53 protein-coding genes (2 of these 53 only partly in view) are annotated in these 57,671 nt (G+C 33.7%); 17 read left to right on the top strand and 36 right to left on the bottom strand.

Annotation, left to right across the window (positions count from 1 at the left end; translation table 11 throughout):
* On the bottom strand, nt 1–155 hold the 5' portion of the coding sequence (locus UH7x_RS17785; protein ID WP_482361270.1) for a cold-shock protein. Its footprint begins 37 nt before the window's first position; only the first 155 of its 192 coding nucleotides appear in the window; the start codon lies at nt 153–155; the stop codon falls past the left edge of the window.
* Between the two features lie 513 nt (nt 156–668).
* On the opposite strand from UH7x_RS17785, the gene UH7x_RS17780 reads away from it, so the two are divergent.
* The 3 genes from UH7x_RS17780 (at nt 669) to UH7x_RS17770 (ending at nt 4,668) form a co-directional block, all read left to right on the top strand.
* Nucleotides 669–2,729, top strand: a complete 2,061-nt coding sequence (locus tag UH7x_RS17780; protein ID WP_482361269.1) for a tetratricopeptide repeat-containing sensor histidine kinase — start codon at nt 669–671, stop codon at nt 2,727–2,729.
* Between the two features lie 553 nt (nt 2,730–3,282).
* Nucleotides 3,283–3,576: a hypothetical protein gene (locus UH7x_RS17775; RefSeq protein WP_482361268.1), complete on the top strand. Its 294-nt coding sequence runs from the start codon at nt 3,283–3,285 to the stop codon at nt 3,574–3,576.
* A gap of 45 nt (nt 3,577–3,621) precedes the next feature.
* On the top strand, nt 3,622–4,668 hold the full coding sequence (locus UH7x_RS17770; protein WP_482361267.1) for a right-handed parallel beta-helix repeat-containing protein: 1,047 nt from the start codon (nt 3,622–3,624) through the stop codon (nt 4,666–4,668).
* Between the two features lie 91 nt (nt 4,669–4,759).
* On the opposite strand, the gene UH7x_RS17765 is transcribed toward UH7x_RS17770, so the two are convergent.
* Nucleotides 4,760–5,209, bottom strand: coding sequence for a KTSC domain-containing protein (locus tag UH7x_RS17765; protein WP_482361266.1), 450 nt, complete (start codon nt 5,207–5,209; stop codon nt 4,760–4,762).
* Nucleotides 5,210–5,346: 137 nt separating this feature from the next.
* On the opposite strand from UH7x_RS17765, the gene UH7x_RS17760 reads away from it, so the two are divergent.
* The 6 genes from UH7x_RS17760 to UH7x_RS17735 all read left to right on the top strand — a co-directional run bounded on the left by UH7x_RS17760 (nt 5,347) and on the right by UH7x_RS17735 (nt 9,741).
* Nucleotides 5,347–5,931, top strand: coding sequence for a TetR/AcrR family transcriptional regulator (locus tag UH7x_RS17760; protein WP_482361265.1), 585 nt, complete (start codon nt 5,347–5,349; stop codon nt 5,929–5,931).
* 1 nt (nt 5,932) lies between these two features.
* Nucleotides 5,933–6,598 carry a Rossmann-fold NAD(P)-binding domain-containing protein gene (locus tag UH7x_RS17755; RefSeq protein WP_482361264.1) on the top strand — a complete coding sequence of 222 codons (666 nt, stop codon included), beginning with the start codon at nt 5,933–5,935 and terminating at the stop codon, nt 6,596–6,598.
* A 17-nt stretch (nt 6,599–6,615) separates the two neighbouring features.
* The gene (locus UH7x_RS17750; RefSeq protein WP_482361263.1) at nt 6,616–7,248 is read left to right on the top strand and encodes a nitroreductase family protein; all 633 of its coding nucleotides are present in this window, start codon (nt 6,616–6,618) and stop codon (nt 7,246–7,248) included.
* 38 nt (nt 7,249–7,286) lie between these two features.
* Nucleotides 7,287–7,964, top strand: coding sequence for a type 1 glutamine amidotransferase domain-containing protein (locus UH7x_RS17745; protein ID WP_482361262.1), 678 nt, complete (start codon nt 7,287–7,289; stop codon nt 7,962–7,964).
* A gap of 156 nt (nt 7,965–8,120) precedes the next feature.
* Nucleotides 8,121–9,020, top strand: coding sequence for an EamA family transporter (locus UH7x_RS17740; protein ID WP_482361261.1), 900 nt, complete (start codon nt 8,121–8,123; stop codon nt 9,018–9,020).
* 109 nt (nt 9,021–9,129) lie between these two features.
* Nucleotides 9,130–9,741, top strand: coding sequence for a DEAD/DEAH box helicase (locus UH7x_RS17735; RefSeq protein WP_482361260.1), 612 nt, complete (start codon nt 9,130–9,132; stop codon nt 9,739–9,741).
* 10 nt (nt 9,742–9,751) lie between these two features.
* On the opposite strand, the gene UH7x_RS17730 is transcribed toward UH7x_RS17735, so the two are convergent.
* From UH7x_RS17730 to UH7x_RS17720, 3 genes are read right to left on the bottom strand one after another with little or no spacing between them, the layout of a single operon-like run.
* Nucleotides 9,752–11,302: an SDR family oxidoreductase gene (locus UH7x_RS17730; RefSeq protein WP_482361259.1), complete on the bottom strand. Its 1,551-nt coding sequence runs from the start codon at nt 11,300–11,302 to the stop codon at nt 9,752–9,754.
* Nucleotides 11,303–11,348: 46 nt separating this feature from the next.
* A complete protein-coding gene (locus UH7x_RS17725) occupies nt 11,349–12,662 on the bottom strand; it encodes a DEAD/DEAH box helicase (RefSeq protein WP_482361258.1) in 1,314 nt (437 codons plus the stop codon).
* A 6-nt stretch (nt 12,663–12,668) separates the two neighbouring features.
* Nucleotides 12,669–14,000: a DEAD/DEAH box helicase gene (locus UH7x_RS17720; RefSeq protein WP_482361257.1), complete on the bottom strand. Its 1,332-nt coding sequence runs from the start codon at nt 13,998–14,000 to the stop codon at nt 12,669–12,671.
* Nucleotides 14,001–14,172: 172 nt separating this feature from the next.
* Between UH7x_RS17720 and UH7x_RS17715 the strand changes: the two genes are divergently transcribed.
* Entirely contained in the window at nt 14,173–15,111 is a 939-nt protein-coding gene (locus UH7x_RS17715; RefSeq protein WP_482361256.1) for an endonuclease/exonuclease/phosphatase family protein, read from the top strand.
* A gap of 100 nt (nt 15,112–15,211) precedes the next feature.
* Nucleotides 15,212–15,517, top strand: a complete 306-nt coding sequence (locus UH7x_RS17710) for a heavy metal-binding domain-containing protein (RefSeq protein WP_482361255.1) — start codon at nt 15,212–15,214, stop codon at nt 15,515–15,517.
* Nucleotides 15,518–15,569: 52 nt separating this feature from the next.
* Here UH7x_RS17710 and UH7x_RS17705 read toward each other — a convergent pair whose 3' ends face one another.
* The 15 genes from UH7x_RS17705 to nfsB form a co-directional block, all read right to left on the bottom strand.
* Nucleotides 15,570–17,450, bottom strand: a complete 1,881-nt coding sequence (locus UH7x_RS17705; RefSeq protein WP_482361254.1) for a monovalent cation:proton antiporter-2 (CPA2) family protein — start codon at nt 17,448–17,450, stop codon at nt 15,570–15,572.
* Between the two features lie 3 nt (nt 17,451–17,453).
* Complete coding sequence (gene kefF / locus UH7x_RS17700; protein ID WP_482361253.1) at nt 17,454–18,050, bottom strand: glutathione-regulated potassium-efflux system oxidoreductase KefF; 597 nt, start codon at nt 18,048–18,050, stop codon at nt 17,454–17,456.
* 71 nt (nt 18,051–18,121) lie between these two features.
* Complete coding sequence (locus tag UH7x_RS17695) at nt 18,122–18,742, bottom strand: MarC family protein (protein ID WP_482361252.1); 621 nt, start codon at nt 18,740–18,742, stop codon at nt 18,122–18,124.
* 124 nt (nt 18,743–18,866) lie between these two features.
* Nucleotides 18,867–19,649 (bottom strand): SDR family NAD(P)-dependent oxidoreductase, encoded by a 783-nt coding sequence (locus tag UH7x_RS17690; protein ID WP_482361251.1) that lies wholly within the window; start codon nt 19,647–19,649, stop codon nt 18,867–18,869.
* Between the two features lie 59 nt (nt 19,650–19,708).
* Nucleotides 19,709–20,788 carry a bestrophin family protein gene (locus UH7x_RS17685; protein WP_482361250.1) on the bottom strand — a complete coding sequence of 360 codons (1,080 nt, stop codon included), beginning with the start codon at nt 20,786–20,788 and terminating at the stop codon, nt 19,709–19,711.
* A gap of 57 nt (nt 20,789–20,845) precedes the next feature.
* Entirely contained in the window at nt 20,846–21,808 is a 963-nt protein-coding gene (locus tag UH7x_RS17680) for a 2OG-Fe(II) oxygenase (protein WP_482361249.1), read from the bottom strand.
* Between the two features lie 249 nt (nt 21,809–22,057).
* Nucleotides 22,058–23,041, bottom strand: coding sequence for a zinc-dependent alcohol dehydrogenase family protein (locus tag UH7x_RS17675; RefSeq protein WP_482361248.1), 984 nt, complete (start codon nt 23,039–23,041; stop codon nt 22,058–22,060).
* A 148-nt stretch (nt 23,042–23,189) separates the two neighbouring features.
* Nucleotides 23,190–24,035: an enoyl-CoA hydratase/isomerase family protein gene (locus tag UH7x_RS17670; RefSeq protein ID WP_482361247.1), complete on the bottom strand. Its 846-nt coding sequence runs from the start codon at nt 24,033–24,035 to the stop codon at nt 23,190–23,192.
* Between the two features lie 211 nt (nt 24,036–24,246).
* Nucleotides 24,247–25,113: an AraC family transcriptional regulator gene (locus UH7x_RS17665; protein ID WP_482361246.1), complete on the bottom strand. Its 867-nt coding sequence runs from the start codon at nt 25,111–25,113 to the stop codon at nt 24,247–24,249.
* Nucleotides 25,114–25,127: 14 nt separating this feature from the next.
* Entirely contained in the window at nt 25,128–26,774 is a 1,647-nt protein-coding gene (locus UH7x_RS17660; RefSeq protein WP_482361245.1) for an FAD-dependent oxidoreductase, read from the bottom strand.
* 11 nt (nt 26,775–26,785) lie between these two features.
* The gene (locus UH7x_RS17655; RefSeq protein WP_482361244.1) at nt 26,786–26,992 is read right to left on the bottom strand and encodes a UBP-type zinc finger domain-containing protein; all 207 of its coding nucleotides are present in this window, start codon (nt 26,990–26,992) and stop codon (nt 26,786–26,788) included.
* A 161-nt stretch (nt 26,993–27,153) separates the two neighbouring features.
* On the bottom strand, nt 27,154–28,707 hold the full coding sequence (locus tag UH7x_RS17650; RefSeq protein WP_482363626.1) for a DEAD/DEAH box helicase: 1,554 nt from the start codon (nt 28,705–28,707) through the stop codon (nt 27,154–27,156).
* 189 nt (nt 28,708–28,896) lie between these two features.
* On the bottom strand, nt 28,897–29,736 hold the full coding sequence (locus UH7x_RS17645) for a DUF4437 domain-containing protein (protein ID WP_482361243.1): 840 nt from the start codon (nt 29,734–29,736) through the stop codon (nt 28,897–28,899).
* Between the two features lie 30 nt (nt 29,737–29,766).
* Nucleotides 29,767–30,774, bottom strand: coding sequence for a zinc-binding alcohol dehydrogenase family protein (locus UH7x_RS17640; protein WP_482361242.1), 1,008 nt, complete (start codon nt 30,772–30,774; stop codon nt 29,767–29,769).
* A 20-nt stretch (nt 30,775–30,794) separates the two neighbouring features.
* Nucleotides 30,795–31,454, bottom strand: coding sequence for an oxygen-insensitive NAD(P)H nitroreductase (gene nfsB, locus UH7x_RS17635; protein ID WP_482361241.1), 660 nt, complete (start codon nt 31,452–31,454; stop codon nt 30,795–30,797).
* A 162-nt stretch (nt 31,455–31,616) separates the two neighbouring features.
* Between nfsB and UH7x_RS17630 the strand changes: the two genes are divergently transcribed.
* Complete coding sequence (locus UH7x_RS17630) at nt 31,617–32,501, top strand: AraC family transcriptional regulator (RefSeq protein ID WP_482361240.1); 885 nt, start codon at nt 31,617–31,619, stop codon at nt 32,499–32,501.
* Nucleotides 32,502–32,510: 9 nt separating this feature from the next.
* Here UH7x_RS17630 and UH7x_RS17625 read toward each other — a convergent pair whose 3' ends face one another.
* The 16 genes from UH7x_RS17625 to UH7x_RS17550 all read right to left on the bottom strand — a co-directional run bounded on the left by UH7x_RS17625 (nt 32,511) and on the right by UH7x_RS17550 (nt 53,474).
* Entirely contained in the window at nt 32,511–33,272 is a 762-nt protein-coding gene (locus tag UH7x_RS17625; protein ID WP_482361239.1) for a patatin-like phospholipase family protein, read from the bottom strand.
* 40 nt (nt 33,273–33,312) lie between these two features.
* Nucleotides 33,313–33,933, bottom strand: coding sequence for a DUF6134 family protein (locus UH7x_RS17620; protein ID WP_482361238.1), 621 nt, complete (start codon nt 33,931–33,933; stop codon nt 33,313–33,315).
* A 93-nt stretch (nt 33,934–34,026) separates the two neighbouring features.
* Complete coding sequence (locus UH7x_RS17615) at nt 34,027–34,872, bottom strand: MORN repeat-containing protein (protein WP_482361237.1); 846 nt, start codon at nt 34,870–34,872, stop codon at nt 34,027–34,029.
* Between the two features lie 30 nt (nt 34,873–34,902).
* Nucleotides 34,903–35,736, bottom strand: a complete 834-nt coding sequence (locus tag UH7x_RS17610; protein ID WP_482361236.1) for a DUF2490 domain-containing protein — start codon at nt 35,734–35,736, stop codon at nt 34,903–34,905.
* The gene (locus tag UH7x_RS17605) at nt 35,733–37,682 is read right to left on the bottom strand and encodes a hypothetical protein (RefSeq protein ID WP_482361235.1); all 1,950 of its coding nucleotides are present in this window, start codon (nt 37,680–37,682) and stop codon (nt 35,733–35,735) included. The genes UH7x_RS17610 and UH7x_RS17605 overlap by 4 nt, the downstream gene beginning before the upstream one ends.
* Before the next feature lie 206 nt (nt 37,683–37,888).
* Nucleotides 37,889–38,476, bottom strand: a complete 588-nt coding sequence (locus UH7x_RS17600) for a DUF6515 family protein (RefSeq protein WP_482361234.1) — start codon at nt 38,474–38,476, stop codon at nt 37,889–37,891.
* 189 nt (nt 38,477–38,665) lie between these two features.
* Nucleotides 38,666–40,552, bottom strand: a complete 1,887-nt coding sequence (locus UH7x_RS17595) for a heparinase II/III domain-containing protein (RefSeq protein ID WP_482361233.1) — start codon at nt 40,550–40,552, stop codon at nt 38,666–38,668.
* A 111-nt stretch (nt 40,553–40,663) separates the two neighbouring features.
* Nucleotides 40,664–42,439, bottom strand: a complete 1,776-nt coding sequence (locus UH7x_RS17590; protein ID WP_482361232.1) for a RagB/SusD family nutrient uptake outer membrane protein — start codon at nt 42,437–42,439, stop codon at nt 40,664–40,666.
* Between the two features lie 19 nt (nt 42,440–42,458).
* Nucleotides 42,459–45,710 carry a SusC/RagA family TonB-linked outer membrane protein gene (locus tag UH7x_RS17585; protein ID WP_482361231.1) on the bottom strand — a complete coding sequence of 1,084 codons (3,252 nt, stop codon included), beginning with the start codon at nt 45,708–45,710 and terminating at the stop codon, nt 42,459–42,461.
* Nucleotides 45,711–46,196: 486 nt separating this feature from the next.
* Nucleotides 46,197–46,931: a LytR/AlgR family response regulator transcription factor gene (locus UH7x_RS17580; RefSeq protein WP_482361230.1), complete on the bottom strand. Its 735-nt coding sequence runs from the start codon at nt 46,929–46,931 to the stop codon at nt 46,197–46,199.
* The gene (locus UH7x_RS17575) at nt 46,932–47,966 is read right to left on the bottom strand and encodes a sensor histidine kinase (protein ID WP_482361229.1); all 1,035 of its coding nucleotides are present in this window, start codon (nt 47,964–47,966) and stop codon (nt 46,932–46,934) included.
* A gap of 6 nt (nt 47,967–47,972) precedes the next feature.
* Entirely contained in the window at nt 47,973–49,193 is a 1,221-nt protein-coding gene (locus tag UH7x_RS17570; RefSeq protein WP_482361228.1) for an ABC transporter permease, read from the bottom strand.
* A 2-nt stretch (nt 49,194–49,195) separates the two neighbouring features.
* Nucleotides 49,196–49,939 carry an ABC transporter ATP-binding protein gene (locus UH7x_RS17565; RefSeq protein WP_482361227.1) on the bottom strand — a complete coding sequence of 248 codons (744 nt, stop codon included), beginning with the start codon at nt 49,937–49,939 and terminating at the stop codon, nt 49,196–49,198.
* A 2-nt stretch (nt 49,940–49,941) separates the two neighbouring features.
* Complete coding sequence (locus tag UH7x_RS17560; RefSeq protein ID WP_482361226.1) at nt 49,942–51,162, bottom strand: efflux RND transporter periplasmic adaptor subunit; 1,221 nt, start codon at nt 51,160–51,162, stop codon at nt 49,942–49,944.
* Nucleotides 51,163–51,167: 5 nt separating this feature from the next.
* Nucleotides 51,168–52,499 (bottom strand): TolC family protein, encoded by a 1,332-nt coding sequence (locus UH7x_RS17555; RefSeq protein ID WP_482361225.1) that lies wholly within the window; start codon nt 52,497–52,499, stop codon nt 51,168–51,170.
* Between the two features lie 216 nt (nt 52,500–52,715).
* Nucleotides 52,716–53,474, bottom strand: a complete 759-nt coding sequence (locus UH7x_RS17550) for an SOS response-associated peptidase (RefSeq protein WP_482361224.1) — start codon at nt 53,472–53,474, stop codon at nt 52,716–52,718.
* Between the two features lie 162 nt (nt 53,475–53,636).
* On the opposite strand from UH7x_RS17550, the gene UH7x_RS17545 reads away from it, so the two are divergent.
* From UH7x_RS17545 to UH7x_RS17525, 5 genes are all read left to right on the top strand, one after another.
* Nucleotides 53,637–54,377, top strand: coding sequence for a phytanoyl-CoA dioxygenase family protein (locus UH7x_RS17545; RefSeq protein ID WP_482361223.1), 741 nt, complete (start codon nt 53,637–53,639; stop codon nt 54,375–54,377).
* 167 nt (nt 54,378–54,544) lie between these two features.
* Nucleotides 54,545–55,237 carry an orotidine 5'-phosphate decarboxylase / HUMPS family protein gene (locus UH7x_RS17540; RefSeq protein ID WP_482361222.1) on the top strand — a complete coding sequence of 231 codons (693 nt, stop codon included), beginning with the start codon at nt 54,545–54,547 and terminating at the stop codon, nt 55,235–55,237.
* Between the two features lie 29 nt (nt 55,238–55,266).
* Complete coding sequence (locus UH7x_RS17535) at nt 55,267–56,292, top strand: zinc-binding dehydrogenase (RefSeq protein WP_482361221.1); 1,026 nt, start codon at nt 55,267–55,269, stop codon at nt 56,290–56,292.
* A gap of 6 nt (nt 56,293–56,298) precedes the next feature.
* Complete coding sequence (locus UH7x_RS17530; RefSeq protein WP_482361220.1) at nt 56,299–57,081, top strand: SDR family NAD(P)-dependent oxidoreductase; 783 nt, start codon at nt 56,299–56,301, stop codon at nt 57,079–57,081.
* A 23-nt stretch (nt 57,082–57,104) separates the two neighbouring features.
* On the top strand, nt 57,105–57,671 hold the 5' portion of the coding sequence (locus tag UH7x_RS17525; protein ID WP_482361219.1) for a sugar phosphate isomerase/epimerase family protein. It continues 327 nt past the right edge of the window; 567 of the gene's 894 nt are visible here — the first part of the coding sequence; the start codon lies at nt 57,105–57,107; the stop codon falls past the right edge of the window.

Raw genomic sequence — 57,671 nt, 5'->3', positions numbered from 1 at the left:
TTTCCTTCTTGTAAATCGAATTCTACTTCGTCACCTTCTCTGATTTCGTCTACTAAGCCAGAAATATGAACAAAATGATCTTTTTCAACTCCTTCTTCTGTAATGAAACCAAATCCTTTGGCGTCGTTGAAAAACTTTACTGTTCCTTTACTCATTGTACTATAAATTTAATTTGTTAATGCTTATTAATAAACAAAGATGGTGCCATTTATTGGATTTGTTCTTATTTAGTGTAATTAAATTTTTCTTAAATTATTTTCGAGGAGTTCCTAAAAGTAATTAGAAACCAACTAAATAGAGGTTTTGATACCAACAAAGACAAGTGCAGAAATAAATTAAACAGTCTAACGTAAAAGATTATTATTATATAAGCTCATTGCATTTTTAAAGTAATCATGTTTGTTTATATGATTTCATCAATTGATTTTTGTTAGAGAAAGTCCTTATAATTTATTATACTTTAGTGTTTTATACAGCATATTTTATATAAATTACATAGCGATAGGGGTTATATTCTTTTCAAATACAATTCTTTAGAAAACGCTGCAGATTTGAGTTGTTTAGGACTCAGTAATTTTAAAGACTAATTTAAAAATTATTGTTCGACAGCAATTGATTAGTATTTATCCTATTTCATAATAAAGTTACGCCTAAATCAATATCTACAAATGAAATATTCAGGGCTTAATAGGTTTCAAAATATTATGCTATTAATTCTAGCATTCTATACAACATCTTATTGTACTATTCTAGGTCAATCTCATGAAGATAATTTGGCTAAGCTTAAAAAAATAAAAAGTGATGAAAATTTTAATCCTGAAAATGAAACTTATATCGACTTACTTATAAGTATTGGTGACAAAGCGTATTTATACAAACCCGATAGCACAATTATTATACTAAATGAGGCTTATGAATTAAGCAAGAAATCTAATTATATAAAAGGACAGAGCAAGACTTTAAATAGTTTTGGATACTATTATACTAATATTGGAAACCTTGATAAAGCGTATATAAACCTTGAGGAATCTTTGGGTATTGCGGTTGGTTACAATTTACCACATGAGATAATTAATGCTTTAAACAATATTGGACTTGCGCTTTGGCAAGAAGGGAAAAATGGTTTAGCACTTAGTAAATTTCTTGAGGCCTTACCTATTGCCGAGGAAGTTAATGATGTTTATATGATGGGGGCACTTAATGATAATATTGCCTTATTATATGAAGATAACAAGGATTTTGAAACGGCCCTATCTTTTAATGAGAAATCGCGTCAAATTAGTATAGATAATAATTTAGAAACAGCCTTGGCACAGACGCTTTTAAATATGGCATCTATTTATACTAATCAGAAAAAATATGCAATTGCTACTGAAACCGTTGATGAATGTATAACTATTTTTAAAAAAACTGGTGATATTGACTGGTTATCATACTGCTACGAAGTGAAGGGGAGTATTGCTCTTGAACAGAAAAATTACAATGAAGCTAAAGTATGGTACGAAAAGGCTATAAAAATTTGTGATGAGATTGGCTTAACTATGGGTTATACGATGACCTATTTGGGAATGGCCAAGTCTTATTTAGGTCTATTAAACTTAGAAATGGCAGAATTCTATGGTCTTAAATTATATGAGGTATCTCAAGAATTAAAAATCTTTGAATCTATAAAAGAATCGAATTTAGTTTTATCTCAAATTTATTATAAAAAAGGTGACTTTATAAAAGCTTTTGACTATCAATCTGAATATTTGAAACTTTTTAAAAAATCTTCTGCCGAAGACTATCAAAAGGGACTTGGAGTTTTGAGAAGTGAAATAAAATTTGAGAACCAAAAAAAGCTACTTGTAGAGGAAAATAAATTAATTATAGAAAAGCAAAGACGTTATACTTTTGCCGCAATTGCAGCATCTTTACTTTTGGTTATTTTTTTAGTATCGATTTATAGGACTCATAAAATTCAAAAAAAGCTCAATTATCAATTACAAACTAAACAAAACGATTTAATTAAACATGAATCGGAACTTCAAGAGGCGAACAATACTAAAGACAAGCTATTTTCGGTTATTGCACATGATTTAAAAGGGCCAATAAATTCATTTCATTCCTTAATAAAATTATTTGCAGAAAGTGGATTGTCAAAAGAACAATTTGATATGATTCTACCTAGGGCACTTCACGATATAAAGGGGATTTCAGATATGCTCAATAATCTTTTAGTTTGGGCAAAAACACAAATGAAAGGTACTCTCATTAAACCTAGTAATTTGGATTTAGAGGCAATTATTAATGAAAATATTGAATTATTAAAACCTTTAGCTCAGAAAAAATCTATAGCTATATACAATAATATTCCTGCAAACACTATTAGTTTTAGTGATCGAGATCATCTGGATATTCTTCTTAGAAATTTAATGAGTAATGCTTTAAAATTTACCAATATAAATGGAGAAGTGAATATTAATTTAATTGAGAAGAGCGATAAATATCAAATTGAAGTGAAAGACAATGGAATTGGTATGACAGAAGAAACCCATGCAATTTTATTTGATAAAAATAATACTAAAACCACCTATGGTACAAATAATGAAAAAGGTACTGGTTTAGGTTTATCCTTAAGTCAAGAAATGGTTGTAAGTAACGGTGGTATAATATGGGCTGAAAGTAAATTAAATGAAGGAACGTCTATCTTTTTTACAGTTCCTTTGAAGAACAATAAAGAAGTATAGTAGTAATGAATTTTGATTAACTAATATATTATAAATTAAGGTTCTATAAGTTTTTTAAAAAAAATTTAGTGACTTTCCAAGAATTGACATAATTGTGAGAAACTAAACTAGACGTTTCCGAGATACCTTTTAACTGTTTTACTGTAAAATTACGTGCACCCAGAATAACTTGTTCGATTACTTAAGTTTTTATAAGCTCTGAGTTTTTAGTGATTAAGTTTTTTTCTATCGCCTGATTACTTACCATGTTTACTTTAAATACTAGTAATAATAAGACTGATGTAATTGTTTGTATTTCATATGTTTTAATAAATCATTCGTTAAAAGAAATATAGCAGACAATCAGCTAATTATCTTTTGATTTGTAAAATCGAAATTTTGGTTCACTTGTCTTTAATGTAATTTTAGAAAGTGCTACTAATCGAAAAGCTGTCATATACTACACTATAAAACTTCAATGTTCGTTTTCTTAAGCATCGTTAGCCCTGTAATTCATTATAACTATAATATTATTATAGTTATTTAAAGTTATCGAGCTTTATAACAAAAATCTATGAAGAACCTTACCTCCTACATATTTATTGCTATAGTTCTTATAATTTCTTCTTGTAACTCTAACGATTTTGAAGAATATGTAATTAGTACTCAAGATACTATTGAGTCTGAAAATTTAGATGCAGAAGGTTTACCTATTCGACTTTTTAGTGCGCAAATGCCAGAAATATTAACTACCAATGAATATATCATAGAATTAGACCGATGGGATATTCCCACAACAAACAGCAATGCTGCTAAAACGACTACTAATCTACAAGCAGCAATAGACTGGGCACATGACGAAGGATAAAACAAGATAGTATTACCAGCGGGTGAATATTTAGTTGGTGAAGATGTGAATGATATTTACTACGGTGGTATCGATATTTACGGAGATACGGAATTTGTATTTAGTGAAGGTGCTATTTTAACTATAGATACTAATGATAAATGGAACTATTGCGTTTTGCGCTTAAATGGCGATAATATTATTGTACGTGATGGAGAAATAAGAGGAGAACGAGATACACACATTTTTACCCCCCGAGAAGATGGTAAAACGGCACATGATGAAGGTCATGGTATTTGTGTATGGGATAACAACAATGTGTTAATAGAGAACATGAAAGTACATAGTTTAACGGGAGATGGTTCGTTGGTACTCGATTCGAATGATGTAACATTTACAAATAACAATATATATAACAACAGACGTCAAGGAATTTCAATTGTAGGCGGGGTTCGGATTGAAATTACAGCTAATGAAATACATCATATTAAAGGCACTTCACCACAATTTGGAATAGATATCGAAGGTCCTGGACGCGTGGATGAAGATATACTGATTCAAGATAATTATTTTCACCATAATTCTGGAGGTGATATTGTGAATGCATCTGGCGAGAATGTTTATATCCTAGATAATATTATGGAGCAAGGTGATGATAGTAAATATATAGATGGCCCTATTGTTAGTTGGCATAAAACACATAATATTATTGCTCGAAATACAGTAACTATGCTCAATGGTTCTGCTAATGGACGATTAGGGTATATTCAATATTCTAGCGGCGGCGATAAAGGCCATAATAGAGCAACTTTTGTACACGACAATGTAATGAATAATTGCGGAATGTATATGTACAAGAGCTCTGATGCAGATGTGCGACATAATAAGTTCTTGGGGTATTTTTTAGCGTTCTCAGATTTTGAAAATGCCATATTGGTCGATAATGTAGTTACCTATTCCGAGGAGCACACAAACCTTAGATACTGTTGGTCTTATCGTTTCAAAAATGCAACAGGTTTTGCCAGTGGCAATTATTTGGGTGACGAACTTGAAGAACTACCGTTATCGGAAACTGAACCTTATACCTTACAATGTGTCTTAGACGGCTGGTAGTAGCAATAAAAAAGAATACACTACCAAATATGAAACCTATTTCAGGTTTAGATAATGTATTCTTTAATTATAATTTAAAGCAAAGTAATTACTATGCTTCTTGTAAGGTACGTTTCGATTTTCTATAAGTATAATTTGGATAAATTGTACGCTTAGCAAAACGGTTTAACTTATTAGAATTAACCATCTTAATATAAATAGGTTTTGTTACTCCAAAGTATTCGTACGTTGTACCATCTAAGAACGTAATTTCTAAAACAAGACCTTTGTGAATATAGTCTGCTATACCAGATGTGGTAATAGTTTCAGTATATGCATCTAAATTGGCTTCAATCGTTTCAGGTGCAATACTTACTAAGAAATGGTATCCATCAATTATAGCACGACTTTTTGCTTCTGCTTCCTCGCGTTTAGCATCACCTTCTTGAAATTTGTCAGGATGCCATTCCTTTACCAGGTTACGATAACTAGTTTTAAGGGTTTTAAGATCAATATCCTTTTCTATATTAAATAGTTTCTTGTACTGGTTAATACGTTTCATGTGCACTTTTTTTGAAGGCGCAAAACTACACCTTTATCCCTATTAATTGTATATAGTTGTTTAATAATTAAATCTTTGTTAAGATTAAAGAATGAACGTTCATTTTTATATACCTTTGTAATTGATATTTTAAGAGAATGGCTAAACTTCAGAAAAGTATAGATAAGCGCAATGCCTTAGTAAAGGCAACAATAGAGTTAGTAAACAATAATGGTTTCCATGCTACACCTATGAGTAAAATTGCAAAAATGGCGAACGTTTCACCTGCAACTATTTATTTATATTTTGAGAACAAACAAGATTTAGTTAATCAGACTTATGTAGAAATGAAAGCTGAATACACAAAGTATGCTTTTGAGACTTACAATGAAAAAATGGATGTTGAAGCAGGTTTTAAGTTGATTTGGAAGCGTATTGCAGATTTCAAATTTAAAGAATGTGAGAGCGCTATGTTTTTAGCGCAGTGTGATAATACCCCTATGATAGATGAAATTAGTAGACAGGAAGGTATAAAACACCTACAACCTCTTTTGGAGTTGTGGGCACGAGGAAAAAAAGAAGGTATAATTAAACCTTTATCGGATTACTTATTATACGCTTATTCCATTAATCCACTTTCATTTTTAATGATTTCTCAGAAGAGAGGTGCAATTACATTGAATGAAACGAATATTGAAGAAGCATATGAATCAGCATGGAACAGTATAAAAGTTTGTAAATAGGATGAAAAAGACTGCTATTATTTTAGGTGCATCAGGGTTAACTGGAAATATATTACTTCAAAAATTAATAGAAGATGAAAGATATGACCACATAAAATTGTTTTCACGTTCTAAAATTGAAAATTTACCTAATAAGGTGTCACAATACATAGGTGACCTTTTTAAACTTGAAGATTTTAAAACTGATTTTAGTGCCGATGAAGTCTATTGTTGTATTGGCACAACAGCGAAGAAAACTCCTAATAAAGAGGTGTATAGACAAATTGATTACGGTATACCGGTAGCTGCGGCGCGCCTCTCTAAGGAAAATGACATACCTACTTTTTTCGTGATTTCAGCAATGGGTTCAAATAAGAATAGTAAAGTATTTTACAATAAAACGAAAGGTGAAATGGAGCAAGCTGTACTCCAACAAAACATAAAAAACACCTTTATATTAAGACCTTCTTTAATTGGAGGCGTTCGTAATGAAAGTAGAACATTAGAAAAGTTAGGTTTGTTAATATTTAAAATAATACAGCCATTATTTATAGGGAAATTGAAGAAATATAAAATAATAAACGCTGAAAGTATTGCACAAGCAATGTTGAATTTGGCAAATAGTACAAGTAATGCCGATGTCATTATTACATCAAACGATATTGAAAGAATATCAGAAAATAACTAAAAGAATAAATAGATTATATGGAATTATTAGACAAATTAAATTGGAGATATGCTGCTAAAGCAATGAATGGTGAGAAAGTAGCTGAAGATAAAATAGAACGGATTTTGGAAGCGGCTCGCCTTGCCCCTACTTCTAGTGGTCTTCAGCCTTTTGAGATATTTGTGATAAAAAATCAAGAGATTAAAGAGCAGATAAAACCTGTAGCATGGAACCAATCTGTAATTACAGATTGTTCACATTTATTAGTATTTGCAGCATGGGATACCTATACCGAAGATCGAATTAATTATATGTTCGATTTAACTAATGAAATTCGTGGATTTAAAAATGAAGGTTGGGAGAATTATCGACAAATGTTGTTGAGTTTATATCCACAAAGAGATGAAGAATTAAATTTTAATCATGCAGCAAAACAAGCATACATTGCTTTTGCAGAAGCTATAACTGCTGCTGCCTTTGAAGGTGTTGATACTACCCCTTTAGAAGGTTTTGAGCCAGACGCAGTGGATAAAATATTGGGATTACGTGAAAAAGGATTACGTAGCGCAGTTCTATTACCAATTGGATATAGAAAAGAGGATGAAGATTGGCTAGTCAACTTGGTTAAAGTTAGAAAACCAATGAAAGATTTAGTAACAGTAGTAGCATAGACTATTGCTAATTTAATTAAGATTTAAAGTTGAACAAGATGAAGATATTATTTGTTTTAACATCTCACGATAAATTAGGAGATACAGGAAAAAAAACAGGTTTTTGGGTAGAAGAATTTGCTAACCCATATTATACGCTTTTAGATAAGGGAGCAACTATTACTATTACAACGCCAAAAGGAGGAACAGCACCAATAGATCCAAGTAGTGATTCACCAGATGCAGCAACAGAAGCTACAAAACGTTTTGATAACGATGAAGAAGCTAAAGCGCTTATTGCAAACACTAAGAAATTAGAAGATGTGAATCCAGATGATTTTGATGCAGTATTTTATCCTGGGGGACATGGACCTCTATGGGATTTGGCAAGTGATGTTAATTCAATTGCCCTAATTGAGAACTTTAATAAAGAAGGTAAACCAATTGCTTTTGTATGTCACGCACCAGCTGCTTTAAAAGAAGTAAAGAATGCCGACGGAACACCTTTAGTAGCAGGAAAAAAGGTTACAGGGTTTACGAATACTGAAGAGGCAGCCGTGGGACTTACCGATGTAGTTCCGTTTTTAGTTGAAGATATGCTTAATTCTAATGGAGGCATTTATTCAAAAGTTGATGATTGGGCGCCCTATGCTATAAAAGATGGTAATTTAATTACCGGACAAAACCCAGCTTCCTCAGAGTTAGTTGCAGAAAAGTTATTGGAAAGTCTTTCTTAGAAAGAAATACTATATTTTTTTATAAGGGTTGCCAAGTATTGGCAACCCTTTATTTGTTTTAAAGGTAAAAGTGTTTAGTTCAAGAAGCGAAACGAAAATATAATGTTTAAAAATACTGTTATTGAATTTTAGAAAACCAATATCTTCGCGCGCTATATGTGGATGTATCTCGGACTTTTAGCGGCATTATTTTTAGGATTACATAACTTATGTAAAAAACATGCTGTACAAGGAAATGAGGTATTCCCGGTATTATTAGGTACAATTTCATCAGGATTTTTATTACTACTTCCCCTTTATGCAGGATCTGTGTTTTACCCGGAATCCATGATGAAAGTACAGTTGTATATATCCGAAATATCATTAAAAACTCATGGTTATATCGCTATAAAGTCAGCAATAATGGCTGCCTCATGGGTACTAGCATATCAAGCACTAAAACACTTACCTATTACAATTGTTACCCCAATTCGTTCAGCCGGACCATTTTTTACTTTTATTGGAGCAATTACTATTTATCAAGAAAAACCAAATTTGTGGCAATGGATAGGTTTCTTTTTAATCATATTTTCTGTGCTCTTATATTCTAGAATTGGTAAGAAAGAGGGTATTAATTTTAAACGAAACAAATGGATATTTGCTATTATAGGTGCCACATTCTTAGGTGCTTCAAGTGGTTTATATGATAAATTTTTAATTCAAAGTTTAGAGCTAAATCCGCAAACATTGCAATTTTGGTTTAGCTTTTATACGGTTATTATTCTTTTGATAATTCTAGCGATTACTTGGTTTCCAAATGCAGAAAAAAGAAAAGCGTTTATATGGCGGTGGACTATTCCTTGTGTAGGGATATTACTTGTTATTTCAGATTACTTCTACTTTAAGGCGTTACAAGACCCAGAAGCGTTGATCATGCTACTTTCTGCAATAAAAAGAAGTCAGATACTTATTTCCGTTCTGGTTGGTGGTTTTATTTTTAAGGAGCAAAACAAGCGTAAAAAATTAGTGCCATTAGTAGGAATTATGTTGGGTGTATTTCTGATTCTATATTCATAAAACTTGGCTTCATTTCTTCTGGGATATTTAAAATAAATGAAATACACTAATAAGAATATTTCAGGACAGTATCTTTGTGTCTTAGAATAATTTTAGGTTTAGAAAAGATATGGTTTTTAAAAAATTGCATCCTCAGATATTAGAATCACTCGAACGTTTAGCTATAGAAACGCCGACATCCTTTCAGAAAATTTGTATTCCAATTGTAAAAAGTGGCGCGAATGCCTTCTGTTTAGGTGCTAAAGAAAGTGGAAAAACTACAACCTTAATATTAACTACCCTGCAAAAGCTTAAATGCGAAGCTGTAGGTGATGCTCCTAGAGCTGTGGTTATTGTTGAGAACAAAGAAAAGGTTTTAGAATTGTATGATGCTTTTTTAAAATATACAAAATACAGCTCGATACGTGTATATGCTAGTTACGAACAGTTACATATTGATGTTCAAAAGTCTGAAATATATATGGGTATTGATATTCTTATTACTACACCAAAAACATTACACAAGCTATTTTTAAGTAACGGAGTCAGTATTTCAGAATTAAAAATTTGTAGTATTGAAGATGCGGAATTCTTATCAGTAAAAAGTGAAACAACTAGTCTAATTTCGACTGCAGGAAGCATTAAAAAATGCCAATTTGTTATTTATGCCGAAAAGATGCATCCACAATTAAGTCGTTTAAAAGAACATTTTATGGAGTATTCTAAAATTATAAAGATATAGTGTCAATATTTTACCAAGTAATAGGAAAATAATCTTTTAAAAATTTCCCACACCAGTGCTTTCCCGTATTTATTCCATCAAATAATGGGTCTACTACTCGGGCGGCACCATCCACAATATCCAATGGTGGTTGAAAATCATGTACCTCTTGCTTCTTTTTAGCCAATTCTGCAGGATCTTCATCGGTTACCCAGCCAGTATCTACAGCGTTCATATAAATTCCATATTTTGCTAAATCGCCAGAAGCCGTATGTGTTAGCATGTTTAAAGCCGCTTTGGCCATATTCGTATGTGGATGCCTAGATTCTTTAAAAAAACGATGGAATTTACCTTCCATAGCTGTAACATTAATAATATGTTTCTGACCGGTATTTTCCTTTTTCATTAATTCTGATAGTCGGTTACATAACACAAATGGCGCAACAGAATTTACCAATTGTACCTCCACCATTTCTGTAGTTTCGATGGCGCCTAATTTTAAGCGCCAGCTATTCGTTTTACGTAAATCAACTTGTTGTAAATCAGCATCTAATTCGCTTTCCGGGAAAACTTCTTCTGTAACCAAACTAGCATCAAAACTATATGGAATTTGCGATAATTTTGCTGATGACCTTAATCCTATACCCGGTTCAGGTCCGTGCCACGATACAGGCATATTCTTATTTGAAGAAGCAGAGGACGTTAATTCACTTAATTCATTAAGACAACTTTGATGGTCTGCTAATAAATCTTTAGCGAATTTTGGTAGGCTATCAATTGGTCGTTCTTCATTGAGCATTAAATGTGAATAAAATCCGGCAGGTCTGCGTACTGTTTGTGCAGCATTATTTATTAAAATATCGAGTTTTTCATAGTTCTGTTCAATATAATTACAAAAAATCTCAACACTAGGTATATGCCTTAGATCAAGACCATGTATTTTTAATCTATGCCCCCATTCTGTAAAATCTGCTTCTTTTGAAAATCGTAGAGCGGAATCAACAGGGAATCTTGTGGTAGCAATTACGGTTGCACCACCGCGTAATAACATTAAAGTTATATGATAACCAATTTTAAGTCGCGAACCTGTAATGACAGCTACTTGGCCCTTAACGTCTGCTGTTTGAAAGCGTTTTGCATAATTTAAATCGCCACATTCAGTACACATAGTATCGTAAAAATGATGTAGCTTCGTGAATTTTACCTTACAGACATAACAATCTCTAGGTGATTCTAATTCTAGAGTGTCCTTATTTGATAAATCAGCTGCGGCTAATAATTTTGGAGCAACAAAAACAGAGGCTTCGCGAGCATATCTTATTCCTGTTTGATTTCGAGCATTTTTATCTTTGGCAGCTTGTTTTCGTTTTGCTGCTTTCTTTGCATCTTTTTTTCGTCTAGAAAACTCTTCTCTACTTGGTCTAGAAAACTGACCCGAAGCTTTTATTAAGGCCGTTCTTCTTTCTTTAGGAATCTCAAATATTTGATTTGTATCAGCAACCAATCGCTCTAAAACTTGGATGCATTTTTCTACTTCTTCTATCGTTACCTCGTTATCAGTATTTGATTCTTTACTCATCATTCTGCCTAAATTTTAACTGTAAAATGTATCTTTTAAAGTATTCACATTAAAGGATAGTTACACGTACTTTTTTCTTTTTTAATCGTGTATTATTCAATTTTTCAACCATTGCATTTGCTATATTCTGCTGTACTGCTACAAATGCACAATCTTGTTTTAATTCAATAATTCCCAATTGGTCTTTATTTATACCGCCTTGTTTAAAGAAAAGACCCGCAATATCTCCTTTGGATATCTTGTCTTTTCGTCCACCAGAGATAAACAGTGTTTGCCATAATTGTGATGTATTCTCTTTTCTTTCAGAAATATCTATTGGAGTATCATTTTTAATGAATTCTGGCAAACGTTCACTTTTTCCTTGTAAAACATAAGCGGTGCCTTTTTCATTCACACGGGCTGTGCGACCATTTCTATGGGTAAACTCCTCAACTGCCCTAGGAAGTTCATAATGAATTATAAATTTCATTTCTGGAATATCGATTCCCCTAGCTGCTAAATCAGTCGCTATTAATACTTGACAACTACCATTTCTAAATTTTATTAAGGAACGTTCTCTGTCGCGTTGTTCCATTCCACCAGAAAAACAGGTGTGATTAATTCGATTTTCATCTAAATAGGCGCTTACACGTTCAATACTATCTTTATAATTACAAAAAATAATACCTAGTTGATTACCAATGTGTTGTAATAATTTTACTAGAGTACTTAATTTATCGTTGTCTGAGGCAAGAACAGTTTTAATAGTTAGTCGAGCTTCCTTTTTTGTATCAAGATAATTAATAATTGAAGGATTAGATAAACGCACAAAAGCTGGAATTTCAACGCCTTGAGTAGCAGAGGTTAAAATGCGTTTATTAAGACTTGGCAATTGATTAATAATTTCACTCATTTCTACTTCAAAACCTGTTTCTAGTGATTTATCAAATTCATCCAGAACTAAAGTTTTAATACTCATTTTAGAATAACGGTCACTACTAAAATGGTCAGCAATTCTACCGGGAGTACCAATTAAAATAGCGGGTGTATGTTTTAGTTCAATTTTATCCTTAGAAATAGGTCGGCCCCCATAAACTGCATTTACTTTAAAACCGGAACCCATTGTACGCAAAACTTGTTCAATCTGAATGGCAAGTTCTCTAGATGGAACAAGAATAAGCGCTTGAATATCAGTAACGTTAGTTTTTAAAGAAGCAATTAGTGGTAAAAGAAAAGCTAGCGTTTTACCAGTGCCTGTTGGCGAAAGTAATACAGTGTTATTAGTTTTTTCAATTACTTCAAGGGCTTCTTTTTGCATTGGGTTCAATGCCGATATTTTAAGCTTCTTGAGTATATCTTGTTGATTACGAATATAATTAGCCATTTCGTATTACTTCTTTTTAGAAGTCTCAGTTTTAATATTATTCATTGTGTTTTGTGAAATATGTTCTGCTATTACTTTTTCTATCAGTTCTTCTTTCGTTAAATGATGAAAAATAGTTTTTACTTTTTCCTTAGATTCATTAGAAATAGTGCGATTTGGCTTTGTTTTAAATATTTTTTTTGCCCAAAGCTCCAAATTGGTTTCTTCTCTGTTTTCAGCAGTTTGTTTTTTATACTCCTTAAAAACGATACCGAGTTCTTTTTCAAATTCAGGAATATCAACAAGTTCCTCATTTTGAATAACACTTAATGAAAGCCCCTTTGCTCCTGCCCTAGCCGTTCTACCACTTCTATGTACATATGCTTCATAAGTGTCCGGAAGATGATAATTTACAACATAGGAGGTTTCTTTTACATCAATTCCGCGAGCAGCCAAATCAGTGGCTACCAAAATATCAATATATCCCGCTCTAAACTGATCCATTATACGATCTCGAATTCCTTGCGAAAGACTACCGTGAATAGCTCCAGATGAAAATTTATTGATTGCTAGTTTTTTAGCCAATTTGTTAACTGCTGCTTTGGTTTTACAGAATATTATTCCGCGTTGGCCTTCTTTAGCGTTTAAAAAATGAAGTAAAACTTCTAATTTTTCAATAGGCTCAACTACTACATATTTATGTTCAATACCTTGATGCCCTACATGCTCCATATCAGCTGCTATATGTACAACATGTTTCGACATGTAATTCTGAATCAATTGTTTTACGGTACCGGGCATAGTAGCTGTAAACAATAGTGTCCTCCTAGATTTGGGCATTTCAAGAGCAAGTGTATCTAAATCTTTTTTTAAGGCCGTGACCATCTCATCTGCTTCGTCTAAAACTAAAATCTTCAGATTTTTTATGCTTACCGCCTTACGTTGTATTAAGTCAATAAGTCTGCCAGGAGTCGCAACAATAATATGCGTTGCTTCTTGTAATTGTTCAATTTGAGGTTTTATAGGTATTCCTCCACAAACTGAGGCTATAGAAATTGATGGACAATGGGTTGCAAATGAGACTAGGTTACTATATATCTGTTGTCCTAGTTCACGCGTTGGAGCCAATATCACCGCCTGAACTTCTGTGTTTTTAGTATCTATTAATTGTAATAACGGCAGTCCGAATGCGGCAGTTTTACCAGTGCCTGTTTTAGCCAATGCAACTACATCTTCCTTTTTGTTTAAAAGTAACGGAATTGTTTTTTGTTGAATATCAGTAGGAACTGATATCTTTAAATCTGCAAGACCTTCTAATAGATGTTTGTTAATTCCTAAATCGGAGAATTGTTTAGACATGAAAATATTTTGCGCAAAGATAGGTGCATGAAATTTGAGAATCGTTTAAATGCTGGCAAATTTCTTAACTTCTATTATCCATTTATACAAGACGAGCTACCATATGCACAAATGTTGCTAAATAAAGTATAATTGATGGTAACTTACTATTCACACCAAAAAATCTATTGTTATGCCTGCCTACGAGAAACCCAATTTTGTACACCCCTTTGATGTGGGTACAGAAATAAATCGTCTTAGAGATCATAAAGCAACACGAAATATACCCGATAAGTCAAATAATAAGTTGCTAATTGGCTCTTGGAATATTGCTAATCTCGGACTCCAAATTCGCATGGAAGACCATTACAAATTATTGGCGGAAATATTAAATTGGTTTGATGTGGTTGCTGTGCAAGAGGTAAATGATAATCTCACTGGACTCCGCGGAATAGAATCTTTTTTACCTTCTAAATATAATTTAGTATTCTCAGATAAAGGTGGTAATAATGAACGTTCTGCTTTTATTTATGATAGCACTATTATTAATCAATTAGAACTTGTTGGTGAAATTTCAGTACCGCCAAAAGACCATGCTTATATTAAACTAAAAGGGGTAACTACTAAATTTACTGGTTTTGATAGAAATCCGTATTTATCTTCATTTCAATGGAATAATGAGACGTTTATTCTTATTACAGTTCATTCCTTTTCTGGTGGTAAAACTAAGGCTGATTTAGAAAGAAGGGCACTAGAAGCTTATGCTGTTGGGCGATATGCCGATTTAAGAAATGGTTCTAAAAATGCTTTTTCTAAAAATCTCATTGCTTTAGGTGATTTTAATATTCCGATGATAGAAAAAGGAGATGTTGTTTATGAGGCACTAATAAAAAGAGGATTAAAATTGCCGGAACATTCTACAAAAGTATACTCCAATATTTCTAATGATAGCATGTATGATCAAATAGCATTTCTACCATCAATAAAGTCGAAGATTGTTACACATGGTGTATTCGATTTTGATGATGCCATTTTTCCTGAACTTTGGGAAAATTCTATTTCTGATTTTAAAAAATACCTGCGTTATTATATTTCAGACCATAGACCCATGTGGATGCAACTAGATCTTTAACTTCATTTTTGAATCTTGTAGAATTCAAACTAATCACGGAGTGTTTTTAAATTGAGTAGTTTTGTATTATCCATTTATGGATTCCTTTAAACGTCTATTTATGAAATTCAAATCAATTGTTTCTGCAGTTCTCTTTATTTTAACTACAGCATTTTTTACTGGATGTAAGGAGAAAAAAGATGCTAATAAAGACCATATTCATGCTGAAACTTCCTTAGAATATCAATGTCCGATGGATTGTGAAGATGGTAAAGTTTATGATAAACCTGGACAGTGTTCTGTTTGTAAAATGGATTTAGCTTCTTTAAATGATGATTCACAGTCAACTTGTAACGTTCATAAAGATGGTAATTGCAAATGTGAAGGTGATAAATGTGCTTGTGCAAACTGCGAAGAACATTCATGACTTATGGCAATATCTTAAATAATGTTCTTATTAACTATTAAGTGTGATAATACTACTTTTTATTTAATGCCTTACGAATATGCTCGCTATCCCAATGATTATCAAAATCTACAACCCCTCTTTTAAAATCTTCATTTAAAAATTTTTCTTGTTGTTCTAATTCTTTTCTAGCCTTAAAAATGTAATCATCATCAAGTTTGGGTGCAGCTGCTAATCGACGTAAACTATCTTCGTCATATTTAATGAAATTCTGAACTTGTCGATTTAAAGTATACTTTCTGAACCCCATTTTACTCAATACATCTTTTGCCAATACTAAAGAGGTTTCAAGTGATTCTCGATAAATATTCTCATGTCCCAAGTTCAATAATTCATAAGCATCGTAACGATTCTTAGTTCGAATCATGAGCTCTACATGCGGATATTTTTCTTTGATTATTTTACTAATTGCTTTAGAAACTGAAATTTTATTGGTTGCACAGATAACAATCTTAGCTTCCGCAATTCCGGCAGATTCCAGTAAATCTAAACGAGTGGCATCTCCATAGTATACTTCGAATCCCATTTGACGTAGAAAATCTACTCGATTGGAATTGTGATCCAAAATTGTAGCCTCTACCCCATGCGAGCGTAAAAAACGACCAATAGTGCTGCCAAAATGACCAAAACCGACCAATATAATATTCTGTGATTTTGCAATATGATCCATTGGACGCTTTACAGATTCTTTGGTCCCGATTTTAGGAAGGATTAGCCGCTCATTAATCATACTTATAATTGGTGTTATGGACATACTAAGTGCTGTTATTACCAACATCATATCCATTTGTTCTTGCTCTAAAATGTTTAATCCAAAGGCAAATGACAATAATACGAAGGCAAACTCACCAATTTGAGCTAAACTAAACGTAAGCAGTAATTTTTGGTCCAGTTTTAATTTAAAAATATGACCTGTAATGAATAACACAATTGCTTTTAAAACTATTATTGCTATTAATATACCACCAATGGTTAATGGACTATTCGCAATAACAATAAAGTTTATGGAGGCTCCGACTGCCATAAAGAATAACCCTAAAAGTAAATTCTTAAATGGTTCTAAAGTACTTTCTAGTTCATGCTTAAACTCACTATTCGAAAGTACTACACCACCTAAGAAGGCTCCTAATGCTGGACTAATTCCAACATATTCCATTAAAAATGAAATTCCAAATACAATAAGCAAAGCCGCTGCGATAAGTAACTCGCGAACTCCTGTTTTAGCTACTTTTCTCAACATTGGTACTATTAAATAACGACCAGCAACTATAATAAGGGCTACAGATAGAATAATAGCCAAAGTTTGGAAACCTATCGGTAAACTCTCCAATAAACTAGCATGTTCACCACTACTTTTTGCGGTACTATCTTCACTTACATTGGATAACAAGGGTATAAAGCCCAACATGAAAATCACGATAATATCTTGGAACAATAATATGGAGAAAGAAGATGTTCCAAATGTAGTGGCCATCAAACCTTTCTCTTTTATTGTTTGCATGGCTATCGCTGTAGATGATAAAGCTACTGCCATAGAAATTATTAGGGCTACTTTCCAATCAAATCCTAAAAGTGTAAAAAGTAAGTATGAAAGTAGCATGGTGCCACCCACCTGAATTCCGCCCATTCCTATAATGGTCTTACGCATGTTCCAGAAATTCTTAGGTTCTATTTCTAGTCCTATTAAAAATAGCATCATCACAACACCGAATTCAGCAAAGTGTAAAATATCTTCACCTTCATTACCAATAAAACCTAGTACATACGGTCCAATTAGAACACCTGCTAATAAATAACCTATAACTGAACTTAATCCAAAACGTTTGGCAATAGACACGCATATAATGGCACCTGCTAAAAATACTATGGCTTCAAAAAGAATACTTCCTGTCATAGTTTATGTCATTTTTAGTTGAGGAATATCATTCAAAAAAGATTGGTTGTCAAAATCATTAATAGCTAGGTTTAATTGTAATAAATCAATTAGTTTTCCGTAATTTATTCTGTACTCATCTAAAGCTTCATCAGACAATTTATATGTTCCCATAACTGCAAACGGTGGAAAATACGTCATGCCACACAAATTTGCTGTTTGCTCAAAGGGTCTCAAAAATTGTTTTACCGTAAAACTATTATAACCTTCAGAACAATAAACCTCTTTTGAACCACCTGTTGTTATTACATTCAAACATGTTTTGTTATGTAATGCTTTACCCTTTGGTCCGTAAGCCCAATTAAATTCTAAGACCATATCAATCCATTGTTTCATTAATGGTGGACAGCTGTACCAATAGAATGGGTGATGCCAGATAATTACATCATGTGCACTTAATAACTCTTTTTCTTTATTTACATCAATATGGAAATCGGGATATTGCTCATACAAATCATGAAATGTAACATGCTCCTTATTTTTAATATGATTAACCAAAGAATTATTTACTCTTGATTTTTCAAACTTAGGATGCGAAAATAGAACGAGTATTTTTTTCATGTTTCGTATTACTTAGTAATTAGCGCATAAAATATTCTAAGTGACTTCAATAAATGGAACTCTTATTGGAATTATGACATTAAATTAAAGGAAAGTTTAATACCTGTAATAATCATTCCGGTTCCAATAATTGCTATTATTAAACCCATTATTTTCCCAATTACGGAAATTACATTATGGCCAACCACCTTTACAATGAGGTCGCTTATTCTAAATGTAAAATAGGTAAGTAAACTCATAAATGCGAATATAGCAATTACCAAAAATATGTGAACGGGTTCGGCATTCGATACAAAATTCATGGCTGTTACAATAGTACCTGGACCCGCTAAAATAGGTATTGCCAAAGGTGATACTGCGATATTTTCATCTATATGAACATTCTTAAGATTTTTTACATCTGATTTTTTTGACTGAAGCATTTCGAATCCAATATAAAATATTAAAATTCCACCGGTAATCTTAAATGCTGGTATGCTTATATTAAAAAGCTCAAAAATATATTTACCCAATAAAACAAATACCGTTACTATAATAAAAGCAATGAAATTTGCCTTTTTATTAATATCACTTTTCGTTTTTTCGTCTGCACCTTGTGTTAGTGATACAAAAACAGTCATGTTTGAAATAGGGTTGGTTATGGCGAAAAACCCCGTAAACACTGCTATTGAAAATGTAATTAAGTTATCCATTTATGGCAAAAATTTAATCGCGCAAGAACACAAAATATGGTTTAAAAACAAAGATTTTTTAATTTTTATTTAAAAAAATATCAAAGTATATCCTTTCATACAAAATATGACATTTATTAGTTATCTAAATCATATTAGTGATTTTTATTAACTCCTCAATTTTAATCCTTTCATAAGCATCGGGGTGTGCTTGTCCATAACCGCCTTTATCATTATCAAAATAAGCATTTGTTTTCGCCTTGTCTGTCATACTTAAATCATACAAAATATCTACACCTTTTTCTGCAGGAGACCAATGTTGACCGTAGGCTTCATTTGCCATTTTTGTATTCAACAACGAACCGGGATTTACTGCAACAACCAAAATACTTGGTTCTTTTTTTGCCAAATCAAAACTCCACATCGTTAAGGCTAACTTGCTTTGTGCATAAGCATCATTCGCTCCTAAACTCATACCGCCTTGCAGTGCATTTAAAGAAACTGGAGATTGTGCCGCAGAACTAAGATTTACAATTCTAGGTGCGTCGGCTTTTTTCAATAACGGTAATACCGCATTTGTAAATTGATATGGCGCTAAATAATTCACAACTAAACGAACATCTACTCCGTTCGAAGCAGTATCAGTTTTAGCTTTTAAAACACCTGCATTATTCACCAAAACATCAATTTTCGCCATTTTTTCAGCAACTTCTGTTGCCATTCTTTTTACTTCTGACAAGTTTGAGAAATCAGCTAAAAAACCTACTACATTTTCATTCTTTGATTCTGCTTTGATTTCGGTTACAGTAGCCTTTAACTTAGCTTCAGTTCTACCATGAACACCAACAAAATGCCCTTCTTTCGCCAAACGCAAGGCTAGTAATTTTCCTATGCCGTCTGTACTTCCTGTTATTAATATATGTTTCATTTTTTTAAAGCTTTATGTATTGGAATTTTATTTTTAAGTATTGAATCCTAGTTCAATCATTACATTTGAGTATTTGCATATTCTGGTAACGGATCAGGAATTTCATTTTTGTCATCATCAATCATTTCTCTAATATCAATTTCTATTGCTCTAGAAATAGTGGAAATTGGAACATCATTACCCATTCCTTCAAATGGATTTTCAGAAGTATCGCCTACGCGCTCCATAGCAAAAAATATCCACGAAATAATAATGGTAAACGGAATGGATAACCACACAAAATGATTGACTAGAAATCCAAAAAACGCATTATGCGCACCAGATGCAACCAAAGATTGCGCAGTTAAATCGAACTGGCGCATAAAACCAAAAGGCATTATGAAAATGAAAATCCAAACAAAATATGAGTTCAAAGTAGCAAATTGTCTAGGATATGGGAAATTTTTAATACGCTCTGCTTTTCCTTGCAATGTGAACAACTCACCAATTACATTTTGAAATTCTACGTGCCTAAAATTGTCTATTAACCCTAATGAAGCTAATTGTCTAATGTGTTTAGATTGAAAATTTAAAACTGCAGTTTGCTTATTAGTTTTAGTAAGCACCTTAACTTTTTCTTCTAAGGACAAATAACCTTCTAGCTCATCTGATAACGAATTTTCAAATTCTAGCACTTTTATTTTTTTCATATGTTCTTGGTCAGACTTATTTGTTTTAGCCGTTTCCCAACTTTTCTTTTGACGCAAAGCGTGTCTTAAAGAACTCATCCAAGCAACGTGGCGTATAACCATAGTTTTTCTTATTTGGAACATTTCAGCTTCTGTTTTTGGATTATCGGTGTAACTATTGGTTACAAAATCGTTAACCATTGTTGTAAACCAACGAGAGGCATTTACAATACCACCATAAATTTTTCTAGCTTCCCATTGCCTGTCGTACGAAGCATTATTTTTAAAACCAGTAATAAATGCTAATGCCATACCAATTAGCCCAATTGGTTGCCAAGGTAATGTTAGCCATTTAAAACCTGCTACTTCATAAAGTAGAACAGGTATTAATGCCGTAATAAAAAAGATATAGATATATCTCCTGGTCCATTTAAAAACTGTAGAAATTGGGTATTTGGGTTTGGTGTACATAATTATATTGTTTATGAAAACTGGCAACATTTGTGTTGCCAGTTTCTTATGGACTTTTTAAAACGGTGCAAAGGTATCCTTAGGGCTATTTGGTATACTCCAACGCTCACGAGCGGTTACGTTTTCTGTTGTAACAACTTTAGCTGCTGAATTATCAACACTACCATAGCTACTTGCACCACCTCGCGGTATTTGCATACGGTCTCCGTATAGCCACACTACTAAGTTACTACGTTGTCCGCTAGTAATTGGGTGCGTAGCGTGTGGTACTTTTCCTGTGTGAATTATTGCTTTTCCTGGTTCAAAGATAGTTTGAACAACCTTTCTTGTAGAGGTATCGTGAAAATCCACTTGTGAACCTGTAAATTCTTCATCAGGTAAGTTAATATTGATATTCAGGGTAGCAGCCGAAGCATCGGTATGGGCATGCAAATCTTTATCTTTATCTGGATTGTACTGAATAGAGAATCCAAATGTTTGATTATCATAGCCATAAGTACCCAATAATAAACGAGCTATGGGACGCATATAACGATCCATTATTTCGTTGTAAAATGCCTGAAAATTAGGTGCTGCAAGGTGACCCTCTGAGCGTGGATCTAGCATAACGCCATGACGATTCAATTGAATACCATAAGGTGCACGTCTAGGTATTTCAGAATTTACAGTAGCCTCTAAATACTGGCGAAATTCTACTAAGCGGTCTAAATCAAAAAACTGAGCAGAATACACTCCAGGGATAATTTCTTCCCATAAATCAGCTACTGCATTTTCTTTTTCTGGATTTTCCCAAGCATCGTTTATCGCTTTTCTCAATTTTGGATCAAGTAGCGTTTCATCAGGAATTAGTAAACTGTCTTTGTTTTCTATTTCCCATTCGCTCCATGCATCTTCAAGTAACTCTCGGTTACTATTCCAAAATTGTGATACAGAAGGGTCACGGTTTAATGAGGCTTCTCGAGTTGGTAGTGTAAGCGCACGAGCTTGTGCGAGTGCATTAGTATTTGTTATTGTTTTCATGATATATTTGTTTTTTACCAAAACCTCTTTAAAAGTATTTTTGGTTTTATTTACTTATTTATTCTGATAACAAAGGTAGTATGAGACACCAGTAATTTTTTGGTAGTAAAAACGGTTGTTTAGGTAAATTTCAAGGTTTTATTTTAAAGCAAAAAAAAATGCCCCATTTCTGGGGCATTCAACAAAACATATTAATCGGCATGTTTAGAGCGTGCAACTCTAATCCTACTGCATATTTATTATCTATTATTAGTTTTCAACCACAACTTTACCAATGGCTGTACCACTAGCTAAGTGTGCATAAGCATCACCGACTTGTTCTAATGTAAATTGATTTTCATCAACAATCGGAGTTAAATGACCTTCGTTAGAAATTTCAGCTAATTTTTCTAAAATACTACCGTGATTTTCTCTTTTGAAGTTATGTAACATCGGGATCAACATAAAGACCACGTGTAAAGACGCTCCTTTAAAGTGCAACGGAGTTAAATCGATTTCTAACAAGGAAACTGTAGTAGAAATGTGTCCGTTTAGAGCAACTGCTTCCATAGAATTAGTCAGGTTTGGACCACCAACAGTATCAAAAACAACATCAAAACCACCATCGGTGTATTTTGCTGTGTAATCTGCTACTTTTTCTGTAGTAAAATCAATAAAGGTTGCTCCAAATTTCTCAATAATCGCTTTTTGTTTGTCGCCCGTTCCTGTTGCAAAAACTTCTGCACCAAAGTACTTCGCCAACTGTACAGCTAAGTGACCAACACCACCAGAACCACCATGTATTAAAACTTTCTGACCTGCTTTTACGCCTGCTCTTGTCAACCCTTCATAAGCTGTAATAGCCACTAATGGTAAAGCTGCAGTTTCACGCATAGTCAAGTCTTTTGGTTTGTGACCAATTAAACTACTATCGGCAACAATGTATTCTGTTAATGTACCAGGTAAATCTGCTAATCCGCCAGCACAACCGAATACTTCATCTCCAACTTTGTAACCCTCTACTCCTTCTCCAACGGCTTCTACCGTTCCTGAAAAATCCATACCTAATAAGGCTGGTACAGCAGGCGATAATGGTAAATCTGACCCCATATTCTTAATCATCATATCAATAGTATTGACACTAGATGCCACTATTTTCACTAAAACGTGATTTGCTTTTACTTCTGGTTTTGCTATTTCTGATACTTCGAATTTTGTATTTTCTCCGTATTCATTTAGTAACATTGCTTTCATATCTATTTTTTTATTTTGTTAATCGTTAATCGTTAATCGTTAATCGTTGTTCGTTGTTCGTTGTTGGTTTGTCGCTATGCGCTACACGCTTCGCGCTTTACTCAAAAATTTAAAAGCGATATACGCTTAGCGTATGGTGCTCAGCGCCTTAATTCACTTCTTGAATATCCATTACCATTTGTTCCCAGTTCTTCTGGTTATCGTGGTCAAATTGTGCTCCGTTATCATCTGCATAGGCAAAACGTTTTACAGCCGGAGTTTTACTTGTTGCTTGAAATAATTGGTATGCTTCTTCTTTTAAAGCTTCTTTTATTGGTAAATCTATAGACGCATAAACTGCACGTTTTGAAGCTGCAATAGAATCTGCTGGAAATTGAGAAATACGTTGTGCCAAAGCATCTACATAAGCACCAATTTCATCTGCATCTAAAGCTTTGTTTATAGTTCCAAATTTTTCCGCTTCATCTGCATCCCAATCTTTAGCACCTAAAATAATTTCTAATGCTTTACCTAAACCTGCCTGTCTAGCCATACGCGACGCTCCGCCACCACAAGGTAAAATTCCCATACTTACTTCCATTTGCATGAATTTGGCTTTTCCTCTAGCTGCAAAACGCATGTCTAAAGCCAACGCCATTTCGTGTCCGCCACCTCTTGCAAAACCTTCTATTTTTGCGATGGTTGCTTGTGGTACGTTGCTTAATCTTTCTAAAATTGCTTGTAAGTCTAACAACTGTACTTCGTTTCTTGGTACAGCTTCGGTAGACATATCTTTTAATAAGTTAGTATCATAATGACATACCCAATATCCTGGATTTGAAGATTCAAAAACAACAACTTTTACGCTTCTATCGCGCTCTAACCGTAAACATAAGCTACTTAAATCTGCTAGCATTTCTTGTCCTTGAACATTTACTGGTCCAAAGTTGATGTCTACGGTTAAAATTCCGCCTTTTTGTTCTGCTGTAAATGTTTGAAAGTTCTTGTAGTCCATAGTATTTATTTTTTGGTTGATATTTATTCTGCGTTAATTACAGTACAAAGGTATCTAGGGACACAAGGTTCAAATGGGTAAAAAACAAAGTGGTTTTGGTAAAAAAAGAGGTAAATGGTATTTTTCTGAGTAGATGAAATAAAAAAGCAGTATTAATAACGATTACTTTGAACCATTACTAATACAGACTTTAAAATATTTTATATAACGCTTATGCAGATATACTAGCCTTAAAAGCCCCAATTGTCATTCCCTTATAACTTTGGAAAGTCTTATTTAAGTGACTTGAATCTGTAAAACCTAATTCCATCGCAATTTCTGAGAACTGTAAGTCGGTATATTTTAATCGGGTTTCAACAAGCTTTAATTTATAGTTGATAATGTATTTCTTTAAAGAAACATCGGTATGCTTTTTAAAGTATTCACTCATATAATTATCTGCCATATGAAACTCCTCTGCCAGACTTTTGGTAGTTAGCAATTCGGAATTATAAATATTAGCGTGAATGAAATTTATGATTTGCTGAATCTTAGATGATTTAACCTCCTTTCCAGTATCTGCAGTATTGATAAATTGAATATTTCTTGCAATAAGATGTAGAATAACCGATACAGAGTTTTGAATTATAAAAATATCAAATGTCTGCTCTCTCATATATTCAGTGGCAACCATATTAATTAAGGATACCAGGTGCGACCTATCTGATTCAGTTTCAAATTGCATTTCACGAAGCTGATGACTTTCGCTATTTAATATTTCTTCAATTTTTCGAAACCAATTGTTAACGGGTAGTGTTTCATTCTGAGCCGATGTATTTCTAAAGAAGCTTTTTAAGAACTTAATAGCCACAGTAGTCGTGGCGGAATCAGGGTTAAGGATATAAATATCATCAGGAATAAAAACAAAAACACTATTTGCAGCGTAGGGTATGGTTTTACCATTGATTTTTATAGTTCCTGATCCCTTTTCAAAATATACAATTTCAAAAAAGCGAATAGTAGTATACTGACAAAATTCAAAAAAGGTTTGTTCTTCGTATTTAGCAATTACAATATTTTCAATGATAGTCCGCGCCATAGAACAAAGATGATTTAATTTGTGGTAGTAGCAAATTTGTCTTGCGCCAGAAATTTATGAATATCACTAACCACAATAGAGCCTTCACCAACAGCTGATGCTACACGTTTTACAGAACCCGAGCGTACATCACCAACTGCGAAGAGTCCCGGTAAACTGGTTTCAAAAGTGTATGGTTTTCTTTGCCTAAATTCAGATTCACTGTTCAAAGCCTTATCGCAAATGGTAAGTCCCGTATGTACAAAACCTTTCGCGTCAGTATCAATAATAGTATTTAACCATTCTGTACATGGTTTTGCACCAACGAAAGTAAATAGATAGCTAATTTCATTAGGAACAAGATTGTCTTTTTGCTTGATGTCAACTTTTTCTAAATAGGTGTCACCATCTACTTTGACCACGTTGCTATTGGTCAATACTTCAATGTTTTCACAAGCAATAATTCGCTGAACCAAATAGTTGCTCATTTTGGCACCTATATCTTCATTTCTAATAATTATATAGACTTTATGTGCATAATTTGCCAAGAATAATGCCGCTTGTCCTGCGGAATTTCCTCCGCCTACAATACCAATTTCACTATTTCTGCACATATTCGCATGCATAGAAGTTGCGCTGTAATAAATACCGGAACCTTCAAATTTTTCTATTCCATCTAAGGGCAATCTTCTATATGCAGCACCTGTAGCGGCAATTACTGCTTTAGCCTTTAAAATGGAAGTGTTGTTAGAATTAATTTGATAATAATCTTCTTTTCGTTCTATGCCTTCTACCCTGTGTGGAACTGAAATAGTACAACCAAATTTTTGGGCTTGTATATAGCCGTTATTCGCTAAATCCCGACCTGAAATTCCCGTAGGAAACCCAAGGTAATTTTCAATTTTAGAACTTTTACCAGCTTGTCCGCCAGGGGAGTTACTGTCAATAGTAAGTACTTTAAGTCCCTCTGAAGCTGCATATACACTGGCAGCCAATCCTGCTGGTCCTGCACCAACTACTAGAACATCATAAATTTCATCATCTAACTGCAAACGAACACCTGTACATTCTCCAATTTCATCTATAGACGGACGAATGGAAATATCATTTTGACTATTGATTAAAACAGGTAAATCAGATTTCTTAAGATTAAAAGTTTCTAACATCTGTACTAATCCTTCTTCCTTGTCAGAATCTATAAAATTGTACCAGATATCGTTCTTATCCATAAAATCACGAATGGCGTACGTTTCATTAGAGTGTTCAGAACCAATAAGTTTTATTCCCTGTACATTATTTTTAAGTGCATCTTCACGTTGTAAAAAAGCGTTTAAAAGCACATCGCTAATATCACTGAATTTAGCAATGGCACTTTTTAATTTATCGGGACTAATTCTTATAAGCTGTGTGTTTTCTAATGTTTCACCACAAACACCAACTGTTCTATGAGATAAAATACTACTAGACCCAGAAAACTGATGCCTTCTATGAATAGTAATACTATCTTCTTTTTTATCAGGATCTATAATTCTAATTCCGCCAGTGAGTACTACAAAAAAATCGTAATGCTGATCACCAAAATCCAACACCACTGTAGGCTCTTTGTAAAATTCAACTTCGCCATAGGTTTTAAGTTTTTCAACTTGTATGTCGGTTAACTCCGGATATTTAGAATCTATCATATTTGGTTGGTTTAGTAGCTTACAAAAGCTTCATCTGCATAACACCAAAGCCACCTTTCATTAGGTTCTGCCGAACTAATTACCGGGTGACCCGTAGTATGATTATGTGCAGTAGCATGCTTGTTCTTAGAATCGTCACAACAAAGTGTAACACCACATTCTTGACATGTTCGTAGATGTACCCAGCCATCGCCGAGTTTTACACATTCTTCGCACACATGCTTGGTAGCCGTTTTTAATTCTGAAATAGCTTTAATATGACGGCAAGAGGTTTGTGGCAGAATATCTATTTTATGGTGTTCACTAAATTTAGCGAAAGAACTTGATACTTACCTCATACGCTTAACCATTTTATGTATTTCTGGATTATAAAACTCAGTTAATCTTCCGGCGGATGACCATGAATTTGTTCAAAAACGGTATCAAAATTTTCTCGAAGATAGGCGTTAAGCTTTTTTTGATAATCCAGCTTTAACCAATTAATAAAATTATAGGTGCTTTTACTTATACACTTACCATAAACTTGTATCCGATTATTAATGTCTTCTTTAAGTAATTTCGCCAATGCAATGGCATCATAAACATCTTCACTGTTTTCTATACAGATATAGGCATGTTGTTCAATTGATTTTTCTAAAACCACTTTAGAGGATTCTCCAGAAAAGGTTGCTTCCTTATAAATAGCTTTAATATCGAGATAAGTGTTTTCTGATTTTGAAAATTCTTCACGAATGTCATCGTCCAACTCATGTTTAAAAGTACCCTCAATTTCTTCATCGTCCTTAATACGGTCTATGTAAAAATTTGGGGATTTAAAAATGGTCACCCAGTCTAAATCCGCTCCCCATGGACCAAAACGATACAAATTATTACCAAGGTCTATAACGGTAAACTTAGATTTATTGTTCAACACCCGCGAGCCCCTACCAATCATTTGATAGTACAAAGTCAATGACTTAGTGGCCCTGTTAAGGATAATAGTATCAATTGTAGGTTCATCAAAACCAGTCGTTAAAATACTTACGGAAGTTAGTATGGCGTCCGGAGTATCATGAAACCACTTTAGAATCTGTTTCCGTTGTTTTTTAGTGGCATTATTATCCAAATGCATGATGGGTAATCCGGCATTCCTAAAGGTATGGTACACTTGAATGGAGGTTTCTATTCCATTATTGAATATTAATGTTTTCTTTCCTTTAGAATGTTTGGTATAAGCTTCCAGTAATTTATTTAACATGGACGGACTTGTATATAAGTCCGAAGAGGATTTAACCGTGTAATCCCCATTGGAACCTACCTCCAATGAAGTCAGCCCCATATCATACTGATATGTTTCAGCTTTAGCAAGAAAGTCGTTTTCTATTAAATTTTCTATGGACTCCCCAGGAATTAACTCATCATAGTTCCCATTCATAGGTAACTCTTTATTAGAGCTTAAGGGCGTAGCAGTAACCCCAAGAACAAAAGAGTTTTCGAAAAACTTAAATAATTTTGTAAAGGAATTATAATGGGCCTCATCTACAATGACCAAACCAACGTCTGAGATATCCAATATACCGTCGTTAAGCCTATTGTTGAGTGTTTCTACCATGGCCACATAACACTTGTAACGTTCTTGGTCATCTAAATTGGCCTTGCTATCGACTACTTTATTGACCACCCCAAAACTGGTGAGCATTTTAGAAGTCTGATTACAGAGCTCTACGCGGTGTGTCATTACCAAGACCTTTTTTGAGTGGTTTTTAAGGTATTGCCGTACTATTTCGGAGAAAATTACGGTCTTTCCACCGCCGGTAGGTAATTGATATAAAAGGTGATAATCATCTCTTTCATTATCAAATTTTTCAAATATTTGATTTATAGCACCTTGCTGGTAACTGTAAAGTTCTTTGTCAGTTTTCTTTTCCTGAATTTCAAATAGGGGCTCTTTCATGATATCTTTTTCTGTAGCATGCAAAGGTAAAACCTTCATTAAGCAATTACTAATATATTAAAAGGCTTTCCGAAACGATTCTCCTTTATTTTCATAATCAAACGCTATTACTATATATTCATCCCAGGTAATAATTTATCAGAAAACTAATCTATCGTAAGGTCAGATTTTACCATTTGAAAATCCTTATTAATTTAAAGTCACACTAAAATCACCGTTACTACGTATATAAACAACTGTTTCTTTTTCTGCTGAAATTATTGAAGTTGCATTTTCTTCTGCACCAAAATAAGATGGAGCATTTAATTGATTTACTTCTCCTTTTTTATAGAACTGGTGTGTCAATCCTCCAGAAATAACAACAGCTCTAAAATTAGGACTCAAATTTTTAATTTTTCCTTTAAAACCTGCTGGTAATCTTAAAAGTGTTGCACGTAATTGATTGCCTTCGTGACTTCCCCATAAAAAAGCGGTTTCTACATTACTTTTTGCAGCAACCCATTCAATATCATTGGCATTTAACCAAACCATATTGGATTTATCTACATTTACTGGACGCTCTCCATTATCAAAAGCTTTTGAAGTTGGTTTTACTAAATATGGACCTTCTTGAATATCTAAAAAAGCCATATTTTCTTGACCATCTGCAGCAGTTATATGGGCTTCACCTGCTGGTTGTTGCCAATAAGAACCTGCCGGTAACCATTGTTTTTCTGCTTGTTCATCATCGTTATGTAATAATCCTTTTATTACTACTCCACGATAGGTAATATTGTGAATGTGTGGTGGCGAAGAAAAACCTTTGTTGAATTTTACTAAAAATCCTGCTGGTCCGTTTTTGGTACGATCTCCCCAAAGTTTTCCTGCAGCCGGACTTTTATCGCCTCGTAACGGATTTAACCATCCCCATTCTACGTTATCTGCGGTTACTACTTCATTTATAGATTTTGCAGCATCTGTTGTTGGTGTCTGTGCATTTGCATAAAAGCCTGCTGCTATTGCTAATGCGATTAAGATATTTTTTTTCATTTTGATATTTTTTTTATTTTATGATTAAGTCTAGAATCCTTCTAAAACAATTTTACCTTTTGCTTTACCTGTTTCTAAGAAAGCGTGAGCTTTTCTAAGGTTTTCGGCATTTATAGTTCCGAAGTTTTCACCTAAGGTTGTTCTTACTTTTCCGTTATCTATTAATTCGGAAACTTCGTTTAAAATGTTATGCTGCTCTATCATATCATCTGTCTGAAACATAGAACGAGTGAACATTAACTCGATATGCGTAGACACAGCTTTGCCTTTAAAAGGCATCACATTCATCACTTTTGGGTCGTCAATAAATCCGAATTTACCTTGTGGTTTAATCAGTTTTACAATTTCATCCATGTGATGCTCTGTAGCGTTTAAACTCACCACATATTCAGGAGCAGGAAGGGCATACTTTGCAAACTCTTCACTCAATTTATTTCTGTGGTTAATCACTGTATCTGCACCTAATTCTTTTAACCAATCGGTAGTTTCTTCACGAGAAGCGGTACCAATAATATGCAGTTTTGTTAGCTTTTTAGCCAATTGCACCAAAATAGAACCTACACCACCAGCAGCACCAATAACTAAAATAGATTTGCTGGCATCGTCTTTAGAAACTTGTAATCTGTGAAACAACAATTCATAAGCTGTAAGCGTAGTTAGAGGCAAAGCAGCAGCTTCAGCAAATGATAAACTTGCAGGTTTTTTACCCACAATACGCTCGTCTACAACTTGATATTCGGCATTACTACCTTGACGTGTTAAATCACCTGCATACCAAACTTCATCACCCACTTTAAAAAGCGTAACATCTTCTCCAACAGCTGTTACAATTCCCGTTGCATCCCAACCAATTATACTCCAATTTCCATCTGGTGACGGTCTATTGGCTCTAATTTTGTAATCTACAGGGTTTACAGAAATCGCTTTCACTTCCACTAAAATATCGCTACCAGTTGCTTTTGGCGTATCTAAAGTGATGTCTTGTAGCGAGTTTACATTATCAATTGGTAAATTCTCTTTATATCCTATTGCTTTCATCTGATTTGAAAATTTTAAAATTATATTACAGTGAAAGTTTCGCTTTCTGGTAATCTTGATTTTGGCGTTTTATCGGTAGCATTGAAATCAGATGCTGCTCTATATCCTAAAGAAACAGCTACTAAAGAGGTGTATCCTTTTTCTCTTAATCCGAATTCTTCATCTAAAGCTTTTACATCAATACCTTCCATTGGCGTAGCATCTAAACCTAAACTGGCAACTCCCAATAAAAAGTTTCCAATGTTAAGATATACTTGCTTTTCCATCCAGTGTTGTAAATCTTTTAAATCGTATTTATGAATCCCCGTAAAAGCTTTAACAGCACCTAAAAATCCGTTTTTAATATCTTCGTTAGGGAATCTTCCGTCTTTATCTTCGGTATCTGCAATATGCTGGTAGTATGTATCATCTGCATCAATTTTTGAACAAAACAATACAACAGCTGATGCATTCGTTATTTTTGGCTCATTGAAACTAAAAAAGCCTTGAGTTCCTTTTGCCATACGTGCTTTACCTTCTGTAGTTTCGGCAACTATAAAATGCCAAGGCTGAAGATTTACACTTGAAGGACTCATTCTTAATAAATTTTTGACTTCAGCCATATCTGCTTCAGATATTTTCTTAGTTGCGTCGTATTCCTTTGTAGTGTATCTCCAGTTTAATGTTTCTTTTAAATTCATTTTTTATGGTATTAATTCTGTTTTATGATGCAAATGTAGAAATACACATAACCTTATTTATTGTATAAATCAAGGTGATGTTTGTACAAATAAAGGTTAATATGACTTAAATAGTCTGAATTAGAATTAAATCCATTAATTTTAAGCTTTAAATTAATTGATATGGAAGTTTTAGAAGCGCATAAACCTTTTGAAATACAAGAAATAGAATTAACAACATGGATACAACGTCCTGTTAAAAATAATTTTTTTGAATTGGTTTTGGTGAAATCAGGTTCTGGTACTCAATGTATAAATTACAATGAATCACCTTACACCGACAAGAGTGTATTTCTATTACCACCATTAAAGTGTCATTCGTTTACCATAGACCGTCCTACAAAATTTGTATTTCTAAAATTTACTGATTCATTTTTTAAGAGGGTTAATAAAATGCATTTTGATAGAAATCAGTGGTTCAAAGAAGCTTCATATATTCTATCTAATTACAATCAGCTTCCTGGGGATATTATCAAATCTGAGACAGATAGATTGCATCTAGGCAGTTTAACTGATATGATACTTTTAGAAACAAGAAATTATGGCGAAGAGTCTGTAAATCTTGTTACCAGCCTTATGACAGGAATTTTAGAAATTTTAATTCGGAATATTAAAAAGAGTAATTATTTTGATACAGATGCTAATATTTCTGAAGAAAGAATTACCAGAATGTTGACCTATATTAATGAGAATATTGATAAAACGGAGTTGTTAAAAGTTGAAAACCTTGCAAATGTATTTATGATGTCTCCCACATATGTAAGTGAGTACTTTAAGAAACAAGTGAAGATGCCACTAAGAGAATACATTATAAAAGCAAAATTGAAGCTTGTGGAAATAAGGCTCTTAAATTCAGATTTCACCTTAACCCAAATTGCAGATGATTTAGGTTTTACTGATGTAAGTCATCTTTCAAAAACTTTTAAACGTTATGTTGGTACTTCCATAAAAGAATTTAAGAATAACGGTGATTATATGATATTAACCCGTGGTGCATGCACAGCATAAAAAAGACAATTATTGATTTAACTCATACCCTTTTAAAACTTCTTTAGCACTAGTATAACCAATATGAAAAATGGGCTCTATAGAGCGCATATCAAAGGTTCCAAATTTATTTAGTGATTCAGGTGATACTACAAAATCGCAATCGCTAAATTTTGCTAAAGAATCGAAAGCCGACCTAAGTTTATAAGCTCTGTCGATTACATTATAAGAATGCTTTAAATCTTTAACTGTTATATTCTTTAATGGATTTACATAACTACCGATAATTTTATCGCAATGCTCTTGTACTGGTTCAACTGGAAAATTGTTTAGTACTCCGCCATCTACATAAAAATTTCCTGCTATTTCTATTGGTGAAAAAACACCAGGAAAAGTTGCAGAAGCTAATATTGGTCTAATTAATTCTCCTTTGTCAAAAATGGTCAATTCACCCTTTATGATGTCCGTTGCTGTAATATATAATGCTTTTGGTAACGTTTCGAAACTATCATCAGGAAAGAACTTTTTAAATTCGTCATAGAATTTTTCGGTATCAAGAAAACCAGGTTTTTTTAGTGCATATTTACTCGTATGAAAAATAGGAATGGTTTTGAAAAAATGCAATATTTCAGCCCAACCTATTCCCCCTGCGTATAACGCTCCAACAACCGCACCTGCACTTGTACCCGATATATGAGTAGGGAAAATATCATGTTCTTCTAGTGCCTTTATAACCCCTATATGGGCCACACCCCTTATGCCGCCACCAGATAAAACCAAACCAATATTCATTTTTCAGATATTTTATAACTATAAATTTAAAAGAATAGGTTTAATCTCGTGCAACAATCTCAAAATTGACTAGTCCGCCATCAATATTTGCTTTCTCTAATATACCTTTATTATAATAATAGATATTTTCTTTCCCTTTCGAATTTATTTTTTTATAACTATGATTCCCATTTGGCATAAGAATATTAAAACTTCCGTCTTGTTCTGAATAACATTGTTTTATTTGAACGGGTTCTTTAAAATATAGTAAAATAGTACTGTAGTTTATTTGATCTTGAATAACAGTTTCTACTTTATCATTTTTAGCAACTTCATAGTTATTCTTTCCCCATGTTGTTTGAGTATTTGCATGGGTTTTGCCATTCACATCAATAACTACTTGGGCTTTTTTCAATATTTTATTTTCAAAAATCACATCGTAATTGTAATTGACCGCAATTTCTGTAATGAAACGTGTTTTTATGCTAGTAGTACTTTGATAAGTTTCTTTATTATTTTTAGTATAACGGGTAGCCCTTAAAGTTCCGACAGTCTTATCTTTCATCACAATATCATAATTTAAAGTAGTCTTGTCACTATTTAAACTATGCTCTGTGGTGTTTATAATAATATTGGTGATGATAAATAACCAAATAACAAGAATATGATTGGTTGTTACCATTGTTAAAATATATATTTAACCGTGAATAAATAACTTTATGCAACAAAGTTATAACAATGGAAAAACTAGAAGGAATATTTTGAAAAGACTTTGTTATTTTTCTTCTTCAACAAGTTTGTCCTTTTTCCAAACTCCTTTGGTAACTATTTCACCATCTTTTCCATAAAATGTGCCTTTACCATTTCTTTTATCATCTTTCCATTCGCCAACATATTTTTCTTTATTTGGCCAATAATACGTACCTGTTCCATTTCTTAAATCGTTGGAATAACTACCAATATAATATTCACCATCTGCCCAATAAAAAGTACCTTCTCCATGGCGCTCATTGTTTTGCCAAGAACCTTCGTAGCGACTTCCTGTATTAAGTATTGCAACGCCTGTTCCGTTGGCCATGTTATTAGAAACCTGACCAACATAATGCATTAGACTACCCTTTTTATTCTTAAATTTTAAATACTCTCCTAAGGATTTATTCCCCAATTGACGACGCATTGCTGCCAATTGTACTTTTGCCTTTTTTAGTGCAAAGTTTAAAGAATCGCGTACATTTAAATCAAACTTAGATTTTTGTTGCAATAACTGAAGTGAATCTAAATTAGAAACTACACTATCTTTTATAACCACTATTTTATCGGATTTGAGGTCTAGTAATTGCTCCGCAAGGCCTATGCGTAATGGAATTCTATACGGATTATCTTTTACATATTTAAGTTCACTATTGTAGGCATTTAAGGCTTTTTTATAATCGCCATCAAGTAAAATAGAATCAATACGCATTACCTCTTTATATTCTGCTAAACTTTCATCAATTTCTGCCTGTTGTGTTTCTTTTTGTTTTAAATCATTCTTTAAACTTACAGACCTAAAAAGATAAAAAAAGGCAACCCCAGCAGTCGCTGCGAACAAAATATATGGTATGGCTATTCTCTTTTTCATTAATCAAATATTACTTTATTTCTCTTTACTTTAATCATTTAGATGAATAGCTGGTAATTTATTTTTAACCCTTCTAAAATCTGGTGAATAGTACATATGAACACGCAATGTAAATGTTTGTTTAAATACACCTGCATTCTTTAAATCTTGACCCATAGAATAAAGTCCACCCGCTGCTACGGTTAACCGCGGAGTTAAAATATAACCTAAGGTTGTTGTTAAACGTAAATCTTCCATTACGCTTCCAACTACAGCTTTACCACTTTGCATTATTAATTCGGTCTCCGGGGCAACATAAAATGTTTTTGGCTCCAGTTTGTGACTGTTTAGTGGAATCTTAGCTCTAAACATATAACGCCATCTATTTCTAAAAATATATTTACTATCATCTTCAAAACCTTGTGTCCATCTATGTTCAATACGTATACGATGATAAATAGTAGCGCGATAAACCGGCATGGCAAATTGGTATTGATGCCAAATACGCCATTCGGGAACTAAGTTTCTATCTTCTGATAACGGGTCGGTATTAAAATTAAGTCGAAGTACACCTCCTAAACTAAAGTTTACCTTCTTAGAATATATATAGCCTAATGCATGGCGATTATATAATTGACCTACTTGACCAATAAATGGAGTGTTTTCAGTTTCTTCAAATCTGAAATGCGTCTGAGCATCCCAATACAGACGTTTTGAGATTCTTATTTTACCATAGGTATTAACCCAAAGTTTCGTTTTTGCATGTTTATACTCTGACTCCTTGGGTAGTACTTCATAGTCATCTTCTTGCGCTATACCATTTGTACAAATACAACCGAACAATAGGAATAAAACCCACACTATATGTTTTGAATTTCGCATCATTGCTCTTTCTTAACTATAGGGTTAATATTCATTAATTCTAATACAATTTTTGGGTCTTGTTCTCTTTTTAGTTTACGTTCTAGTTTATGTGTGTCTTCATCACGCAATGCCATCATCCGGTCGTATGTAGCTTTATATAATTCTAGTATAGTAGAAGAATTAGTACAATTTAAATTGGTACTTATTTCATTTAATAAGTATGGTTCTAATACCTTTCTATAAGCGGATGTGATTCGTTTCTTAACTTCTTCAGTCATTAAATTGGCCATAAACGGATTCCAAACCTGATCTTGGTAATGTGCTACTATTTCTTTATTCTTAGCCGGATGGAGTAAAACCTCTTTCTCAAGTAGTTCTAAAGATTTAAAACATTGCGTTAGATGTTGACCAAAAATCAGTTTTTCCGCTAAGTTTTGCATATTAGAATATGAACTCAAATTTTTATTAGCAACAGCTTTAATTTGCTCCAAAGCACCAATTAAATTTTTAGGAAAACTTGAATCAACAGAATCAATAACACTGTTTAAATTGTTTATTTGAGAAATCATTTGTTCTTCAATAGCAATAAATTCTTGCTGGCGCTTTTCCTTTGCTAATTTGGGTCCTAATACTTTTTCAATAGATATTAAGCTAACTTCAGCATATTTTATCAGTTGCAAAAGTCCATCTACAGTATTATCAGAAAAAGTAAAGGAGTCTGCATTTGAATCGATGAACGACTTTGTATCATTTTCTGCCAGCTTTATACTGATTTCTTTAGAAGGAAAATCATTGGGTAAAACATGTTGAATTAAAGAATTCCGGTCAACATGTTCTATAATTTTCTCGTCATTTAGTTGTAATACGTTTGCTATAGGAAGAAGAAATTGTTTTGATATTGAATCAATTACCGAATAGTAATAATTTGCTTCTTTATCTGATAGCTTTAGAATATTAAGTTGCGTATCACTTAAAAATGAAGAACTTATGGAATCAGATATCTTATAACTTTCTTTAATTGAAATCAAACTTCGTTGCTCCACAGAATTCATTGGATAATAATCAACTTTCACCTTAAATTCAGGTAAAAAAGTTGCTTCACCTAATGAAGATAAAATAGTGTCTAATTTCTTATAGTAGTCAGCATTTTCCGCTAATAAACTTGGAATTCCTTTAGTTTTTGACAGTATATCGCGAACATTGGTGTTTTGTAAATTAATTAACTTTATAAACCTTTTATCTAGGTTGATTATAGCCTGATTACTACTTTTTGTTTTTGAAAGATTAATATCAATTTGCTGACCATTATTTATACTACTAATCTTAGTTAACCTACCATTGTTAAAGAACCAACTATGTGCATTACCTACTTGTTTTTCAGAATAGAATGTCCATTCGTCATGTGCAAGCCCATCTCTTAAAAATCTACCTACTAGCGTGCCTTCGGTATTTTTAATTTCAAAACTTTTCTGCGGTATTCCTTTATCAAACTCAATAGTACTTTTAAAAAGAGTTGCTTCAACCTCAGAATTTTTAATCTTATTATGTGTATATACCCATGTACCATCTGGCTTGCCTAAAATTAGACTCCCTTTCGCATTTTCTTGAAAACCACTAACATTAAGTTTGTATTGAAAACCAACCACCTCGGTTATACTATCAGATTTAAATTCTCCAAAATCAAACTCCCATAAACCACTGGCTATATTCTGCTGGAATTCACCTTTAAATAAGAATGTTTTATCTGCTTTAGACAAAAGAGCATCCAAATTAGATTTTTGCATTTTAAAAGTGCCATCTAAAATGGTATCATTGTTAGAAACAAAATACTGATAATCTGCATTACCAGAATATTGGGCGATTTCTTTAGGTCCAGAATACCTTTGCTTTTCCTGACCAAAAATAGTAGTAGAGAACAGTAAAAGAATTAAAAATGATACTGGCCGAATAATTTTACGGAGTGTCATGTATTGAAATTGGTTTGTTTACTTAGTTACAATTCAATACGAAAAAGTATCACATTTGGATTTTTTCAACCTTAAATACTTTATAACAAACTTATTATTCCTACAATTTTGTACGTTTTATACCCAGCAAACTAAAAAATCAATGAAAAAATAAGGCACCTACCGATTTAACAGTAAGTGCCTTATTTTCTTTTTTAAATAATATACTACTCCATATCAATAATCCCTACAACTTCATACGCGCGCGTACCATCAACTTGTACTTTTTCATATAATATATTCGCGTACTCATAATACGTTTGTCCATCGATTATTACTTTTTCGTAATTATCAGGTAATTCATAAACTACAGTACCAATTTCTGGCTCCACAACTTCATAATCAGAACCTACTTGCGAATAAAATGTACCTCCAACACTAAAATATATATGATTGTTAAAATGAACCCTTCTAAAATTTGGAGGTAAAGTTTTAATTCTAAATCCAATTTTGGGTGCAATAACTATGTAGCGTCCTCTTGAGGCAGTATAATACTTGTTATTCGCGTAATAGTAGTTACGTCCTTTATGTTTAATAATAGTTCTGTTTGGTACCGTTCGCACAGAGACTACTTTCTTTTTAGGTGTTTTATAAACGACTTTAGTACTGGATACTCGATTTGGCGTTCGTTTACTAACAGTTTTTGTCGTAACAGTTTTAGTTGTTGTACGCTTCCGGGTTTGAGCCATTCCTGAATACGTAAATGCTACTAGAAATAAAGATGCTACTATATATGTTTTAATATTTGTTTTCATAATTCTATATTTTAAAAAAGGTTAATACTCTTTTTTTGTATACATCTTTTTGACTCTGAGTTTTTAGTAAGGTTTAAAATACAATTCTGATTTATGAGGAAATTAACAGTTATTTTGGGTTGATATGTAAAATAAAAAAAGGACATATCCTTACAGATTTGCCCTTTTATAATTTAGTTGATTTATTTATTAATCTCCTGACAACCTTACTCTTAACGTTGTTTTTTTGTCTTTTAGGATATAGACAGGAAGTCGAAATTCAATTCGTTTTAAACCAGCTATTTGTCTATCTAATTCTAATGGTGAAGGATCTAAAGAAATAACGGAAACTGTTAATTCTGGATGTGATAAATTTTCTAATTTTAATTTTTTTCCATCTTGCTGTAAAATAGCACCGCCATCAATAATAGCAACATCAGCTATAGTTAACATCTGCCATGTTATCAATTCTGTTGAATCTGATGCCACCAAAGAATCTTCAATTAATAATGAGTTAGGACTATCTTTTACGAAACGACGTTTTGCATTTTCCAATTGTCCTTTAAAAGCTGCACTTAAGTCTATTGTAGCTTCTGGTTGTTTGCCCTCTTTAAAATCAGTAATTACAGCTTTTCCATCAACCACATGGTGATTATTGTTGACTGTTATGGTACTGTGTCCGAAATTATTTTTGGTTAATAATGTCCAACGTTCGCATTCTTGGCATCTATCCCAAAGATTAAACCCTGTCTTTTCTAAATCGTGATATCTCTGATTGCCCGTGTCAATAGACCATCGCACTCCGTTAAGTTCAAAAATAAAGGAACCTCCGTCCATATTACCATGATTTACAGTGCCTCTCCCTCCTTTTCCTCCAAAATAATACTGATATGGATCATTTTCTGGAGATTTAAATATGACAATAGGATTATCACCATCGCCTTTCCATGCTTCTGGTATTTTTTGATTACCTTTTTCTTTGTATTGAGAGATCCATACCAAACCAGCACCAGCATTTCTTGGAAGTTTACCCATTTTATTTGCAGGTGCTAAAAAGCGTTCTTCTTCAAAATATGCTTTATTACCAGTTTTTGCTGCAAACCATGCAAGCGTAATATCACCTTGTTCACTTCGTTTATCACCGCAATCAGCATAGTTATAATACCAGCCTGATGGTGTATTAGCAAGAACTTTAAAATCTGCACTTTCCATAAAAGCAGGAAATTCTGATAACCCGAAATCGGTTCCAAATGCACTTTCAAACATAGCTGCCGTTACAACAGAAAATGAAGTACCATACGTCCAATAGGTTGCCCCTTCGGGGTATACTCCATCTGGTCCATAAGACACAAGTGCCTGGGGTATACTATCTAATGCACGGCTAATTGTTTTTGAAGCTAACTTTGGGTTTATATCCGCTGTTACAATAGATGCAGCAATCATACCTCCATGACAAACTTGATTCCAATTATTATTACTACCTACCCAGCCGGTATTACCTTTCTCATTATAGCTTGGTTTTATTCCTTTTTCTATAAGCGCTGTTTTTGCAAGTTCGATGGTGCTTTTAGATAACGCATCACCAGTCCAATCTATACCAAAGGAAACTGCCATCGCCATTTCGGCAACATCTAGGTAATGCGAAGGATTCCAATCAGAAAAATTACAAACTGCTATTAATTCTTCTTCAATACGTTTTAAAATTACTGGATCTTTCTCCATTCTATAAACCATACCTAAAATATTCATTCGGTAGAGCATTTCACGAGAAACATGTAATAACCTTCGACCTTCTAACTTTCTAATAAGCAATGGTTCTTTTTGTATCGTAATAGCATTTGCTTGTATTGCTTTATATAAGTTTTTAACTACTGGATCTGTTTGTAGCTTCTTTTTTAGATTCTTTTCTATTTTTGAGTTTAGCACCAATTTTGGTCCACTCTTCTTTAGTTTTTTCTGTAAATATTGAACGCTAATAGGGTTATCCAGTTTTGGAATAGGTTGTACCAATCCTTCTTGTGCAGCAATATTATTAATTGAACCGAATACAAATAATTGAGAGAAAAATAAATAATAAATAATTTTTTTAGATATCATTTTAAAATCTGTTTTGTTAAAAATTAATATGTGGGTTTTGGCCTTACTAAAAATAAAGAAAGACCATCTTTTTTAGATGGCCTTGTCTTTTTTAATTCGTATTATTTAAACTTACCAGCCTGGGTTTTGACCTAAGTCTGGATTTTGCGAAATTTCTGAAAGTGGTATGGGCCACAAATAATGCTTGTTTTCATCAAATTGCGGGTTGGCCCAATCCGAGCCTCCATAAGGATCTATATAAGTTTTACCAGAATCTGGATCTACGGCCGTTTGTACAGTAGCACCTTCATAACGAGCTTCTGCAGCAGCATCCCATAGGAGCCCTAAATCTTTCTTAGCTAGTTTTGAACCTTGTTTCCAACGACGTAGATCATCATAACGGAAACCTTCCATAAACAATTCCACGCGACGTTCTCTTCTAATTTCAGCTAGTAATGGTGAAATACCATCACCTGTATAACGAGGATCCTCAGGTACAGCATTAATATCTAAATGTGGCATTCCTACTCGATCACGAAGTGCATTTATGGTAATATCCACATCTGTTTGTGTTATAGTTCCTAATTCTGCTACGGCTTCTACGTAATTTAATAAACCTTCTGCTAAACGTAAGGTAATTGCTGGCGTCCACGACGTATTATAAGAACGATAGGCTGCGGCTACATCATATACTTTAATGATATGATAACCAGTTGCGTTGCGCTCACCTCCAGTCATACCAGAAACTCTAGGGTAGGTGAAATCTAAACTATTACCAAATTGGTAAAATTCCTGATCTTCTGGGTGCAAAATGGTTTGTCGTAATCGCGGGTCTCTATTTACGAAAACATCTTCAATTGTTGCATCACCAGCGTAGTCTCCGGATAAAGTTATTGGTAAACCATCAGTACACAAATAATCTTCAACCATACTTTTAGTAGCACCACCATTATAGCCTCTCCAATACGACATCACGTGATTTGTATACTGACCTGGATCATATTTACGCCATAGTATAACTTCAGGATTTGCATCTAAATCTAATTGACGATGATATGAGTTATAATCGTGTAATGGATCCCCTGTTGAATATAAGGAGAACGGTCCATTGTCTATTAAATCCTTGGCTGCATTTGCTGCTTCTGTAAGCCACATTTCACTATTACTGCCGCCATGGTATTTTTGCCATGTACCCTCGAATAGACAAATTCTAGATTTTACCAATAATGCTGCCCAGCGATTCAATCGTCCATGATTACCTCCATCACCCCATGATTCTGGAATATTAGCCGTTGCAAAATTTAAATCGGCTAATACATTTGCCATCACTTCATCACGAGGTGTTCTTGCACTAAATAATTCCTCGGATTCTGTTGAAAGCTCTTCATCAAGCCAAGTAATATCTCCAAATTTAGAAACTTTGTCAGCATAAAACCAACCTCTAAATAAACGTGCCTCTGCTCTATATTTATTTTTTATTTCTTCAGAAACATTGGCTAAGTCATAGTTTGTTAGACCTATATTTAAAGAACGAACAAAAGACCATCCTCTATAACCGTACCATTCTGGATTACTAGGTGTACTATGGATTCCTGCCCGTAAACTACGATATCTATTATGGCGAGCATGATTGGCAGTGATGTTATCTGATGCTTCATCTAAATACCATATACCATATTTATGGCTATTGAACCCATCTTGATGCCCCATCATAATAGGAACATCTACATCTGTTCTAGCAAGATTGTAAAAATTATTATTGTAAACTTGTAAGTCACTTTCTGTGGACCAAAAGGTACCATCACTCACACTATCAAGTGGAGCTCTTTCTAAAAAATCATCGTTGCAACCAAAAGCAAGTAAAACAGTTACAATCCAGATTATATTTTTTATTTTATTTGTTTTCATAGTATATATATTCTTTTGATTAAAACGATAAATTTACACCTAAGGTTAAAATACGTTGTAAGTAGTATTCTTGAGTTACCGTAAATACTGATTCTGGATCTAATGGCTTATGCATCTTAGTGTGTTCCCATAAATTTTGACCTGATAAAAATATCTGTGCTTTATTCATTCCTAATTTATCTAGTAGGTTGTTCGGTAAATTAAAAGACAATGTTATATTCTTAAGACGTATATATGCCGCATTTTGTACAAAGCGTGATTGGGCAAGTACATTTCTATTACTTGCATTACTCTCAATTGGTCTAGCAAAATAAGAATCTCTATTTTCTGGTGACCAAGTTTCTGTTAAATAATAATTTTCAACAAGGTTAGATGCACTAGGATAAAAGGCATTCCAGTTGCCATTACTAGGTAAATAATCTCTAAATAATCCTTGGAAGAACATATCTAAAGACCAGTTCTTGTACGTAATATCAGGATTAATACCAAAAGAATAGCGTGCTGTAGTGTTCCCTATTATTTTACGATCCCCTGGATCGTCAAGCGTCGAACTACCATTATTTATTACACCATCACCATTTAAATCAGCATATTGCATATCACCAGCAGCCCAGTTATTACCAATTTGAGTTTGATCTGGTGCAGCTGCAACTTCAGCATCTGTTTGAAAAATTCCAACAGTTTCATAACCCCAAATTTCACCTAATTTTTGCCCAACATAATACTTACCATTACTACTAGTCGGAATGGTTCCAGCTGGGTTACTAAACTTTGTTATTTCAGATTGGCTGTCTGCCAGAGCTAAATTTAAACCCCATCTTCCGTGTTCACCAAAGGTATCGCGCCATGTTAATGATACCTCCCATCCTTGAGTACGAAGATCAGCAGCATTAGTCGATGGTGCGTCCGTGCCTAAAAGACTTGGATACCCTACTGACATTAACATGTCTTTGGTATCACGTGTGTATAAATCTCCCGTAATTGCTAACTTATTTTTAAATAAGGCTAAATCAAGACCTACGTTTTTGGAAATCACTGTTTCCCATGTTAATGTCGGACTTACCAAACCACCTGGACTTACATAGGGCGTTCTACCTGAACCTAATATATAAGGAGAGGTATTTGACCCTAAACTAGTTATATAAGGATAATAATTTTGACTACCATTACTATTTTGAACAGATTGATTTCCTAAGGACCCCCAAGAACCACGAATTTTTAACTGATCTAGCCAACCAGTTGCATTTTCCATAAAAGACTCTTCCGATACATTCCATCCTGCGGAAATTGATGGGAAAAAGCCGAATCGGTCATTTGTTGGAAAGCGAGAAGTACCGTCATAACGACCATTGGCTTCTAATAAATACCTGTCTTTATATATATAGTTTAAACGATAAAAAGCACCGCGTAATGAAAAATCATCTTCACCTCCTGCTAATGTTTGTGCACCTGTAGTAACACTTATATTAGTAATGGCTGGTGTTATTAACGTCTGTCCACGAGCAGAAAAATAGCGTTTATGGCCCCATTCTTGGTTAAAACCAATCATAGCTTTTACAAAGTGATCCTTATCTTCTCGATCGGCATTAAATTCATATTCTGCAAAAGCATTAAATACATAGTATTCATTTCGATCATTTCTTTCCTGTATCCAATCATTACCACTCAAGCCATTAGTAACAAAGGGATCTGCCAAAAGATTGGTACTTACAATCTCTATTTTACTAGAAACTTCTTTTTCATTTTTATTGAATGTATTGTAAGAAAAATTACTTCTGATTTTTAATCCAGGTGTTGGAGTTAAGGTTAAACCTTGGGTTAACCATAAATCTCCTGCATTAAAAGTATCACGACCTCCATCTTCTAAATATGGTAAAAAAGTACCAAAATACTCACCAATATACTGCTCATACTGCGGCCGATCACCAGGTGTAATATAGAAAGGTAAATCAGGGAACTCTACAGGAGTCAATGAAGTAACTCTTGCTATTGTATTAATATTTACATCCCAATTATAAAAATGTGGTTTATTACTATTTTGGTTGTTGTAAACAATTTTCGAATCCAAATTCAACCAATCGGTAACCTGAAAATCACTTTTCATTAAAATGTTGTACCGTTTAAATTTTTCATTATTTTCTGAGTCTCTTAAATACCCATCCTTACTTAGGTAACCAAGTGATACATAATATGAGGCTTTATCGGTGGCACCACTAATACTAAAATCATACGTTTTTTGAGGACTAAAATCTGCTATTGTTCTTTTAGTGTATTCATTGTTACCATAGTATCGTAAGTTTCCATCAATAACATCCCACTCATTCTCTGGACTAGGATTTTGCGAATATCGCTGGGCACCTGCTACAAAAGCGTCGTCGTACCTGGGTTGTCCGCTAGTGTTCATTCTAGCTGTATTTAAATAAGTGACTAATTCATAAGGATCTGTAACTTGGTCAATATGTATAATTGGTTTGGCATACGAATGCTGCGTACTAAAATTAATATTTGTTTTACCAGACTTACCTTTTTTAGTTTCAACTAATATAACACCAAAAGCTCCCCTTGCTCCATAAACGGCAGCTGCGGAAGCATCTTTTAGAACTGAAACACTTTTTATATCATTTGGATTGATACGTTCCAAATCCATCGGTACTCCATCTACAAGAACTAGTGGGCTACCACCATTAATCGAAGTAAACCCTCTAATATTAAACTCTGCAGGTTCCGATGGGTCGCCATTACGTATAGAAACGTTAAGGTTGGGTACAACACCTTGTAGACCTTGTCCTGCTGATGTTATTGGTCTATTTTCAAGACGCTCAGCATCCGCAATACCCACAGAACCGGTTAGGTTTTTCTTTTTCTGTGTACCGTAACCTACTACAACGACTTCGTCTAATTGACCGGCATCTATTCCAAGATTAGCATTTACGGTAGATTGTCCGTCAACAGCTATTTCTACAGTTTTATATCCAATATAACTGAATACAAGGATAGCATCAGTAGAAACAGATATGGAATAATTACCGTCGAAATCAGTAACAGCCCCTTGGTTTGTTCCTTTAACTACGACACTTGCTCCTGCCAAAGGAATTCCATCTTCGTCGTTTACAACACCAGTTACTGTCGACTGTAATTCATCAATTAGTATTTCTGGGGTATTAATATTCGAATACGCAAACGATTGCGTAATGCCTAGAAAGAAAAGCAGTACAGGTAATAGATAGCCTGCTGCTCTTGGCATTAGTTTTTTTAAGCGAATTTTAATCATAATAGTTCTCTTTTTTTAAGTGATTAGGGTTAATAATTGAGTTTGTTGATATTTAGGTTTATTTCGAAATAGAGAGTACCCTTATGTAAGAGTTTTCTATTGATATTTTAAGATAATTAATTGGTTGTCGTAAAATTTTGAGCTTGAGTAAAGATAACGTTAACGTTAACGTTTCTATGGAACGAATATAGGAATACAATTCATACAAAAAACAAAATATGTTAATTTATTTGTGATATCCATAAAAATTAAACACAATAATTGCCCCTTTATAAGTATTTTAGGATTAAAATTTAGATGTACTAAATATATGATAATGTGAAAAATATGTTAATAAGCCCTTATTTTACGGATAATTAGGACTTTTTAAAGTGTAGAATTCTAAACAAAGAATTTTGTAATTCTATTCTTGTTAAAAATGTAAAAATTTAGGCTAAATAATTTGCTCTAAAAGCAAACGAAAGAAAAAAAACGAGGAAATTTAACTTAATTATTTAAAGAATTGTTATTTATAAAATCTATAAAGGCAGGTTTATACTGGTCGGAAACTGTAATACGCTGTTTATTAATTATAATCTGACTGCGCTCGATAACTTCAATATTTTTTAGAGATACAATAAATGAACGATGTACTCGCATAAAATATGCCTTTGGTAATTCACTTTCTAAAGACTTTAGGCTCATCAATGTTAAAATAGGTTTTGGATTGTCTTTCAACCAAATTTTAATATAATCCTTAAGACCTTCAAAATACAAGACATCTGATAATTTAATGCGCACTTGTTTGTATTCCGATTTTACAAAAAGAAACTCCTTTTCACCTGTAACCGTTGTATTATTGTTGCCCTTCACTAATTTAAACCACTCTAAAGCTTTATTTGCTGCGGCCAAAAACTCTGCATAATCAAAGGGTTTCAATAAATAATCCAAAGCTTCTACCTTATAACCTTCTAATGCGTATTGATCAAATGCCGTAGTAAAAATTACACGGGTATGTTTGGGTAACATTTTGGAAAACTCGAGCCCAGTTAAATCAGGCATTTGAATATCTAAAAAAAGAACGTCAACCGGTTCTGTATTTATAAATTGTAGTGCTTCAATGGCACTATGACACTTTTTTTTAAGGGTTAAAAAAGGTGTCTTTTCTACATAGCTTTCTACCAGATTAAGAGCCATAGGTTCATCATCTACAATCATACACGTAAGTTGAACAGCCTCCATTTAAGTTTCTATTTTTAGATTAATTCTATAAACGCCTTCCTTAAGTTCCTTTTCAAAGGTATATTTATTTGGATACAATAAATTTAACCGTTTTTCTAGATTCTGTAGCCCAATACCGGATCCACTCTTGTCATTCTCCTTTTTAGGAAAATTATGGTTTTCTAACGTAAAATTAACTACATTTTTCTTAATGTTCATTTCTAAGGAAATCATACTTTCCTTATTTGCAGACACCCCATGTTTAAACGCATTCTCTATCAACGAAATAAACAAAAGCGGTGCTATTTTAATCTGATTATCGCTTATTGGAAAGCTGGATTCTATTTGTGTTTTATCTGTTAAACGCAATTTCATTAGCTCAATATATTTGCGCATAAATTCTATTTCCTTTGAAAGTGGCACCATTTCCGTATTTGTTTCATACAAAAGGTAACGCATGAGCTTACTTAGGCTATGAATAGTAGACTTTGCTTTATCCGGAGAGATATCTACAAGGGAATAAATGTTATTTAAAGAGTTGAAAAAGAAATGCGGCTGTAATTGATATCGTAAATGCTGTAATTCCGTTTGTAATTTAAAGTTATCCGCCTCTTTTCTTTGTGCTTCGGTTTTCACCCATCGCTTTGTAGTTTTAATGGCGATTGAAAAAAGTAAAGGTGCTGCATAAGATAGCATTTGAACATAAATAAACAGCTTAAAAGGAGGTCCAGTCTTATCACTTCCTGGGGGTCTGTTTTTTATTAATTCAGCAAAATAATTGTCTTCGATAAACTCTTTAAGTAGAATAAAAGAGCCAATTAAGAATAGGTTAATACAAATAAAAATTATCGTTTTTTTAGCGAATAGAAACTTGTCTATTAGAAAAAAGAAATTCAAATAAAATATAACGGCATAGAACAACATTGGAATTAAGAAATGGGCAATTAGCCTATTGGTATCCAATTCTTGTCCGTATGATAAAACGAACGGCATACTGAACAGCACCAACCATATGAGCAGGTGCTGAACAATCATTATTTTTTTATTCTTATACATAATTAGTTATTCATAACGTAAAGCCGTAATTGGATCTAAAGCTGAAGCCTTTCTAGCAGGATACCATCCAAAGAAAATACCAGTAACCGCACAAACGGCAAAGGATATTAGTATTGAATACAATGCGACACTTGTAGGCCAATGTAAGAACTTTTCAATGAAAACAGTAGCGCTGAGTCCTAAGATTACTCCTAAAACACCACCAGTAATACTAATTAAAATAGCTTCTATCAAAAACTGCATTAGAATATCAGAACCCTTACCACCAACGGCCATACGAAGTCCTATTTCCTTAGTACGCTCTTTTACGGACACATACATAATATTCATAATTCCAATACCCCCAATTAATAGAGAAATTCCGGCAACGGCTACCAAAAGAATAGTCAACATTTCGCTCGTAGAACTGAAGGTAGAAATTAGTTCTTCCATAGAACGTACCGTAAAATCATCATCTTCATTATCCATTAATTTATGCTCTGAACGCAAAATATCGCTTACCTCTATCACCGCCCCTGGTGCATCATCCTCACTTACCGCTGATGCCATAATCTGATTTAAATAATCAATTGCCAAAATACGTTTCTGAACCGTAGTGTACGGAGCTATTACCACATCATCCTGATCTTGACCAAAGGTGTTTTCTCCTTTTTCTTCCAAAACCCCAATCACTTTGAACGGAATATTATCAAAACGAATCATTTGACCTACAGGCTCTTGACCATCTGGAAACACATTATCTACCACCGTTTGCCCAAGAACCACCACTTTAGAAGCCGATTTAACTTCTGCATCAGTAAACATACTACCGCTTTGTAAACCGACAACTTTGATTTCTAAATAATCTGGATTAACGCCATAAATGGTGCTTGGCCAGTTGTTGGCTCCACTAATAACTTGTCCGCCACCATTAACTACAGGAGTAACATAGCTGAGTAATGTTGACTTTTCTTTTATTACTTCATAATTTTTGAGCGTAAGTGTTTGAACATCTCCACCACTACCTCTTGCTGGACCTCTATCATCAGTTCCCGGTCTAATGGTAATCATGTTTGACCCCATACTAGAAATGGTTGTTCTAATACTTTCTTTAGACCCTTCGCCAATGGCAAGCATTGCAATAACTGAGGCTACACCAATGATGATACCTAACATGGTCAACAAAGTTCTCATTTTATTAAGAACAATGGCTTTATATGCGATTTTAAATAGATTTAATAGTCTCATAATCAATTTTCTTCTTTAGGTAACTTTGCTAGTTCTATTGCTGCGGACTGTACATTATCATTCTTATAATCTTGAATAATATTTCCATCTTTCAATACCACGGTTCTACTACTAAATGTAGCAATATCGGGTTCATGAGTTACAAAAGTGATGGTGATGCCTTGCTTGTTCAAATCCTGAAATAATGACATGATTTCGTAAGATGTTCGGGTATCTAAATTACCCGTAGCCTCATCTGCCAATATCATTACCGGATTGTTCACTAATGATCTTGCAATAGCTACTCGTTGTTGTTGTCCACCAGAAAGCTGGGAAGGTGTATGGTGCAACCGATTACTCAAGCCTACCATGTCCAGAGCTTTCAATGCCCGTTCCCGACGTTCTTCAGTTGAAACTTTACTGTTGTACAAAAGAGGTAGCTCTACATTCTCAATTGCCGAAGTTCTTGCCAAAAGATTATACGATTGAAATATAAATCCGATTTTCTCATTACGAATAGTAGCCAGTTCATTTCTGCTCAAATCTTTTACACTCAGTCCGTCTATCTCATATGAACCAGAAGTGGGTTGATCCAAACAACCTAAGATGTTTAGCAGGGTACTTTTACCGGAACCACTAGACCCCATGATGGTCACGAATTCTCCTTCCTTAATCGTAAAAGAGATTCCTCTTAGGGCATGAACTGTTTCCGTACCCATCGTAAACTCACGGGTTAAATCCTGAATTTTTATGATTTCTTTATTCATGATTATTTCTTTTTAGCTCCCGGTGGTTTAGGCATAAACGGACTTTCTTCTGAGCCACCTTCTGGTGCCTCGGATTTTGTGGTTTCAGATTTTAAACTATAAACCAGTTTGTCGCCTTCATTAATCCCACTTAGTAGCTGTACGTTTACTCCGTCACTTGCTCCTAAAGTCACTTCTATGGGAGAAATAGCGCCATTAGATTCTAAGATCCAAACATTCGTAACTCCCGCTTCATCAGGTTTTGGTCCCCCTTTTGGAGGTTCCACTGTTAAATTTTCCTGCTCATTATATGCCATCATTTCAGGAGGCGTTGGTTTAAAGTTGATAGCTTTTGCTTCTACAGTTAATACATCTTTTAATTCCAATGTATAGATTGAAATAGTTGCTGTAAGTCCTGGTTTTAGTCTTAAATCAGGGTTATCTGCTTTTATAACCACTGTGTAGGTTACCACATTGGATGTTACCGTAGGATCTAATCTAACCTGAGTTACCTCACCATCAAATTCTTGCCCTTGGTACGCATCTACTGTGAAACTTACACGCTGTCCTTCCTCCACAACGCCTATATCCGCCTCATCTACATCTGCCTCAACCTGCATTTCTTTCAAATCTTGAGCAATAGTAAATAGTGTTGGTGTGCTATAACTAGCAGCAACCGTCTGTCCTTCTTCAATATCTCTTGAAAGCACTACTCCGTTTATAGGGGAGTAAATATTGGCATACCCCAAGTTTGTTCTTGCCTGTTGCAAATCAGATAAACGCTGTGTTACTGTACCTTTTGCTGTTTCATAATTGTAAAGCGCATCGTCATAATCGGATTTACTTATAACCTTATTGTCATATAGTGTTTTTTGACGTTCATAAATAGTCTCTTGATAATTTCGGTTGCTTACCGCATTATCATATGAAGCCTGTGCCTGAGTTAAAGCAGCTTTAAGGTTGGTCTTGTCTAGCTCTGCTATTAATTGACCTTCTTTAACCACACTGTTGTAGTCCACATAAATTTTCTCAACCACACCAGAAACCTGCGTACCTACATCAACCTGATTTATGGGCTCTATAGTTCCTGTCGCAGTAACCATAGTGGTAACGTCTCCTTTTTTTGCAGCTATTGATTTTGCCACAATAGAAATGCTATCATTACCTTTCATGTAACTATATGCCACAAAAGCTAATATGACCAAGGCTATTGCGCCTATAATGATGTTTCTTTTATTTTTCATTTTGATTAAAGTTTAATTTCGTTTCCTTGATAGAATTGTAAAAGTTGATGATATAGAATGTTTAAATATTTAGCTTGCAAATAGTTTTGTTGCGCATTAGTATACGTATTTTGACTTATCACCAAATCCGTTGTACTCAAAGCACCCAAATCATATTTTTTCTGTGCTAGATTATAGGATTGCTCAGCCGCGTTTTGAGAAGCTTCTGCTGCAATCAATTGTTCTTGTGACGAGAGTGCATTTTGGTAAGCTGTTTCTACTTTTTTTATCACCTCCTTCTCTACGGTTTGTTTTTGTAACTGAGCTTTTTCAATATTAAAAGTGGCTGTTTGTACGGCTGCCTTTGTTTGGTTTCTATTGAAAATTGGAATGGATAAACTCAACCCTATTTTTTGATTAAAGTTTACATCTAACTGATCTGTAAATGTGTTGTCATTAAGACTTGTGTAACCAGAACCCAGACTGCCAATTAATGATAATGTTGGAAGGTAACCACCCTTTGCAATTGCTAAATCTTCCTCATTAATGGATACATTCGTACTACTTGCAGTAACTTCTGGAAGAAAATTGAGAGCATTATCATATATCAATTCTTTGTTTAATTCCAGATTGATTAAATCTTGATTCTCGTCAATTGACTCAATTTGTAAATCTTCTAAGGGAGATAATTCTAGTAATTGTTTTAAACTGATGATGTTTAGCTCATAGTCATTTTTAGCAGCAATAACATTGTACTTGTTGGTAGCAGCCTGACTTTGAGCTTCTGTATAATCACTTAAAGCAATAGAACCAGCATCTAATCTAGATTTAGCTTGAATAACTTCTTGTTCCGAAGCTTTTAGATTATTTTCTGCAATAGCAATCCCTTCTTTGCTGTACAGCGTTTGCAAATAGGTTTCTAAGATGCTAATAACGATACTGTTTTTAGTTTCTTCTGCTAATAGGCTATTTTGCTCTAGTAGTAATTTATTCTGTTTTATCTGATTGGTTAATTGATTTCCTTGAAAAAGTGTTAACGAGCTATTGATACCCAAATTTGTGCTGTGTATTTGATCAGAAACATAATCACTGGTAATTGGATCAATGGTTGTACCACTGGAAAAATTTTGAGAAGCACTACCAAAAAGGTTTGGTAGTTTAGCAGACTTTGCCTTATTGTAATCTACTTCAGAAATATTAGCGTTTAAATCAGCATCCTTCACTGTAATATTATTTTCAATAGCATAAGAAATACAATCTTCTAGTGACCATATTTTGGATGCAACGTTACTTTCTGCATCTTGGGCGTAAGCAAAGTGAGCAAATAAAATGCCTACTATGATTATATATTGTTTCATTTGAGTGTGTTTTTTATTAACACTTCAAAATTGAAACTTTATACTTTTTAAATAAAAAGGAATATAAGTTTGGCCCAAATGACTATATGAACTCTACTTTTTTATCGACGAATATATTTTGAATAATTCCATTTTTCCGCCTCAACAATTTGAAAAACCATTATATAAATAATGCGAAAACAAAAGGCTTATAAATATAAGTTGTCATTTTAAAAATCATAACAACTCTTGATATTCAAAAGGTTGTGAAATTTCTGCTATATTTCCAGCATAAGCTTTTCCTCGTAAACGTCTTACAGTATAAGCTTCCAATTTTTCTGCAGAATATTCTCTTTGTAATTTGCTTAAATTCGAAAATTCTATATCTTTCTTCAAGGGGTTTAACCAATAATCTTCATCCTCTTCTACAAGTATAATTGGCATTCTTGGTTCTGCTAATTTGGGGTTGTTATGTATTTTTTCGAGTAATGAATTTCCTCGTGTGGTAACAAAAGCAAATGTAGTAATAGTGCCACCTTCATCAGTTATAAAAGTGCTATATAACCCTGCTAGTGCTAATGGTTCTTTTGATTTATTTCTAATGTAAAAAGGAAAAGTTTTACCATTAAAATGATGGTGTTCATAAAATCCCTCAATATATATTATACAACGATTATTAATGGCAGCTTCTTTAAAAGAAGGTTTTTCAAAAATAGTTTCTACTCTAGCATTTATAGTAGAATTCCATATTTTTTTTAATTGTTCTTCGCTTTTCACCCAAGGCGGAGCTAGACCCCAAGTGGCTACAAGAGGAAAAAAAGGAGATTTGTCTGTATAAATTAATAATTCCGGATGATTGAAACCATTAACATGATGTAAAGGTAAATCAGTTAATGGAGCTAGTTTTTCAATAATCTCATCAATGGCCTGTAAATCACCATGTTTTTGAGCTCTTTTCAATTGGGCTTCAAGGCCCGCTTTAATATCGTAACACATAAGTTAATCACAATAATGTTTAAAGAAGCTCTGCTATAATTAAAAACAATGCTTAACATATTAAAAATCTATTCTCTCAAATATAACTTATAATCTTAACTATTTTAAGACTATTAAATATAGATATTTATTAAATTAGAGCTTCACTTTTTAATTTTAGCAATGCTCACAACTGAAGAATTATATACATTAGAAAGAGATGGTTTTGTCTCATTAGGCCAACTATTGACTAAAAACCAAGTTAGGGCAATAAATGATAAAATTGAAGAACTTATACGTTTGGAAGGAAAACATGCCGGTTCAGAATTATTCGAATCAAAATATATAAGGCATCCTAAAGAAGAGGGAGCAGACAGACTTGCAGATTTAGTGAATAAAGGCGAAATTTTCGATATTTTTTACACCCATGAAAGAGTTTTAGCAGGTATTTCGGCCGTATTAGGCAAACACTTTAAACTTTCATCTCTAAATTATAGAGCTGCAAAACCTGGATTGGGCCATCAAAAACTACATGTAGATTATGGTAATTCTATTGCCGATGGTAATTATAAAGTTTGCAATACAATCTGGTTATTGGATGATTTTGTTGAAAATAATGGCGCCACACGAATAGTTCCTGGCACTCATAAATCAAAATTACTTCCGAATGAAGTTATGGATGATGTTAATATGCCTCATCCTGATCAAGTTTTGATTCAGGCTCCTGCGGGTTCTGTATTTATTTTTAACTCACACGTTTGGCATGGTGGTACCACAAATTATACGAACAAGTTTAGACGCAGCATTCACAGTTATTTTTGTGCTAATGACCAACCGCAGCAATTAGATCAAAAAAGGTATATTACTAATGAAACAAAGAAGCGTCTCAATTTAGAATATCAAAAAATATTAGATGTTTTATAGTGGTATCTTTATTTAATGGGTCAAAATTCTATAAGTTATTGATGATTAACTTGTTTTCTTGTTTAAATTGAAAAAGTAATTTTACTACTTCGCATCTTTTAATAATTAATATTGAAAGTTCCTACTTACTTATTTAAGTATGTTGATTAATTTAAACCAATTACTACATGAAACCCATAGTTCAAATTTCACTTGACCTTACTAATATTGATGAAGCCTTAGATACAGCTGCACTTGCATTGAGAGCTGGTATTGACTGGCTTGAAGCCGGCACTCCCCTATTATTAGCTGAGGGCTTGCATGGCGTACGTAAATTACGTGAAGCTTTTCCTAATATTCCAATTGTTGCTGATTTAAAGACTATGGATGGGGGATATCTAGAAACCGAAATGATGGCAAAAGCTGGTGCTACACATGTAGTTGTAATGGCCAGAGCTCATGAAGAAACGATTAAAATTGTCGTGCAAGCTGGTAAAGATTTTGGTGTGAAAGTTATGGGTGACAACTTGGGTTGTCCAGATATGATTGAAGGCGCTAAGCGTTTAGAAAATTTGGGATGTGATTATATTGTTCATCATATTGGATATGATGAACGCAGAGGTATCGCTGCAAATGGTCATCGTATGCCGAGTCCATTGGATCAACTAAAAGAAATTGTTGAAGCAGTAAATATTCCTGTTCAAGCTGTTGGTGGTTTGTCTTTAGAACAAGCGATTCAGTGTCCAGAATACGGCGCACCTTTAGTTGTATTAGGAGCTCCCCTAACAATTGATGCCGATGCTTTTAAAACTGCTGATGGAGACCTTGAAGGATCTTTACGTATGATTTGTGAAAAAATACATTCGTACGAAGAAATTTAATAGCTATTAATTTGATATAAGTATTATATATGAACTCCATTGCCGTTGTAAATTACGCTGAAGAAAAAGGAAGTGTTGAAATTAGAGAAATAGCGAAACCTATAATTGGACCTGATGACGTATTACTAGAAGTTGCCAATGTTGGTGTATGTGGTAGTGACCTTCACCAATGGACTTCTGATCATAGCTGGCCCGTAAATTACCCCGTTGTTTTAGGACATGAATTTGGCGGACATATTTCTGAATTGGGAAGTAATGTAAAAGGTTGGAAGGAAGGTAACCGAGTAGTTAGTGAAACTGCCGCGGTTATCGATACTAATAACCCAATGTCTAGACAAGGTCTTTACAACTTAGATCCAACTCGAAAAGGATTTGGATATGGTGTAAATGGAGCAATGACGCGCTTTGTAAAAGTTCCTGCCAGATGTTTACATACAGTACCAGACAAATTACCTTTTGAACAAGCTTGTTTAACTGAACCATGTTCGGTAGCTTATAATTCTGTTGTAGTTAATTCGAATATTAATCCAGGTGACCGGGTGATTGTAATAGGTCCAGGAACCATTGGTATTTTATGTGCAGCAATGGCTAAATTATGTGGCGCAGAAGTAGCAATAGTAGGCTTGGAACAAGATCGAGGTAGATTAGATATAGCAGCAAAGTATGGTTGTGATACTATTGTAGGCGATGCTACTGAATGGGCTAAAAAACAAGACGGCCTTGGTGTTGATTGTGTTATTGATGCTGCTGGGGTAAGTGCTACCTTAAAAATGGCTTTAGAAATAATAAGACCTAATGGGCAAATAACGAAAGTTGGTTGGGGACCTAAACCCTTGAACTTCTCATTAGATCAATTAGTTCAAAAAAATGTTAGATTACAAGGTAGTTTTAGTCATAATTGGCCCATTTGGGAGAAAGTTTTATCATTATTAGCTTCTGGTCGATTAGATGTGAACCCTATTATAGGAGGTGTTTGGAACCTTACAGATTGGCACGAAGCATTCGAACAAATGCATACTGGAAAAGTAGTAAAAAGTGTATTAAAACCTAACTAAACTAAGATGCGGTTAAAAGACAAAGTGATTTTGGTAACTGGTGGTTATACAGGTATTGGTAAGGCAATCGTAAAACAATGCTTAAAAGAAGGTGCCAAAATACTGGTAAATGGACTCCGTGATGAGAAAGGTCAACATCTAATAGAAGCTTATAATCCATCGCAAATAGCTAAATACACCATTGATATTACTGAGAAAGAAGCTCCTGAAAAATTAATTCAAAAGGCTATTAACCACTATGGTAAATTAGACGCGGTAGTAAATAATGCTGCCATTGTTGCTTCTTCAAATATTGATACTACGAATATCGAATTTCTGGAAAAATTGTTAGCCATAAATACTTTGGCTCCATTTGCCATTATTCAGAAGGCTTTACCGGAATTAATAAAAACGCGGGGATGTGTTGTAAACATTGGTTCGATAAACTCTTGGAGTGGTGAAGAAAATTTATTAGCGTATAGTATTTCTAAAGGCGCTTTAATGACTATGAGTCGTAATCTTGGTGATTCTTTATTTAGAGCACATGGGGTACGTGTAAATCAAATAAACCCAGGGTGGGTTTTGACGGAATACGAAAAACAAAATCAAAAAGAACAAGGAAAAAGTGATGATTGGTTTGAAAATCTATCCAATGTTTTCGCTCCTGCTAAGCGAATTTTTAAACCTCAAGAAATGGCCATGGCAGCTATTTATTTACTCTCTGATGAAAGTGGACCAATAAGTGGTCAGGTACTCGAAGTAGAACAATTTCCAATGATTGGACGCAACCCGCCAAAAGGCGATTTATAATCAATACTATAATTTAGAATAAAATGCCCAAACTAGCTGTATTTCCTAAAGCATTTATGCATCAACTATGTAAAGACGGAACGATGAAAGTTTCTGAATGGATAACCTTAGCTTCCGCACTTGAAGTAGACGGAATTGAGTGGTATGCCGGATTTCTTGAGATGGAAGATGAAACGAACTGGCCTCTTTTTAGAAAGGAAGTTGAAGCTAATGGAAAGCAAATTCCAATGTTGTGCTGCTCGCCCGATTTTACGCATCCGGATACATCATTTAGAGCAAAAGAAATCGAAAAACAACTTAGTTGGATACGTATGACCGATATTCTTGGTGGAAAATATTGTCGCGTACTCTCTGGACAACGTAGACCTGAGCTTACCATTGATGAAGGCGTGCAATTGGCTTCAGAATGCATTAAAGCCTGTTTACCTTTGGCTGAAGCATTGGGAATTACTCTAATTCTAGAAAATCATTATAAAGATGATTTTTGGGAATACCCAGAATTTGCACAACAGATGGACGTTTTTTGTAAACTTGTAAATAGTATTGAGCATCCAAATTTTGGAGTAAATTATGATCCAAGTAATACCTTT

The sequence above is a fragment of the Aurantibacter sp. UH7 genome, from assembly GCF_056839165.1.
This window is presented reverse-complemented; position numbering and strand designations above follow the sequence as displayed.

Coding starts and splice junctions, on each gene's coding strand:
- UH7x_RS17780 (WP_482361269.1), top strand. CDS start 669: ATGAAATATTCAGGGCTTAATAGGTTTCAAAATATTATGCTATTAATT.
- UH7x_RS17775 (WP_482361268.1), top strand. CDS start 3,283: ATGAAGAACCTTACCTCCTACATATTTATTGCTATAGTTCTTATAATT.
- UH7x_RS17765 (WP_482361266.1), bottom strand. CDS start 5,209: ATGAAACGTATTAACCAGTACAAGAAACTATTTAATATAGAAAAGGAT.
- UH7x_RS17760 (WP_482361265.1), top strand. CDS start 5,347: ATGGCTAAACTTCAGAAAAGTATAGATAAGCGCAATGCCTTAGTAAAG.
- UH7x_RS17755 (WP_482361264.1), top strand. CDS start 5,933: ATGAAAAAGACTGCTATTATTTTAGGTGCATCAGGGTTAACTGGAAAT.
- UH7x_RS17750 (WP_482361263.1), top strand. CDS start 6,616: ATGGAATTATTAGACAAATTAAATTGGAGATATGCTGCTAAAGCAATG.
- UH7x_RS17745 (WP_482361262.1), top strand. CDS start 7,287: ATGAAGATATTATTTGTTTTAACATCTCACGATAAATTAGGAGATACA.
- UH7x_RS17740 (WP_482361261.1), top strand. CDS start 8,121: ATGTGGATGTATCTCGGACTTTTAGCGGCATTATTTTTAGGATTACAT.
- UH7x_RS17735 (WP_482361260.1), top strand. CDS start 9,130: ATGGTTTTTAAAAAATTGCATCCTCAGATATTAGAATCACTCGAACGT.
- UH7x_RS17730 (WP_482361259.1), bottom strand. CDS start 11,302: ATGATGAGTAAAGAATCAAATACTGATAACGAGGTAACGATAGAAGAA.
- UH7x_RS17725 (WP_482361258.1), bottom strand. CDS start 12,662: ATGGCTAATTATATTCGTAATCAACAAGATATACTCAAGAAGCTTAAA.
- UH7x_RS17720 (WP_482361257.1), bottom strand. CDS start 14,000: ATGTCTAAACAATTCTCCGATTTAGGAATTAACAAACATCTATTAGAA.
- UH7x_RS17715 (WP_482361256.1), top strand. CDS start 14,173: ATGCCTGCCTACGAGAAACCCAATTTTGTACACCCCTTTGATGTGGGT.
- UH7x_RS17710 (WP_482361255.1), top strand. CDS start 15,212: ATGAAATTCAAATCAATTGTTTCTGCAGTTCTCTTTATTTTAACTACA.
- UH7x_RS17705 (WP_482361254.1), bottom strand. CDS start 17,450: ATGACAGGAAGTATTCTTTTTGAAGCCATAGTATTTTTAGCAGGTGCC.
- kefF (WP_482361253.1), bottom strand. CDS start 18,050: ATGAAAAAAATACTCGTTCTATTTTCGCATCCTAAGTTTGAAAAATCA.
- UH7x_RS17695 (WP_482361252.1), bottom strand. CDS start 18,742: ATGGATAACTTAATTACATTTTCAATAGCAGTGTTTACGGGGTTTTTC.
- UH7x_RS17690 (WP_482361251.1), bottom strand. CDS start 19,649: ATGAAACATATATTAATAACAGGAAGTACAGACGGCATAGGAAAATTA.
- UH7x_RS17685 (WP_482361250.1), bottom strand. CDS start 20,788: ATGTACACCAAACCCAAATACCCAATTTCTACAGTTTTTAAATGGACC.
- UH7x_RS17680 (WP_482361249.1), bottom strand. CDS start 21,808: ATGAAAACAATAACAAATACTAATGCACTCGCACAAGCTCGTGCGCTT.
- UH7x_RS17675 (WP_482361248.1), bottom strand. CDS start 23,041: ATGAAAGCAATGTTACTAAATGAATACGGAGAAAATACAAAATTCGAA.
- UH7x_RS17670 (WP_482361247.1), bottom strand. CDS start 24,035: ATGGACTACAAGAACTTTCAAACATTTACAGCAGAACAAAAAGGCGGA.
- UH7x_RS17665 (WP_482361246.1), bottom strand. CDS start 25,113: ATGGCGCGGACTATCATTGAAAATATTGTAATTGCTAAATACGAAGAA.
- UH7x_RS17660 (WP_482361245.1), bottom strand. CDS start 26,774: ATGATAGATTCTAAATATCCGGAGTTAACCGACATACAAGTTGAAAAA.
- UH7x_RS17650 (WP_482363626.1), bottom strand. CDS start 28,707: ATGAAAGAGCCCCTATTTGAAATTCAGGAAAAGAAAACTGACAAAGAA.
- UH7x_RS17645 (WP_482361243.1), bottom strand. CDS start 29,736: ATGAAAAAAAATATCTTAATCGCATTAGCAATAGCAGCAGGCTTTTAT.
- UH7x_RS17640 (WP_482361242.1), bottom strand. CDS start 30,774: ATGAAAGCAATAGGATATAAAGAGAATTTACCAATTGATAATGTAAAC.
- nfsB (WP_482361241.1), bottom strand. CDS start 31,454: ATGAATTTAAAAGAAACATTAAACTGGAGATACACTACAAAGGAATAC.
- UH7x_RS17630 (WP_482361240.1), top strand. CDS start 31,617: ATGGAAGTTTTAGAAGCGCATAAACCTTTTGAAATACAAGAAATAGAA.
- UH7x_RS17625 (WP_482361239.1), bottom strand. CDS start 33,272: ATGAATATTGGTTTGGTTTTATCTGGTGGCGGCATAAGGGGTGTGGCC.
- UH7x_RS17620 (WP_482361238.1), bottom strand. CDS start 33,933: ATGGTAACAACCAATCATATTCTTGTTATTTGGTTATTTATCATCACC.
- UH7x_RS17615 (WP_482361237.1), bottom strand. CDS start 34,872: ATGAAAAAGAGAATAGCCATACCATATATTTTGTTCGCAGCGACTGCT.
- UH7x_RS17610 (WP_482361236.1), bottom strand. CDS start 35,736: ATGATGCGAAATTCAAAACATATAGTGTGGGTTTTATTCCTATTGTTC.
- UH7x_RS17605 (WP_482361235.1), bottom strand. CDS start 37,682: ATGACACTCCGTAAAATTATTCGGCCAGTATCATTTTTAATTCTTTTA.
- UH7x_RS17600 (WP_482361234.1), bottom strand. CDS start 38,476: ATGAAAACAAATATTAAAACATATATAGTAGCATCTTTATTTCTAGTA.
- UH7x_RS17595 (WP_482361233.1), bottom strand. CDS start 40,552: ATGATATCTAAAAAAATTATTTATTATTTATTTTTCTCTCAATTATTT.
- UH7x_RS17590 (WP_482361232.1), bottom strand. CDS start 42,439: ATGAAAACAAATAAAATAAAAAATATAATCTGGATTGTAACTGTTTTA.
- UH7x_RS17585 (WP_482361231.1), bottom strand. CDS start 45,710: ATGATTAAAATTCGCTTAAAAAAACTAATGCCAAGAGCAGCAGGCTAT.
- UH7x_RS17580 (WP_482361230.1), bottom strand. CDS start 46,931: ATGGAGGCTGTTCAACTTACGTGTATGATTGTAGATGATGAACCTATG.
- UH7x_RS17575 (WP_482361229.1), bottom strand. CDS start 47,966: ATGTATAAGAATAAAAAAATAATGATTGTTCAGCACCTGCTCATATGG.
- UH7x_RS17570 (WP_482361228.1), bottom strand. CDS start 49,193: ATGAGACTATTAAATCTATTTAAAATCGCATATAAAGCCATTGTTCTT.
- UH7x_RS17565 (WP_482361227.1), bottom strand. CDS start 49,939: ATGAATAAAGAAATCATAAAAATTCAGGATTTAACCCGTGAGTTTACG.
- UH7x_RS17560 (WP_482361226.1), bottom strand. CDS start 51,162: ATGAAAAATAAAAGAAACATCATTATAGGCGCAATAGCCTTGGTCATA.
- UH7x_RS17555 (WP_482361225.1), bottom strand. CDS start 52,499: ATGAAACAATATATAATCATAGTAGGCATTTTATTTGCTCACTTTGCT.
- UH7x_RS17550 (WP_482361224.1), bottom strand. CDS start 53,474: ATGTGTTACGATATTAAAGCGGGCCTTGAAGCCCAATTGAAAAGAGCT.
- UH7x_RS17545 (WP_482361223.1), top strand. CDS start 53,637: ATGCTCACAACTGAAGAATTATATACATTAGAAAGAGATGGTTTTGTC.
- UH7x_RS17540 (WP_482361222.1), top strand. CDS start 54,545: ATGAAACCCATAGTTCAAATTTCACTTGACCTTACTAATATTGATGAA.
- UH7x_RS17535 (WP_482361221.1), top strand. CDS start 55,267: ATGAACTCCATTGCCGTTGTAAATTACGCTGAAGAAAAAGGAAGTGTT.
- UH7x_RS17530 (WP_482361220.1), top strand. CDS start 56,299: ATGCGGTTAAAAGACAAAGTGATTTTGGTAACTGGTGGTTATACAGGT.